Below are 57543 nucleotides of genomic sequence, written 5' to 3' on the forward strand. Positions count from 1 at the left end.
CGGTAATGACTCCAACTTATTGATAGTGTTTTATGTTCAGATAATGCCCGATGACTTTGTCATGCAGCTCCACCGATTTTGAGAACGACAGCGACTTCCGTCCCAGCCGTGCCAGGTGCTGCCTCAGATTCAGGTTATGCCGCTCAATTCGCTGCGTATATCGCTTGCTGATTACGTGCAGCTTTCCCTTCAGGCGGGATTCATACAGCGGCCAGCCATCCGTCATCCATATCGCCACGTCAAAGGGTGACAGCAGGCTCATAAGACGCCCCAGCGTCGCCATAGTGCGTTCACCGAATACGTGCGCAACAACCGTCTTCCGGAGCCTGTCATACGCGTAAAACAGCCAGCGCTGGCGCGATTTAGCCCCGACATAGCCCCACTGTTCGTCCATTTCCGCGCAGACGATGACGTCACTGCCCGGCTGTATGCGCGAGGTTACCGACTGCGGCCTGAGTTTTTTAAGTGACGTAAAATCGTGTTGAGGCCAACGCCCATAATGCGGGCGGTTGCCCGGCATCCAACGCCATTCATGGCCATATCAATGATTTTCTGGTGCGTACCGGGTTGAGAAGCGGTGTAAGTGAACTGCAGTTGCCATGTTTTACGGCAGTGAGAGCAGAGATAGCGCTGATGTCCGGCGGTGCTTTTGCCGTTACGCACCACCCCGTCAGTAGCTGAACAGGAGGGACAGCTGATAGAAACAGAAGCCACTGGAGCACCTCAAAAACACCATCATAGACTAAATCAGTAAGTTGGCAGCATCACCGGAACGATAATGGAGAGTATCCACAGCAGGAGAACAGAGCGCTCTCCTGCAGTGTCAGCAAATTCAGCCCGGCTGCTGTGCCGGTTCCAGGTGTGCATTTCGTCCGGCAGCCATTCCTGTGCAGGCACCAGCGACCGCGATTGCTGCGGTCATCAGTAATGGCAATGTCCAGCCTCCGGACAACTCCTGTACTTTGCCCAGCAACAGCGGACCCATCGCCGCCATCAGATAACCGACGCTCTGCGCCATGCCTGACAGCGCGGCGGCGTCACCGGCATTTTTGGTACGTAGCCCGATGAAGGTCAGGCCCAGCATCATACTGGCACCCGAGCCGAAGCCGAGAAGAGCAGCCCACAGCATCGCCAGATTTGGCAGGTATAGGATGCCGATAAAGGACGCAGCGGTTAACAGGCTGACGCCGGCAGCGGCTGCTTTCTGATCGTTGAGGCGACGCAGCGTGGCCGCCAGAATCAGGCCGGGAATAGCTGTGGTCAGCTGAAGAATGCCGTGTACTTCACCGGCCTGGGCTGAGGAGAGTCCACTGTCCGTTAGAATGGCGGGTAGCCAGCCGACAGCAACATAAAACGGCATCGCATTCAGGCCCATAAACAAGGTGACCTGCCATGCCAGAGGCGAGCGCCAGACCGCGACGGTCGCCGCTTTTTTCTCACCCTCTCCTGGCAACTGATGCTTCATCTTTAACTGGGGCAACCATAAAAGCAACGCAAGCAGCGGTGCAATAACCAGCATGGCTAACGCGATGTTCCAGCCCCAGCTCTGCGTCAGAGGAATGACAATGGCTGAACCAATAGCACCAGCCGCGCCCATGGTGATGGAATATGCCCCCGTCACGGAAGCCACGTTGCCAGAAAAGTCACGTTTGATAAGGCCAGGCAGCAGGACATTGCCGAGGGCAATCCCGATACCTATCAATATGGTTCCGCCATAAAGCGCCCAGACACTGCCTGCGGAGCGAAGCAGGATGCCCGCTGAAATCACGGCCAAGGCACCAAAAAGGGTGCGTTCAAGACCGTACTTGTGTGAGATGGATGCGCTCAGCGGTGAAAAGGCGGCAAAGGCCAGCAAAGGCAGCGAGTTAAGCAACCCAACGGCAGTAATACTTAGCCCAAAATCATGGCGAATAGACTCTAAAACGGGTGCGATAGCGGTAAAAGGAACACGCAGGTTGATAGCTATAAAAAGGATGCCGGTCACAAGTATGATTGAAGACCACTTGTTCGTAGTGTGGGACATAAATTTTGCTTTTTCTGGTAAAAAGAAAGACTTTAAAGGACGCATGAGTTACAGAATATAGATAATCTGACAACATATAACTAAATCATGCCAGTTAATAAAAAACCGGTGACCTCACCGGATGAGTTTAATGCCGATGCTTTCAGTCAGGCTGCTATCGCGCTGCATGTATCATCGTCAGGCGAGTATGCAGGTCAGAGTCCGCACTCTCACCGTAAGGGACAACTTATTATCTCTTTGCGCGGTGCAGTGAGCTGTGAGGTTGAGGATGCGCTGTGGCTTGTTCCACCGGGACATGCTGTCTGGGTTCCGGGTAAAATTCCCCACAGTTGCCGGGTCACGAAGAATGCAGATACCTGCTTTTTGTTCATCGAACCCGGCGCGGCAGCGATGCCGGAAATCTGCTGTACCCTGGCGATGACTTCTCTGGTCCGCGAGCTTGTTCTGTATCTGGCAGAGCAGGGACAGGCTTATTCTCCTGACAGTAAAACTGCCAGGCTCGCAGCGGTGCTGCTGGAGCATATTCCGGATGTGCCGGTTGAAGCGCTCCATCTTCCCGTATCCGATCATCCTAAAATCCGGAATATGGCGGAGGCACTTTTTAATGAGCCTGATGATCGGCGAACGTTAAAGCAGTGGGCTGCACATCTGGTCACCAGCGAACGATCGCTGGCCAGGCTGATAAAAGAGGCGACAGGAATGAGCTTTGGTCGCTGGCGTCAGCAACTGCATTTGATGATTGCCCTGAGCCATCTGGCTGAAGGTCAGTCCGTGCAGCGTGTAGCCGGAACGCTGGGATATGATTCGGTCAGCGCGTTTATTACGATGTTCAGAAAAGCGCTGGGTAAATCACCGACGCAATATTTTTCGTCTCTAAACTAATGCAAAACAACACAAACCGAATTTTTATAAAGAACGTCAACGTCCGCTGTTCGCTCATTGCTGCCTGTCATTCCTGCTTAAAAAACAGGCTTAACGTAGGATATTTTCCGTTTTCCAAGCGGCCCCCAGATAGCATCACGCTCAATCCGAGGCGGGAAAAACAAGACGCATAGATTAATCAGGACCGATAACTTTGTTGACGATCCTAAGAAGACCATGAGTTTTTTTAAATTATAGTTACAACATACATAAGAATAGAGTTACATCCCTTGCAACCTGAAATACCCTCACAAATATGAATCAGAGAGCCCATCTCAACCAATAATCGAATTCCGTGCACAGCGGCAACAACTGAGCCGAGACTAACCCTGAATAGCGCCGCCGCCCCGGGCGAAGCCCGGGAGTAGTGTCGCTTTTAATGATGGATGTTGTAACTAGGTTATGAGCCGCTGTAAATAGTGCACCGGTAAGTATAGGAATACACGCTCGTAAGCGCCTCAATCGGCGCTAACTCGGAGATACGCCCCGGCAGCGGCTTCGCCTTGTCGGGACCACTCCGGCCGCGTAATTCAGCGTCTGAATAGCTTTAAGTGGATTAACGCTTTATAGGGCAAGGGTGGGGACAGGTGATCCCTTCTGCTCCTTTACCGGCTTCACCGGGCTACGGTGCCACCGAACGGAATAAATCCAGTTTAGGCTAGCGGCCGCGCCTCTATGCCGGTTCAAGGTATCTAAACCTCGACAGGTTTGATGGCGCCTTCAGAAGAACTCATTAGCAGGGGAAATATCGCGACTCATTGGTTTACCGATAATTCTAAAAAAAACCGAATTCATCGAATTCACTAATCTGAATTCATCCGCCAGTTCATCCGGGAACGGCTCTGGCAAGCAGTGCCCGCAGTCATACATGACCGACCTGATAACGTCTGGCCTTCTTCGCTCAGTAACGTTTTGTGTCCAGGACGTCAGTCTTCACAGCTGTCAAATCAACGCTATTTCATAAGGCGGCTCACGTTTTTATGTCATGAGCCGCGCTTTTCCGGCTGGAACGTTCCACCCACTCGGTCACTGTGATTTAATATGCTAAACCGGTTTAATTAAGTTTAGCTTTGGAGGGTTTTAGCATGAATGCAAAAGTTTGGGTTCTGGGCGACGCGGTGGTGGACCTGCTGCCGGAGAGCGAAGGGCGCCTGCTGCAGTGCCCTGGAGGCGCGCCGGCTAACGTGGCGGTAGGGGTTGCCCGCCTTGGCGGCAACAGCGGATTTATCGGCCGCGTCGGCGGTGACCCGTTTGGCCGCTACATGCGTCATACCCTGCAACAGGAGCAGGTCGACGTCAGCCATATGTATCTCGACGATCAGCACCGCACGTCCACTGTGGTCGTCGACCTTGACGACCAGGGGGAACGCACCTTTACCTTTATGGTACGCCCCAGCGCGGACCTGTTCCTGGTTGAAGAAGACCTGCCACAGTTTGCCGCCGGACAGTGGTTGCACGTCTGCTCCATCGCGCTCAGCGCCGAGCCCAGCCGTAGCACTACCTTCGCGGCGATGGAGAGCATCAGGTCTGCCGGCGGTCGGGTCAGCTTTGACCCTAATATTCGTCCCGATCTCTGGCAGGATCAGGCTTTGCTGCTAGCCTGCCTCGATCGCGCTTTGCACATGGCCAACGTGGTAAAGCTATCGGAAGAGGAGCTGGTCTTCATCAGCAGCAGTAATGATTTAGCATACGGAATCGCCAGCGTAACGGAGCGCTATCAGCCAGAATTGCTACTGGTGACCCGGGGCAAAGCGGGGGTGCTTGCCGCGTTTCAGCAGAAGTTTACCCATTTCAACGCCCGGCCTGTGGCCAGCGTGGACACCACCGGCGCGGGAGACGCATTTGTCGCCGGACTGCTCGCCAGCCTTGCGGCTAACGGGATGCCAACGGACATGACCGCACTGGAACCGACACTCACGCTTGCACAGACCTGCGGCGCCCTGGCCACCACAGCCAAAGGTGCGATGACCGCCTTGCCCTATCAGCGCGATCTCAACCGTCAGTTTTAATCCTTAAAGCCGCTTTGCGCGGCTCACTTTGTTGCATGCATCACATTTATTAAACCGGTTTAGCATATTTGTTTTAAGAAAAACAAAGGTCGGGCTTAACATAGCGCCTAAACCGGTTTAGCAAAAATTATAATTTTCCATTTTTACTTTTGGGATGCCAACAGCATGTACAGAAAAAGCACACTTGCGATGCTTATCGCTTTGCTAACCAGCGCTGCCTCAGCCCATGCGCAAACGGATATAAGCACCATTGAAGCCCGACTCAACGCGCTGGAAAAACGCCTGCAGGAGGCAGAAAACAGGGCGCAAACGGCGGAAAACCGCGCCGGGGCGGCGGAGAAAAAAGTTCAGCAACTCACCGCGCAGCAGCAAAAAAACCAGAACTCGACTCAGGAAGTGGCTCAGCGTACCGCCAGACTTGAGAAAAAAGCCGATGACAAAAGCGGATTTGAGTTTCACGGTTACGCCCGCTCCGGCGTGATAATGAATGATTCCGGCGCCAGCACCAAATCCGGAGCCTACATAACGCCGGCAGGTGAAACCGGCGGAGCTATCGGCCGTCTGGGAAACCAGGCCGATACCTATGTTGAAATGAATCTTGAACATAAGCAGACCCTGGATAATGGGGCCACGACCCGCTTTAAGGTGATGGTCGCCGACGGGCAAACCTCTTATAACGACTGGACTGCAAGCACCAGCGATCTGAACGTTCGTCAGGCCTTTGTCGAATTGGGTAACCTGCCGACGTTCGCTGGGCCATTTAAGGGCTCCACCCTGTGGGCCGGGAAACGTTTCGACCGCGACAATTTCGATATTCACTGGATTGACTCTGATGTCGTGTTCCTCGCCGGTACCGGTGGTGGTATCTATGACGTGAAGTGGAACGACGGCCTGCGGAGTAATTTCTCCCTGTACGGGCGTAACTTCGGCGACATTGATGATTCCAGCAACAGCGTGCAGAACTATATCCTCACCATGAATCACTTCGCAGGTCCGCTGCAGATGATGGTCAGCGGTCTGCGGGCGAAGGATAACGACGAGCGTAAAGATAGCAACGGCAATCTGGTAAAAGGCGATGCGGCAAACACCGGCGTGCATGCGCTGCTCGGCCTGCATAACGACAGTTTCTACGGCCTGCGCGACGGTAGCAGTAAAACCGCTCTGCTTTATGGTCATGGTCTGGGCGCAGAGGTTAAAGGTATCGGATCTGATGGCGCACTTCGTCCGGGAGCCGACACATGGCGCATTGCCAGTTACGGCACCACGCCGCTCAGCGAAAACTGGTCTGTTGCCCCGGCAATGCTGGCGCAACGCAGTAAAGACCGCTATGCCGATGGCGACAGCTATCAGTGGGCAACATTCAACCTGCGTCTGATTCAGGCAATCAATCAGAATTTCGCTCTCGCCTACGAAGGCAGCTACCAGTACATGGATCTTAAACCCGAAGGTTATAACGATCGTCAGGCGGTGAACGGTAGCTTCTACAAGCTCACCTTCGCCCCGACATTTAAGGTCGGCAGTATCGGTGATTTCTTCAGTCGCCCGGAGATTCGTTTCTATACCTCCTGGATGGACTGGAGCAAAAAACTGAATAATTACGCCAGCGATGACGCCCTGGGCAGTGACGGTTTTAACTCGGGCGGCGAATGGTCTTTCGGTGTGCAGATGGAAACCTGGTTCTGACGGCTTACGCCTGATGACAGGAATAGCCGGGGGTCAGAGCATCTTTGTCACCCCGGGCTCAGCTAAGACGCAGAAAAAGCGCTCCCGTGAACGCGGGACGACAACATAAAAATGTTTAAGCCTTAAGAGGGTACTATGGATTTTGAACAGATTTCCTGCTCGCTGCTTCCGCTTCTTGGAGGCAAAGAAAATATCGCCAGCGCCGCGCACTGCGCCACGCGCCTGCGCCTGGTGCTGGTCGATGATTCGCTGGCCGACCAGCAGGCCATCGGCAAAGTTGAAGGGGTGAAGGGCTGTTTTCGTAATGCCGGACAGATGCAGATTATTTTCGGCACCGGGGTGGTAAATAAGGTCTACGCTGCCTTTACTCAGGCGGCGGGTATTAGCGAATCCAGCAAATCGGAAGCCGCCGACATCGCGGCAAAAAAGCTCAATCCGTTCCAGCGCATCGCCCGCCTGCTATCAAACATCTTCGTGCCGATAATCCCTGCCATCGTCGCCTCTGGTCTGCTGATGGGCCTGCTGGGAATGGTCAAAACATACGGCTGGGTTGACCCGGGCAACGCCATCTACATCATGCTGGATATGTGCAGCTCGGCGGCATTTATCATTCTGCCGATTCTGATTGGCTTTACCGCCGCCCGCGAATTCGGCGGTAATCCTTATCTCGGCGCGACGCTTGGCGGCATTCTGACTCATCCAGCGCTGACTAACGCCTGGGGCGTGGCCGCGGGTTTCCACACCATGAACTTTTTCGGCTTCGAAATTGCCATGATCGGCTATCAGGGTACGGTGTTCCCGGTACTGCTGGCAGTATGGTTTATGAGCATCGTTGAGAAGCAGTTGCGTCGCGCAATCCCCGATGCCCTGGATTTGATCCTGACGCCGTTCCTGACGGTGATTATATCCGGTTTTATAGCCCTGTTGATTATCGGCCCGGCCGGTCGCGCACTGGGCGACGGTATCTCGTTTGTCCTCAGCACCCTGATTAGCCACGCCGGCTGGCTCGCCGGGTTACTGTTTGGCGGTCTCTATTCAGTTATCGTCATTACCGGTATTCATCACAGCTTCCATGCGGTTGAAGCCGGGTTGCTGGGCAATCCCTCCATCGGCGTCAACTTCCTGCTGCCGATTTGGGCGATGGCCAACGTCGCTCAGGGCGGAGCCTGTCTGGCGGTGTGGTTCAAAACCAAAGATGCAAAAATTAAAGCCATTACTCTGCCCTCGGCGTTTTCCGCCATGCTGGGCATCACCGAGGCGGCGATTTTTGGTATTAACCTGCGCTTTGTGAAGCCATTTATTGCGGCGCTGATTGGTGGTGCGGCGGGCGGCGCATGGGTGGTATCTGTACACGTCTACATGACCGCGGTCGGCCTGACAGCGATCCCCGGCATGGCCATCGTGCAGGCCAGTTCGCTGTTGAACTACATTATCGGGATGGTTATCGCCTTTGGCGTCGCCTTTACGGTCTCCCTGGTTTTGAAATACAAAACGGACGCTGAATAATGTCTCTTCCATCACGACTGCCTGCGATTTTGCAGGCCGTAATACAGGGCCAGCCACGTGCGCTGGCCGATAGCCACTATCCGCGCTGGCACCTTGCGCCGGTCACCGGGCTGATGAACGACCCCAACGGCTTTGTCGAATTTGCCGGACGCTATCACTTGTTTTATCAGTGGAACCCGCTCGCCTGCGATCATACGTTTAAGTGCTGGGCGCACTGGAGCTCCCCCGATCTGCTGCACTGGCAGCATGAGCCCATTGCGCTGATGCCGGACGAAGAGTATGACCGTAACGGCTGCTACTCCGGCAGCGCGGTGGATAACAACGGTACGCTTACCCTGTGCTATACCGGCAACGTGAAGTTTGCCGACGGAGGGCGAACCGCCTGGCAATGCCTGGCAAGGGAAAGCGCCGACGGCACCTTCCGCAAAATCGGCCCGGTCCTGCCGCTGCCGGAGGGCTACACCGGCCACGTGCGCGACCCAAAAGTCTGGCGACACGAAGACCTGTGGTACATGGTGCTGGGTGCGCAGGATCGGCAAAAGCGCGGCAAGGTGCTGCTGTTCAGCTCTGCGGATCTCCATCAGTGGACGAGTATGAGTGAAATCGCCGGCCACGGCATCAATGGCCTCGACGACGTCGGCTATATGTGGGAGTGTCCGGATCTTTTTCCTCTCGGCGACCAGCATATTCTAATCTGCTGTCCGCAGGGGATTGCCCGCGAGGAAAAGTGTTACCTGAACACCTACCCGGCAGTATGGATGGCGGGCGAGTTTGATTACGCTAGTGGCGCTTTCAGCCATGGCGAACTGCACGAACTGGACGCCGGCTTTGAGTTCTACGCCCCGCAAACCATGCTTACCAGTGATGGCCGTCGTCTGCTGGTCGGCTGGATGGGCGTGCCGGAGGGCGAAGAGATGCTTCAGCCGACCCTCATCAACGGCTGGATCCATCAGATGACCTGCCTGCGTGAGCTGGAGTTTATCAACGGTCAGCTCTATCAGCGTCCGCTACGGGAACTGAGCGCCCTGCGCGGTGAAGCGAACGGCTGGTCGGGGAACGCCCTGCCGCTGGCACCGATGGAAATCGATTTGCAAACCCGCGGGGACGATATGTTGAGCCTCGATTTTGGCGGCGTATTAACCCTTGAGTGCGATGCCAGCGGACTCCGCCTGGCCCGACGCAGTCTCGCCAGCGACGAGATGCATTATCGTTACTGGCGCGGAAACGTCCGCTCGCTGCGTGTTTTCATCGACCAGTCGAGCGTGGAGATTTTCATAAACGGCGGTGAAGGGGTGATGAGCAGCCGCTACTTCCCGGCCTGCTCCGGTCAGCTAACATTCTCCGGCATCACGCCGGACGCATTCTGCTACTGGCCGCTGCGAACTTGCATGGTAGAATAAGCGTTTTGCTTCAGGCTCATGGCGTCGTAATGAAAACCAAACGCGTAACCATTAAAGATATAGCCGAACAGGCTGGCGTCTCCAAAGCGACCGCCAGCTTGGTACTGAATGGTCGTGGCAAGGAGCTGCGCGTGGCGCAGGAAACGCGTGAGCGCGTACTGTCGATTGCCCGTAAGCATCACTATCAGCCAAGCATTCATGCCCGCTCGCTGCGCAACAACCGCAGCCACACCATCGGGCTGGTGGTGCCGGAGATCACCAACCACGGCTTTGCGGTCTTTGCCCATGAGCTGGAGATGCTGTGCCGCGAGGCGGGCGTCCAGCTGTTGATCTCTTGTACTGATGAAAACCCCGGTCAGGAGAGCGTGGTGGTCAATAATATGATTGCCCGCCAGGTCGACGGGATGATCGTCGCTTCCTGTATGCACAACGATGCCGACTATCTCAAACTCAGCCAACAGCTGCCAGTGGTGCTGTTTGACCGGTGCCCCAATGAAAGCGCGCTGCCGCTGGTAATGACCGATTCGATTACCCCAACGGCGGAACTGATTTCCCGCATCGCGCCTCAGCATAGCGATGAGTTCTGGTTTTTAGGCGGTCAGGCGCGTCTGTCGCCCTCCCGCGATCGTCTGACCGGGTTCACGCAGGGTTTGGCTCAGGCGGGTATTGCCCTGCGCCCGGAATGGGTGATCAACGGCAATTACCATCCCAGCTCCGGCTATGAGATGTTTGCCGCACTCTGCGCGCGCCTTGGGCGGCCGCCTAAGGCGCTATTCACCGCCGCCTGCGGGCTGCTCGAAGGGGTTCTGCGCTATATGAGCCAGCACCATTTACTCGACTCCGATATTCATCTGACGAGCTTTGACGATCACTATCTTTATGATTCGCTGTCGCTGCGTATCGACACTGTCCAGCAGGATAATCGCCAGCTGGCCTGGCACTGCTACGATCTGATAAGCCAGCTGATCGAGGGCGATACGCCCGAAACGCTACAACGCTACCTGCCCGCAACGCTGCAGTTTCGGCATCAGTAATAACTGAGTATTTTTGAATAGCGACGCTGGATGCCGATTGGTCTGAACGGCCCGGCGATCGCCGGGCATACCATTGGCGCCGGCATCGTGCTGGTAACGACCATATTAGGGCGTTTGAGCAGTTGCCTGGCCTCACGCAGGGAGACTGGATTAACTGACCGCTGACAAAATGCCTGACAATGACAGTCCGTTTTGTGCCAGAAGCGAACATAACATATAACTAAATGAGTCAGTCCTCAGAAAACTGGTTTACGTTACAAAGTATTTAGCGCTTACCATTAAGCATACGGTTGCTGCCATTGCCTGACATGTTCGATTAGGGCGCGTAGTTTTGGCGCTATATTCCGGCGTTGAGGAAAGTACAGATAAAAGCCAGGAAAATGGGGAAGAAAATCATCAAGCATTGAAACAAGTTGACCATTTTCAATATACGGCCTGAATGTTTCCTCAGGGGCAAATGTTATACCTCCACCGGCAAGAGCCAGCCTCAGCATGAGACGCAGGTCATTAGTTGTTATTCGCGGTTCTACCGCCACGTCGAAAGCTCTCCCGTTCTCCTCAAATTCCCAGCGATAAGGAGCAACATCCGGGGAAGGACGCCAGCCGATACACTGATGATGTACAAGCTCACGCGGATGAAGAGGGGCGCTACAAGCAGTGAGATAGGATGGGGACGCAACCACCATTTCACGTTGCTTTTCTGTAAGCGGGACGGCAATCATATCCTTCTCGATCACATCTCCGAGCCTTACGCCAGCATCATAACCAGCGGCCACAATATCAAATTCCTCATCTATCACGACAATATCGATCGTCACGGCTGGATTAGCAGCCGCAAACGAGGCGATCAGCGGACCTGAAAGAAACTCTTCAGCTATGGAGGTCACCGCGATCCTCAGAAGTCCACGTGGCGTGCTGTCGGATGCAATATCTTCGAACGCAGCGTCAATGCTGGATAAAGATAATGACAGGGATGTACGCAGTCGTTCTCCCGCTTCAGTCAGGTTTACTGAACGTGTTGTCCGCATTACCAGCATTGTGCCGAAAGTATCCTCAAGCCGCCGTATTCCCTGACTAACCGCCGAGCGCGTAACCCCCAGCCGGGCTGCGGCTATGGTGAAATTACGCTCTTCAGCAACCGCGATAAAAACAGGTAAAAGATTGAGATCAATTTTCATTGTTTAATTCTGCTAATCACTGAGTCCAGTAAAAGCAGGATACTGGAACTAATCATAAAGGTCTATCATCTCTCTGAACTCAACTGAAGGAGCACATCATGGATAAAGTTATATTAATTACCGGCGCGTCAAGTGGCATTGGGGAAGGCATTGCCAGAGAGCTTGGAAAAGCAGGTGCGAGAGTGCTATTAGGGGCGCGCAGACTGGATCGTATCGAAGCCATTGCAGCAGAAATCCGCAGCGCCGGCGGTATGGCTGAAGCGCGTGAGCTGGATGTCACAAACAGACTGTCCATGGCTCATTTCGTGCAGTCAGCGCTTGATAACTGGGGGCGTGTTGACGTTCTGATTAACAATGCGGGCATCATGCCACTTTCACCGCTTGCGGCCGGCAAACAGGATGAATGGGAACGTACGATTGACGTTAACATCAAGGGCGTGCTGTGGGGAATTGGGGCTGTGCTTCCAGTGATGGAAGCTCAGGGTTCTGGCCAGATAATTAACCTTTGACGACGGTTTATCCGGTCTTCATGACCGTCCCCGCACACCCCGTCATTCCCCGAACCGTTCATCAGACGACATCGCTGACCTGTTGCGCATGGCCCATTCCCGTCACGAACGCTGGGGGCCCGCAAGATCAAACGCTGGCTGGAAGACCACCCGGCTTTCCCTATGCCTGATGCACTGCCCCGATGAACGGCGTGAGACCGTGCAGCAGCAGCTGGTCGGGGTGTTTGAACGCTACGGCCTGCCGGACCGGATGACCATGGACAACGGCGAACCCTGGGGCGACACCACCGGCACCTGGACGGCGCTCGAGCTGTGGCTGATGCGCCTGGGGATCCGGGTGAGCCACTCAAGGCCTTATCACCCGCAGACCCAGGGCAAGCTGGAGCGTTTTCACCACCGCCTGAAGGCAGAAGTCCTGCAGGGTAAGTGGTTCGCGGACAGCAGCGAGCTGCAGCGCGCCTTCGACCACTGGCGGACAGCCTATAACCTCGAACAGCCCCATGAGGGGCTGGATATGACGGTTCCGGCCTCGCGCTACCAGCCATCCGCGCGGTAGTACAACAGCCACACAACGCCATCGGAATACGACGGGGGTGTGATGGTCAGGAAGGTGGATATCAGCGGGAAGCTGAGCGTGAAGGGTGTCAGTCTGAGCGCAGGCAAGGCGTTCAGGGGCGAGCAGGTAGGGCTGAGGGAGACACAGGAGGACGGTTATTACGAAGTGTGGTGGTACAACACGAAAGTGTGGGTGATCGACCTGAAGAAAAAGTCGATCACCATGGGTAAAGGATGTTAAAAAGTGTTCACCATGTCCCCGGACCGTACACCGATGAGGATAAGGGGTAGGTGCTATGGCCTGGTTACAGTTTAAGCATAGCACCGGTTTCGAAGCGGGTATAAAAAAGCCTGTCCGGACGGATGGGCTCAAAACGCACTTCCCAGGTTCTGAAACAGGTGCCGGGTGCCTCCCGGTGGCTCGTTACCGGTTATACGAGCCGCAAGCATATTTACATACATCAACCGGATTGTCCCGCCGCACAGGGGGATCCACCACAGTTAAATCTAGTCAGGCTCAAAGCGAAACGCCAGTTCCCGTGTCTGTCAAAGAGGTGGCGACAGCGGACCCTGTAATACCTCAGCCTCACCGTCATCGCAGATATCGAAACCCCGCGTCAGATACCATATCCCCCTGACGATCCGCCCCGTTTGCAGGTCTTCCGTTTCGCCATCGGTGTAGTAAGCTACCTGAACCCTGCCGTTGTGCCGTATCCAGTAGAAACCTTCTTGCATAAGTCCTGCCTTATCTGAATGCTGATAGCCACATAACACATCCTTAATAATATAGGGTATTTTCTGATGAAAGCGGGGAGCAGGATCACACCGCGCGGTACCGGCCGGAAGTTGCGCCTGGCGTACGCGGAGCGGCAACAACAGGCCCGCTGTCAGCAGGCCGGAGCGTTCATCTGCATTCTCACGTCGCACAATCTCAGCGCGACAGAGCAGGAGTTCTCTGGCGTGGCATCTTTTATCCCGGGCATCCCGGGCGCGCCAACAACAGCGTGATTCATTAACATTGCCGGGCAATACATCCCGGGTACCGGGGGTTCCGGAATGCCATGATGCTGCTGCAACCATATTTACCCTTGTCCCCGCCATAAAAAACGTGTTGAGAAAAAAGCGGCAGAGGAGGGGCACTGGCGTCATTCATTATGGGCGGCATGCGTGGCCGCGAGATGGCCGAAGCCAGAGCTGAAAAGCATCCTGCCGACGTAAATGCCGCAGCCGCTCACGCTTCGTGAAGAAGTAATCAGAGAGGTCAGCAATGTACAGCAGACAGTTACCCCTGTGCCTGCTGACGATGTTGATCGCGGGTTGCCGGAACCGTGGAAGCGTCCCGGTGATTACGGATACGGCTTGTGACCAGGTAAAGCCTGTCTACTTCACCTATCACGATATCAACGTAATGGATAATCAGACGAAGAAAGATATGCTTGCGCATAACCAGAGGTGGTTTGCTAATTTCCAGCAAGTCTGCTCTTCGCCGAAAGCGAAGTAGCAGACATATTCAGAGGATAAATTTACGGAGTTGGGCTCGCTCCCGCTCATTTAAAGGCCAGTCCGCGCGACGGGTTGAGGCGTTTTGCACCCACCCTGATGCCGTGCGGGCCGGGGCAAGGCAGCGCCGGGCACAACTGTTCCGGACGACACGGCGCGTCATCACCGCGGGCAGCGTGCTGGTGATTGATGATACGAGCGCGTTTGCGCGGGTACCGGGCCTGGTGCCGGAAGAAGGGTTTAACTGACTGCAGACGGATAATGCTGGCACCCGGTAAATCGTTGGTGCAGGTGGCACCGTTGCGGCTGAGGATATTATCCGCTCCCCCTCTTTGTCCACCGTCTTCTGTGCGGTTCCGGGAAGCAGGAGCGCACCGTGAGCCGTGTTGCACATACGGAGCATACTGCACCATGCGGCAGGTTCGTCCCCGGGCGGAAAGAAGTAAAAACAAATCTGCTGTTCCCGCATACGGGACACCTGAATTTCACCATGCGGAATCTACCTCCAGGCTGGCAAACTCTGACTTATATCCAGCCTGTAGTATCTGCCCGGGCTGGACCGGGGCGTTCAGGTACTTCCGGGGGAGCACTATAAATAGTACTCCGCCCCCTTTTGATCTGCGGTCCTGCCACATGTCTGAAACCATGCGGCAGGAGGGTAATACTTTCAGCATAAGAGCAGGAATACCGGTCAGAAGAGACGACCGGAGCTGCCATGTGATATCGTCATAACCTGTTAATTAAATCGGCTATATATCCGTTGCTTACACAGGAAAGTAGATACCGGGCGTTGCTGTTATGGTTCTGATGATTATAATAAAGTGATCGTCTTTCATCATATTTTCCCTGCGCCAGCAGATCCCGCAATGCTGTCCGCCGGGACGCATGCTGAGCCACCCATCTGAAATGCCCTGAGAGGTTGTGTTCTTTTTCCACACTTGGCTCTATCAGGTTCAGGACGTCTGCCAGTTCATTATCTGACGCATCAGATATCAGTTCTTTTGCTGCACCATTATGTTGCTGAAGCCTCAGGCACCCGGCTCTGAGAACATTCACATCTTTCATGTGTCCCGGTACATCATTATCATAAAGCCGTAAGCCGTCATGCCAGACACACCGGCTGACGAGCTGATAAAGCAACTTCTTATCTACAGACATAGCGTCTCCTGTCGAGCCCTTCAAAAGTAATATATATGTTATGCTGTCGGGAAAAAATGTACTACTTACGCCTGATAAACCCCGAAATAATGGAAGCATCAGATTTAAGTCTCTTTTCGCTTATTTTTGGGGAAATTCTGTCCTTATTAGCGTTTCCGACGTGTTCGACATATACGATATACTAAAGACCAGGCTGATAATTTGTGATATACGGCGTCATTTCATGTAAGGCTGTACGTTATCCTGTTAAAGCATTTTTGAGATAATCACATATCCTTTAGTAAGGTAACTATTGTGAATTGCAAGGGATTGACACATTACAGCGAGGAAAAAACAGGAGAAAATATGCCATCCATACTTGTGTTTATCGGGAACAAGCCGCCGCGACGTTTAGAGATAAATGAATTCAGAACGGGTATAAGCTATTTGTACCCTGACAATGTGGCACGGGAAATACCCGTAAAAGTGATTTTTGGCACATTTTTAGACGGTAAAACCAGCGCCGTACTGGTTGCTGCCGACAGGCAGGTCACGCGCGATGAAATTGCCAGGGCGCACAGGCAACTCATCGCTTGGCCGGATTTAGCGAAAGCTGGCTGACCCGGAGCCGGCAAAAGGCCGGCTGCATCCCCTGTTCGCGCGGGAAAGCTGATAAGGAACGCCACGAATTTTTTGCAGGGGGATACGGGCAAACCGGGGAGTCCCTGACAGAAGAAACAAGCCTGTCTCTCAGCGAGACCTGTAGTACAGCCGCCGGTCCGGCAACGCCGTGCCCGGTTGCAGAATATGCCCGGGTGCTGAAGAATAAATTAAAGCCCTCCTGGTAAGAATATCGCAGATACGTCATTCTGAGGGCTCTGCCTGTGAAACTCCGCTGATGAAGGTCCAGTCACAGTTCCGGAGAGGTTAACCATATATACACTTCGGAAACATATATACTTATACCGGGCGAAGTATCTGTAACTCCAGACCCTCCATTCAGGATAAAAAATGGAAGATGAACTGAAATTATTAAACAGCATACGCAGCTTGCGGGCCGCAGCCCGTGATTTACCCTTGGACTTTCTGGAGATGGTGCTGCAAAAAGTCAGGCTCGTTGTCAGCGAACGTCGGGAAAAGGAGTTGTCCCGGAAAAAAGTTCAGGATGAACATAATGAGAGACTGGAAAAGCTACGTCTTCTGCTGCTTGAAAAAGGAATCGATCCGTCAGAACTGGTAACCAGTACAGCAGGCGATGAAAAGCCTGCAAAAGCGCGGCCTCCCCGTACGGCCAGGTATAAATATCAAAGTGAAAATGGCAAAACCAGAACCTGGACTGGGCAGGGACGTATGCCTAAGGTCATTGCGGAACAGCTGGCTGCAGGCAAGTCGCTGGATGATTTTCTTATTTGACCAGCAATTAAGCGCCTCATACTTTCCCGATGTCGCTGTAAAAGCGACTGAGATATTCCCGACTGTTCTGTCAGATATCCGAAATATATACCCGCCGACATCATGGGCCGGATAAGATATGAATTTAAAATCCCTGTAAAAACCACCTTAACGCCAATGCACTGTTTTTACGCTAGCCGGAGGGACAGGTGCCCCCCGCACCCCGGTCTTTATACCCTGCCTTAATAAATCTGATCAGCATCTTCAGCTAAGCCTGTTTCTGTCGGCGTCAACAGTATGCTTACCGGAAGACGGAACAATAAAGCTAATAAAATAAATTATGTAATAAAAGAGACAGAATTGACTGGAGTACCAAAAAGTGCCAGTACCAGACATCTGCATGGTACTGGCCAAAATCTTACTTTTCTTATTAGCACGAAACTATACCAATTTAAGTCAGGGGAATGCCAGCCCCGTTTTTTTACGCTGACACTATATGACTGAAAAGAAGCTGTATTTCTCTGATTAAGAAACATCTTAAAACAATAACGGGACGTTCAGAGTCGATGAATGTTATGGCAGGCAGATACGACGGAAGAATTCCGGATTACAGGGGAGCTGAATCTGGCGGCAGGCATTATGCCAGACACACTGTGTGCCGTATTCATAAAGTGACAGTTTATCCACGGATATATAGCCTCCCTTCCTGTTCATCCCGGAATGCGCGACAACCTGGTCCCTGAACGGAATATCTGGGGTTCTATTCTGGCATGCCATGTGGTGACGCGACAGAAAAGAGCTTCCGGGCAGGCTGATGGAGCAGTGCAGACACTTCTTACGCGCGTACATCTCCCCAAAAGGATCCATTCGGTCCGCTATCGCTGAAGCATGCCTGCGTTCATCGCACTACCAGGCTGGCAGAAATACCGGGCGACTGTCTTGCCTGCCTTGAGCCGCTTAAGGCTGATTTCCGGGCTCTATACGTCTCTTTCTTGGTGATGGACACCTATGAAAATTAAACAGTTCTTCCACAGCACGCTGGAGTATGTGCGTTTCATCCGTAAATGAGGGGTGACCTCCATGCTGTGAAGCGAAAGCCTCATCAATCTCACTTTTCAGTTGCATACGAACGCTGTCATCCAGTCGCATGAGAATGGCAGCTACAACCAGATTCAGTGCTTCAGTCTGAATAATCACTTCCTTTTCAGACTTATGCTGCTCCGCAATAATATCAACCAGCTCCGCCAGTAATGCCCTCATCTTCATTTCCCTGTGCATGACAACATGAAATCACTCTATACCATATTTTATTCATAGCGGTCGGACCACATATCTTCACCATCAGCCCTGTATAAAAATATGCGTCCGGTTCCATTTTCTGGCAGAAAGATTACAGCGGCTGTACCGGATTTATACGCCGGGTCACACTTCCCAGCATGGTTTATGCTTATCAGGACCATGACTTTTACTGAATTAAACCCCACGGAGGATCGCATGCTAACTCAAGAGCAGAAACAACTGGTTAAAGATACCGTTCCGGTACTGAAGGAAAATGGCGTTGCGTTAACGGATTACTTCTATAAAAGGATGTTACGGAATAATCCTGATTTGCAGGAAGTCTTTAATATGGGTCATCAGCGCAGCGGCGCGCAGGCGAAAGCGCTGGCAGGTGCGGTGCTGGCCTATGCAGAGAATATTGACGAGCCCGGGGTTCTGGCGCCGGTCATTGAGCTGATCTGCCATAAACATGTGAGCCTGAATATTAAGGCCCCGGACTACAGTATTGTCGGTGAGAATTTACTGCATTCCATCAGCGAAGTGCTTTCCGTCCCGATGGATAATCCACTCATCGGGGCCTGGGGTGCCGCGTATCAGGAGCTGGCCGACATATTTATCGGAGCCGAGAAAAGGCTTTATGATGAGCGCCGAACCACACCCGGCAGCTGGCTTGGCTGGCGCGATTTTAATGTTAGCAAAAAAGTAAAAGAAAGCGAGGAGATCTCCTCTTTTTATCTGACGCCCGCAGACGGACAGGCCCTGCCGGATTACCGGCCGGGACAGTATGTGACGCTGCGCGTCTTTGTTACTGAACTGGGCCTGAAACAGCCGCGACAGTACAGCTTATCCGGCAAGCCCGGGGCCGGTTACTTGCGTATCTCCGTGAAACGCGAAGATCCGCGTGCGGAAGGACAGGATCCGGGTTATGTCTCATCAACCCTCCACAATGCCGTCAGTGAAGGCGACACGGTGGAACTGAGCGCGCCGGCGGGCAACTTCTTTTTATTAAATCCCGAAGTGGACAATGTGCTTATCAGTGCCGGCGTCGGCCTGACACCCATGATGTCCATGACACACCATCTGCTGGCAGAAATAGCTGATCCGAATACCTCCCTGAAAGCGGACCACGCGCCACAGATTCAGGACAGGAAGCAGATATTTTTCCTTCATGCGGCCCGCAGTTCCGATGTTCATGCCCTGCGCCAGGAACTGGCGGCTCTCTCTAAGCAGAACAGTAATCTGCATATTTTTATCGCCTATGAGCAGGCGAAGGAAACTGAGGTGCTCGGGGAAGATTATCATGTGCAGGGCCGGCTCGATCTCAGCGCGGTACCGGCGGAATATCTGCCGCCAGACGCCGATTTTTATCTGTGCGGGCCAGTGCCGTTTATGCACGAACAGTACCGTTCCCTGCTGGCGATGGGCATTGCAAAAGAGCGCATTCACAGCGAGGCCTTTGGCACGGGAGGTGTGGGTATCTGAGTCCGTGTATGATAAACCGTGGGGGGCGCTTTCTGCGCCCTTCGTGACCGGCAGGGATGCCCCGGCAGAACAGTTTTTACAGGGCCAGCTTTCCACATTGAACCCACTCCTTACAGCGACCTGTTAACCCGCCTCGGAATTTTGAACCCACCTGTAACAAACTATAAATCCATTATACCTGCCCCGCTGAGGACAAGGATCCGGCTCTGCCTTTTTTCGGATCCCGGATGACAAAACGCATGATATTTCCTGTAAATGCAATTATTCATAACATTTATATTCATATATGTTAAAAGTGCGAAATTAGCATCAGTTGTTGGTTATTATTAAGATTTCAGCAACAAACCGTATCCCACCCGCTTCGTTAAAAAAACCGAAGGTCATCAGAAGCGCTCACTGATCGTTCCGGGCTGAGACGGTGGCAGCGTCACGGGTAATGTCTCTATTTTATTGGTCGTGAGGAAGGCCGGATAATGGCCAAACTAAGAAGCCATAGCATTGGGGGCAGCCTGCTGATCTGGTATGATCGAGCAGAGGCTCATCTCAATGAGCAATCCCCGCAACAAATTTTTTCGGGGTGCAACAGACCCTTTAGTGTCCAGGCCTGAAAAAAAAGAAAGCACGGTCTCTGAGAGACTACGGTCCTTACGCAACCATACCGGTTAGCGAGCTTTATATTTTCATTATGACTATCTGTATAACAGGGGAATGAATGTGATTAAAAAAATATGCGAAGTGATTGATGGAGAGTATGTCTGTGACATTGATATCAGTGTGGAAGAATGGAAAACTTTATTAACAAATGATAAAGTTTTTGACACAAAAAGTATTGCAGCGTTAAAAAAATGGTTTATTGAGCCAAATCATTCCTGCACATGCTTCGATATTGGTAAGAAGTACGACCTGCACAGCATGAGTGCTAATGGAGTCATAAACGGACTGGGTGGCAGAGTTCAAAAAGAACTTGGTAGATTCGAGGTTAAAGGTGTCGGAAATATCGCATCCGGTACAAAATTCATTACCGTAATGAAGAGTAAAGAAATCGGCGGAAAACCCAAAAGAAACTTATGGACAATTCGTGAGGAACTTGTTCAGGCAATTAACGAACTGGATTTTTTTGGTACAACAGAAATGGCCAGCAGTGAGTATTACTCTGACGATGAGTTGATCAATGCCATAGAGAAAAGTAATATCTTTGACAACGTTCAGACGTTTGAATATACAGGGGAAGCCAAACCAAAGAAAAATGCAATAGAAGTAAAAAATGGCCTCTCGTATCCCAGGAGTAAAGGCGTATCCCAAAATGCGCTGAATAAAGCAGGTTACAGATGTGAAGTCGATAGTGACCACCCAACATTCAGAAGGCGAAATTCATCCTTAAATTACACAGAACCTCATCACATTGTACCTATGTCCAGGCAAGATGCTTTTGACACATCTCTTGATGTTGAAGAAAATATCATATCTCTGTGTTGCAATTGCCATAAACAAATTCACCTTGGTCAGGGTTATGAAGATATGCTGAAAGAAATATACACTGCGCGAAAAAGGTTATTAAAAAAAGTTGGTATTGATATATCACTGGAAAACTTGATTCTTTATTACAAAATGGAAAGTAAGTGAGATTCAAACGAGAGTGATACCTTCGTTTTATTGGTCGGGATGAACAGCAGATGATGTTTCCGGCAAGTATCGGGTCCAGAAACTTTCTGTTAAAAAAGAGGTAAAAGTAGTCTTGAGCCCTGACTGCGAATTGCCATTGCGCATGACCAGAGAACAGGACGAACCCCTGCCAAACCCAGGCATGAGAAACACCTTTAAAACATAGACTTAATTAAAATCAGCAATTCCCATCGAAATAATAAGCAAGCAGAATTGGCTCAGGTGAATTTCACTCGGTGCAGTGCATGCGTTGGGGGGGGTAAAAGGAAAAACCCGAAATGAATCGGGTTTTGATTAATTAACGATTAACAGGTTCCCGTGCCCGGGAACACTCTGACTGTACGCGCAATATATTATTTCCGCAATCATTATTTTTGATTACCAAGCCATTTATTCATCTGCTCAATTTCACCTTTTTGAGCTTTAATGATGTCCTGCGCGAGCTTTCTCATTTCCGGATCTTTTCCGTATTTTAGCTCGGTCTCAGCCATTGCTATTGCCCCTTCATGGTGTGCTACCATGCCTTTCGCAAAAGCCTTGTCGGGATCGGACTCTTTTACAGCGGCCATCATTTTGTCATGCATACCTTTCATGCCGGACATATATTCCTGTGACGATGCCGATGAGGATATATCTGACATTTTCATTTCTGAATGTTCTGCGGAAATCGCTGGCAGGGAAAACATCAGTATAACAAAAAGCGAATTTGTGATTTTCATATAATAAACCCTTTCAGATGGTTACCGGATAAGTTTAGCTGAGTCAGACAAAAAAGCCCCCTGAAGGGGGCAAAAAATAACAACATATCCGTATAAGGGACAATCTATCAAGGAAAGGGTAACCGCACGGAAACTTCAGTTGTCATCAGCCCGCATTGATCATGCGGCGGTGTGCATCAGCCATAGCCTGATGGGGGCCGGACTGACCGTTATTCGTAAATTCATGGGCAACAGCTGCTCTTTCATGTTCATTCATCGCCGCAAACGAAGTCGCCGGACGGGAAGCGTTAACGGTGCCAGTTCCCATCATCTTCTGATGACTTTCCGCCATTTTTTTATGTGCATCTGCTGAACCATTGTTCATGGTTTCATGAACAATAATAGCCTGTTCATGCTGATCCATACCGGCCATCCGTGGAGCTGCCCCCTGGATGGCGGCTGGAGTTGAAGAAGACTGCATCTGATGGGCCGGAGCCTGAGCATTATTGACACGCTCATGGATATTTACAGTTTCAGTGGCCCAGGCCGTAGAAATTAAGCTCAAACCTAACACTGATGCTAAGACGATATTTTTCATGGTAACTCTCCATTTCTGAATTAGTGATGTCCGTGAATTTCGATCTGTGTCCTCAGTAGTACAACTGACAACTCTACAGACCTTATTCCGCCGGGATGAGGCTTTAATACAACTCCTGGCTTGTGCTGATGCCGTGTATGGATGAAGTAATAATGCCTTCCTGATAAGTTGCACTAATTATATCGAATGGCTTCTGTTTGCTGCATGACAGGCTAATGACATCTTTGTCATTTAAATCTTTATTCTCAGTACTGGGTTTCCGGAATCATTTTCTCCAGTCTGGGCACGGATAGGATAAAACGAGTTGAACGTACGTCCGATTCCACCTGCACTCTTCCGTGATGTGCTTCCACGATGGACTTCACAATCGCAAGGCCGATGCCGCTGCCTTCTCCTTTTCGTTGTCTGGACGGATCTACCCGATAAAAACGGTCAAACAGCCTTGATAAATGCTCTTCAGGGATTGGTTTCCCCGGATTTTCAATCACAAGGTCAAAAAAGCTCTCCTGCTCTCTTATTGAGACGGTGATTGCCTGTCCCTCCGGGGTATAACGCAGGGCATTGGATAACAGATTATTGATCGCCCTTCTGAACATTTGTGGATCTCCCTCAACCAGGCAGGGCATCCCGTTAAATTTGAGCGTGATATTGCGTTCTTCGGCCCAGGCTTCGAAAAACTCGAAGACTTTCATGACTTCCGCTCTGAGGTCAAACATGACCCTGTCAGGTATCAGCTGATTATTATCTGCCTGTGCCAGGAACAGCATATCGCTGACCATTTTGGTCATCCGGTTATACTCTTCAAGACTGGAATAGAGGACATCCTCAAGTTCCCTCTGGGTTCGATCCTGACTCAGTGCGATTTCAGTCTGCGTCACCAGATTGGTGATGGGCGTTCTGATCTCATGCGCGATATCGGCAGAGAAATTGGCCTGGCGGGTAAAGACATCCTCAATCTTTCCAATCATATGATTGAACGAGATAACCAGTTGCTCCAGCTCAATGGGAACGCGTGTCGGTTCCAGTCGCGCATCAAGATTCTCGGAGGTGATGTTTTTAATGGCATTGCTGACATTACGAAGGGGCAGGTGCCCCTGACGGACAGCGATTCGAATGATCAGAACAATCAACAGGCTTATCACGACGGCAATCGCAATCAGGTTCTTTTTCAGCGCATCGAGGTAATGGAGATGGAAATTAATGGATAGGCCAGTCAGCATGACATAGTTCTGCTGTTTGCCCTGAAATATCGCCTGACCAGAGGAGGCGATAATCCTGTATGTTTCCATCTTCATTTCGGACCCGGTATCCATCGGTCCCGCAGGATCCTCCACCGTCCAGAGAAAGACATCCCGTGCGCGGCTGTGCTCGCTAAAATCTGCTGAATTCACTGCCGGGCGTAGTGCCGCCCCCTGAGCTGAGCTAAAGAGCACTTCACCCCTGGGATTGAGGAGCAAAAGGGCAACGTTGCGGTAGCTGGCAATTGATTCCTTTATTTTGCTTATTTTTTTATCATCCGGATCCACCGGGGACTGCAGTATACGGTTCAGTGTGGTGCTGATTTGTTGAAGATCGCTGACATCCTGCTCGGCAAAATGATTTTCAACAGAATGCAGCATAAACCAGGTGAAGGCGATAAAAGCCAGTATCGTGGACAGGCTGATAAAAAAGGTCAGCCGCAGAGCGAGTGAGAAAGGGCGTCTGGAAGGTTTGCTATGCATCCGGGACCTCCAGCATGTAGCCCACGCCCCGGACTGTCTGGATCAGCTTTGTCTCGTAATCGTTGTCTATTTTAGCGCGGAGTCGCTTTACTGCGACATCGATCGCATTAGTGTCGCTGTCAAAATTCATGTCCCAGACCTGAGAGGCAATCAGGGAGCGGGGAAGAACCTCTCCCTGATGGCGAATGAAAAATTCCAGCAGGCTGAACTCTTTACTGGTGAGCACAATGCGGTTTCCGGCGCGACTGACTTTTCTGGATACGAGATCAATCGAGAGGTCAGCCACCTTAAACTGGCTTTCCGTGATCATCGTGTTTCCCCGCCTCAGAAGGGTTCTCACCCGGGCGAGCAGTTCGGCAAACGCAAAGGGTTTAACCAGATAATCGTCCGCACCCAGTTCCAGTCCTTTGACCCTATGTTCGATCGTGCCGAGGGCTGTCAGCAGTAAGACCGGCATACCCTTTCCGGCAGTGCGCAGCATGCGGATGATATCCCAGCCGTTCACATCAGGTAGCATGATATCCAGAATGACTAAATCATACTCGGCTGTCATGGCGAGATGATATCCGGTAAGACCATTATCAGCGTGATCCACTACGAACCCTGCCTCTGTAAGCCCTTTGCTGAGATATTCACCTGTTTTAATTTCGTCTTCGACGATCAATATTTTCATCTTGCTCCCCGGCTGGCTGCTAATGTCATTCTATTGCGCCCACGATCGTTATCAACGGATTACAGCAAAAATGACAACATTGTCATTATCCTGTCACTCGGCAAACAGAGAGCGTTAGGTAAAGTACCCCTATCAATACTCTGGACTTCATTTGAACCATTTACCAGGTCTGCCTGGACGAGAAGCGTTATGTTCAAATTAAAATTACTCAGCATTAGCACGATATTCATCCTGGCAGGCTGCGTGTCGCTTGCGCCTGAATATCAGCGGCCCGCAGCACCGGTACCCCAGCAGTTTTCACTGTCCCATAACAGCCTGACGCCAGCGGTAAATGGCTATCAGGATACGGGCTGGCGTAACTTTTTTGTCGATCCCCAGGTTACCCGGTTGATCGGTGAAGCTCTGACTAATAACCGTGATTTGAGAATGGCTGCCCTGAAGGTTGAAGAGGCCCGAGCCCAGTTCAACGTCACGGATGCAGATCGTTATCCCCAGCTGAATGCCTCATCCGGGATAACATACAGCGGTGGTCTGAAAGGTGACAAGCCGACCACACAGGAGTACGACGCGAGACTGGAGCTCAGCTATGAGCTCGATTTTTTCGGCAAACTTAAGAACATGAGTGATGCTGACCGCCAGAACTACTTTGCCAGCGAAGAAGCCCGTCGGGCCGTACACATCCTGCTGGTCTCCAACGTTTCACAGAGCTATTTCAGCCAGCAACTGGCGTACGAACAACTCCGTATTGCGCGGGAAACGCTGAAAAATTATGAACAGTCCTATGCTTTCGTTGAGCAACAGCTCGTGACCGGGAGTACGAACGTTCTGGCACTTGAACAGGCGAGAGGACAAATCGAAAGTACCCGCGCCGAAATAGCCAAACGAGAAGGCGATCTGGCTCAGGCAAACAATGCCCTGCAACTGGTGCTGGGAACGTACCGCGCACTTCCGTCAGAAAAAGGGATGAAAGGCGGGGAGATCGCACCAGTAAAATTGCCACCAAATCTATCTTCACAAATTTTGCTGCAGCGACCGGATATTATGGAAGCGGAATATCAGCTGAAAGCGGCTGATGCCAATATTGGCGCAGCGCGAGCGGCCTTTTTCCCCTCCATTACCCTGACCAGTGGTCTTTCCGCAAGCAGTACGGAGCTGTCCAGCCTGTTTACGTCAGGAAGTGGAATGTGGAATTTTATCCCTAAAATTGAAATTCCTATTTTTAATGCTGGCAGGAATAAAGCCAATCTGAAGCTGGCTGAAATTCGCCAGCAACAATCGGTGGTTAATTACGAACAAAAAATTCAGTCAGCCTTTAAGGATGTTTCCGACACGCTTGCGCTGCGCGACAGCCTTAGCCAGCAACTTGAGTCACAGCAGCGTTATCTTGATTCACTTCAGATAACTCTCCAGCGTGCCAGAGGATTATATGCAAGTGGTGCTGTCAGTTACATCGAAGTGCTGGATGCAGAACGTTCCCTCTTCGCTACGCAGCAAACCATTCTCGATCTTACCTATTCCCGACAGGTTAACGAAATTAATCTGTTTACCGCGCTGGGTGGCGGTTGGGTAGAGTAAATTTATTTAATTAATCAGGAAATTAAAAATGCGTAATTCACTTAAAGCCGTTTTATTTGGTGCCTTCTCTGTCATGTTTTCTGCCGGTCTTCATGCTGAAACACATCAGCATGGCGATATGAATGCTGCCAGTGATGCTTCGGTACAGCAGGTTATCAAGGGCACCGGTGTCGTTAAAGACATTGATATGAATAGTAAAAAGATTACCATTTCGCACGAAGCAATCCCTGCTGTGGGCTGGCCTGCAATGACCATGCGCTTCACTTTTGTTAATGCAGACGACGCTATCAATGCCCTGAAAACCGGCAACCATGTCGATTTCTCGTTTATTCAGCAGGGCAATATCTCCTTACTCAAAAGCATTAACGTTACGCAATCCTGATTATCAGTCCGGAGCGAATACATCCAGTGCGCCTGAACATTCATTAAGGGATTACTGTGAATGAATGATCGGGCGCATATGCCAGGTGTTTTGATTTTTCAGCGAGAAATTGTATGGCTTCTTTAAAGATAAAATATGCTGCAATAATTATCAGCAGCCTCATAGCAGGAGGGCTGATATCGGTTACTGCCTGGCAGTATGTAAACTCATCACAAAAAACAGTACAAACCGAACAAAAGGCACCGGAGCGAAAGGTACTTTTCTGGTATGACCCGATGAAACCGGATACCAAATTTGATAAACCCGGAAAATCTCCCTTTATGGATATGGACCTGGTGCCAAAATATGCTGATGAAAGCGGCGATAAAAGCAGTGGCGGGATCCGTATCGATCCAACGCAGGTTCAGAATCTGGGATTAAAAACGCAAAAAGTCACGCGAGGAATGCTGAATTATTCTCAGACAATCCCGGCTAATGTCAGTTACAACGAGTATCAGTTTGTCATTGTGCAGGCGCGCTCTGACGGTTTCGTCGAAAAAGTGTATCCCCTGACGATTGGCGATCATGTGAAGAAAGGCACTCCGCTTATCGATATCACCATTCCTGAATGGGTTGAGGCACAAAGTGAGTTCCTGCTGTTATCCGGTACAGGCGGTACGTCAACCCAGATAAAAGGGGTTCTGGAGCGACTTCGTCTGGCTGGTATGCCGGAAGAGGATATTCAAAGGCTGCGTTCAACCCGCACAATCCAGACCCGTTTTACCATTAAAGCACCTATTGATGGTGTCATTACTGCGTTTGACCTGCGCACCGGAATGAATATTTCGAAAGATAAAGTAGTGGCTCAGATTCAGGGGATGGACCCGGTCTGGATCAGCGCTGCAGTGCCAGAATCTATCGCATATCTGCTGAAAGATACGTCGCAGTTTGAAATTTCGGTACCGGCTTATCCGGATAAAACATTCCATGTCGAAAAATGGAATATTCTTCCCAGCGTGGATCAGACAACCCGTACGCTTCAGGTCCGTCTCCAGGTTTCTAATAAGGATGAGTTTCTCAAGCCGGGCATGAATGCCTATCTGAAACTGAATACCAGAAGCCAGGAGATGCTGCTGATACCAAGCCAGGCCGTTATCGATACCGGCAAAGAACAGCGCGTGATTACTGTTGATGATGAAGGCAAGTTTGTGCCGAAACAGATCCACGTTCTGCATGAGTCACAGCAACAGTCCGGCATCGGCTCCGGCCTGAATGAAGGCGATACCGTGGTGGTCAGTGGCCTGTTCCTCATTGACTCTGAAGCCAATATTACGGGCGCACTGGAACGTATGCGCCACCCTGAAAAAACAGAAAGCAGTATGCCAGCAATGTCTGACCAGCCTGTAAATATGCATTCAGGGCACTGAGGAGACGACGATGATTGAATGGATTATCCGGCGCTCTGTCGCCAACCGTTTCCTGGTCATGATGGGGGCCCTGTTTCTCAGCATCTGGGGCACATGGACGATTATTAACACGCCTGTCGATGCCTTGCCTGACCTGTCAGATGTGCAGGTCATTATCAAAACCAGCTATCCCGGCCAGGCCCCGCAGATTGTAGAAAACCAGGTCACCTATCCACTTACCACCACCATGCTGTCCGTGCCTGGCGCAAAAACCGTGCGTGGTTTTTCACAGTTCGGTGATTCGTATGTGTATGTCATTTTTGAAGACGGCACCGATCTGTACTGGGCCCGTTCCCGCGTGCTGGAGTACCTGAACCAGGTACAGGGAAAACTGCCCGCCGGTGTGAGTTCTGAAATCGGTCCGGACGCCACGGGGGTGGGCTGGATATTTGAATATGCCCTTGTCGATCGCAGCGGAAAACACGACCTTTCAGAACTGCGTTCTCTGCAGGACTGGTTCCTGAAATTTGAGCTGAAAACCATCCCGAACGTGGCTGAGGTCGCTTCGGTTGGCGGCGTGGTGAAACAGTACCAGATTCAGGTCAATCCGGTAAAACTGTCTCAGTATGGTATCAGCCTGCCCGAAGTGAAACAGGCCCTTGAATCGTCTAACCAGGAGGCCGGTGGCTCATCCGTTGAAATGGCCGAAGCTGAGTATATGGTCCGTGCCAGCGGTTATCTTCAGAGCATTGATGATTTTAATAACATCGTCCTGAAAACAGGCGAGAACGGCGTGCCGGTTTATCTGCGGGATGTTGCCCGCGTGCAGACCGGGCCTGAAATGCGGCGTGGTATTGCCGAGCTGAACGGCCAGGGCGAAGTCGCTGGCGGCGTGGTGATCCTGCGGTCGGGTAAAAATGCACGCGACGTTATCACGGCAGTGAGGGATAAACTTGAGACGCTGAAGGCCAGCCTGCCGGAAGGCGTTGAAATCGTGACCACCTACGATCGCAGCCAGCTCATCGACCGGGCGATTGATAACCTCAGTTCCAAACTTCTGGAAGAGTTTATCGTGGTGGCCATCGTCTGTGCCCTGTTCCTGTGGCACGTACGTTCTGCCCTGGTGGCGATTATCTCTCTGCCGCTTGGTCTGTGTATCGCCTTTATCGTCATGCACTTCCAGGGACTGAACGCCAATATCATGTCGCTGGGAGGGATAGCGATTGCCGTCGGTGCGATGGTGGATGCCGCCATTGTGATGATTGAGAATGCGCATAAGCGGCTTGAGGAGTGGGATCATCAGCATCCGGGTGAGCAGATTGACAACGCCACCCGCTGGAAGGTGATTACCGATGCCTCCGTTGAAGTGGGACCCGCACTGTTTATCAGCCTGCTGATCATCACCCTGTCCTTTATTCCTATCTTTACCCTGGAAGGTCAGGAAGGACGTCTGTTTGGCCCGCTGGCATTCACGAAAACGTACTCCATGGCGGGCGCGGCCGCGCTGGCCATCATCGTCATTCCGATTCTGATGGGATTCTGGATCCGGGGGAAAATTCCTGCAGAGACCAGTAACCCCCTGAACCGGGTACTGATCAAAGCGTATCATCCATTGCTGTTGCGTGTCCTCCACTGGCCAAAAACAACCCTGCTGGTTGCGGCCTTGTCCATTTTCACCGTTATCTGGCCGCTGAGCCAGGTGGGCGGTGAGTTTCTGCCGAAGATTAACGAGGGCGACCTGTTGTATATGCCGTCGACCCTGCCGGGTGTCTCTCCGGCTGAAGCTGCAGCGCTCCTGCAGACGACGGACAAGTTAATCAAAAGCGTTCCTGAAGTGGCCTCTGTATTTGGCAAGACCGGTAAAGCAGAGACCGCCACGGATTCCGCACCGCTCGAAATGGTGGAAACCACGATCCAGCTCAAACCTGAGGATCAGTGGCGTCCAGGCATGACGATTGACAAGATTATTGAAGAACTCGACAGGACCGTCCGTTTACCGGGGCTGGCAAACCTCTGGGTGCCGCCAATCCGTAACCGTATTGATATGCTCTCAACCGGGATCAAAAGCCCGATAGGTATCAAGGTGTCCGGAACGGTTCTGTCCGATATCGATGCAACGGCGCAGAGTATCGAAGCGGTCGCCAAAACCGTACCCGGCGTAGTGTCTGCTCTCGCAGAGCGACTGGAAGGCGGGCGCTACATTGATGTGGATATCAACCGGGAAAAAGCCTCCCGCTACGGAATGACGGTGGGCGATGTGCAGCTGTTCATCTCATCAGCCATCGGCGGCGCGACGGTAGGGGAAACGGTTGAAGGCGTGGCCCGGTACCCGATTAATATCCGCTATCCGCAGGATTACCGGAACAGCCCGCAGGCCCTGAAACAGATGCCGATCCTGACCCCGATGAAGCAGCAGATCACGCTGGGCGATGTTGCGGATATTAAGGTCGTTTCCGGGCCGACTATGCTGAAAACGGAAAATGCCCGTCCAGCCAGCTGGATTTACATTGACGCGCGCGGCAGGGATATGGTGTCGGTGGTTAATGACATTAAAACGGCGATCAGTCAGAAAGTGAAACTGAGACCGGGTACCAGCGTGTCATTCTCCGGACAGTTTGAACTGCTTGAGCATGCCAACAAGAAACTGAAGCTGATGGTGCCGATGACGGTGATGATCATCTTCATCCTGTTGTATCTGGCATTCCGCCGGGTTGATGAAGCCCTGCTGATCCTGATGAGCCTGCCGTTCGCCCTGGTTGGCGGGATATGGTTCCTGTACTGGCAGGGCTTCCATATGTCTGTCGCAACCGGAACGGGGTTTATCGCTCTGGCCGGGGTGGCAGCAGAGTTTGGCGTGGTCATGCTGATGTATCTGCGTCATGCCATTGAAGTGCACCCGGAATTGTCCCGTAAAGAGACGTTCACACCGGAAGGTCTTGATGAAGCCCTCTATCATGGTGCCGTGCTGCGTGTCCGGCCGAAAGCCATGACCGTGGCGGTGATCATTGCGGGTCTGCTGCCAATACTCTGGGGAACCGGTGCAGGTTCAGAAGTCATGAGCCGTATCGCGGCACCCATGATTGGTGGGATGATCACGGCTCCGCTGCTGTCCCTGTTCATAATTCCTGCCGCCTACAAATTAATCTGGCTGCGCAGACATAAAAAAAGCGTGTCATAACCCTGTAAGGGCATCCTCTGTGGGTGCCCTTCTGTACTGATTCATCCTGACGTCAGGGGTTATATCGATAATATACAGAGGTGAGTATGAAAAAAGTGGTCCTGGTGGCCCTGGCTCTCGGCCTTTCACTGCCCGCAATGGCGAGTGAAAAAGTGATTGATATGTACAAATCTGAAAACTGTGGCTGTTGTTCCCTGTGGGGCAAGGCGATGGAAAAAGACGGGTTTGAAGTACGAACTCACGTCATGAATGATCAGGCGCTGTCAGCCCTGAAAGAAAAGCATGCTATTCCTGCAGGACTACGAAGTTGTCATACCGCGGTTGCCGGTAATTTGATCATTGAAGGCCATGTGCCTGCGACAACGATACATAAGGCAATGCAGCCTGGTTCGGGTATATACGGTCTCGCCACCCCCGGTATGCCAGCAGGAAGTCCTGGAATGGAGATGGGAGCCCGAAAAGAGGCTTACGATGTTATCGCATTCTCACCGGATGGAAGTAAAAAAGTCTTCCAGCGAATCGAATAGTCAGCGGAACGGCTGATAACGGGACGCCGGTAGCAGGCACTCCTGTGCCGGCGATATTCGTGGTAATCGCATCCATGACATACCCTGAAGACAGAAGATGCTTCGGTATGCATAAGGAGAGTTACTGTGAAAAATGACAATGCAGTGCAACACAACAACCAGACTGCTTCTGAGCAGACATTATCCCCGGACGAGGGCCACGTATTGCATAAGGTGAGAGATCCCGTGTGCGGGATGGCCATCCTGCCCGACAGGGCGCACAGCAGCATTCGATACCTGGACCATCAACTTTATTTCTGCTCCGCCAGCTGTGAGAGTAAATTTAAAGCCCATCCCGATCGTTATCTTACCGAAGATGCCAGTGAACATTCCCATCACCATCACCACGATCATCACGAAGTCAGCCCTGATCAGATAAAACAGCCTCACCACCAGGCGGAGAAAGAGAATTCTGAAGGTGTGTGGACATGTCCGATGCACCCGGAGATACGCCGCAGTGGTCCCGGAAGCTGTCCTGTCTGTGGAATGGCACTGGAGCCGCTCGTAGCTACGGCATCCACGGGGCCAAGTGATGAACTTCGCGACATGACAAGACGCTTCTGGCTGGGGTTGTTGCTGGCGTTTCCGGTTCTGGTACTCGAAATGGGATCTCATCTGTTTCCCGCCTTGAGGAATACAGTACCGCCACAGTACAACACATGGCTGCAGCTGCTTCTGGCCTCTCCTGTCGTGTTGTGGTGTGGCTGGCCATTCTTCGCCCGGGCCGGAATGTCGTTACGTAACCGCTCCCTGAATATGTTTACCCTTGTTGCAATGGGCACCGGCGTAGCCTGGGTGTACAGCGTCATTGCAACCGTCTTCCCCTCCTGGTTTCCTGCATCGTTCAGAAACATGGATGGCCTGGTGGCCGTTTATTTTGAAGCCGCAGCAGTTATTACGGTGCTTGTTCTGCTGGGACAGGTTCTTGAGCTGCGGGCACGGGAACAAACCTCAGGTGCCATTACTGCACTACTGAATCTTGCCCCCAAAACCGCCAGGCGGCTGGATCATGACGGTCATGAAACGGATATTAATGCGGAAGATGTTCTGCCTGGCGATAAGCTCCGCATCAGACCAGGAGAGAGTATTCCGGTCGACGGTATTGTGATCGAAGGCAAAACAACCGTTGATGAATCGATGGTGACCGGGGAATCTATGCCGGTTACCAAAACGGAGGGTGACCCTGTCATCGGGGGGACCATTAATCAGACAGGGAGTCTCATCATCCGTGCAGAGAAAGTCGGTGATGAAACAATGCTCTCACGAATTGTTCAGATGGTCGCTGATGCACAGCGTTCGCGTGCCCCCATCCAGAGAATGGCTGACAGCGTTTCAGGCTGGTTTGTTCCTCTGGTGATACTTATCGCGGTTGTTGCTTTCGTGATCTGGTCTGTCTGGGGGCCCGAGCCCAGGATGGCGCACGGTCTCATTGCGGCTGTGTCGGTCCTGATTATTGCCTGTCCCTGCGCGCTGGGGCTGGCCACGCCGATGTCGATAATGGTGGGGGTGGGCAAAGGAGCCCAGGCCGGGGTGTTAATCAGGAATGCCGAAGCCCTTGAGCGTCTTGAAAAAGTGGACACGCTGGTTGTCGACAAAACAGGCACGCTCACGGAAGGTTCGCCTACGGTGACAGGGATTATCAGTCTCAATCCGGGTGGGGAAACATCTCTTTTGCGTGTAACAGCCGCAGTGGAAAAAGGCTCGCAGCATCCGCTGGGTATGGCAGTAGTTAAAGCAGCACAGGAAAAGGGGATCGCAATACCCGCAGTCACTCATTTCGATGCACCGTCGGGTAAAGGTGTCTCAGGCGATGTCGAAGGTCAACGGGTTGTTATTGGTAATGAACTGGCTATGCAGGAAAACAGTATCGTTATTGATAATCAAAAGGCCGTTGCGGATACGTTGCGGATGGAAGGCGCTACCGTTATCTATGTGGCCACAGACGGGGACCTTGCAGGCCTGATAGCTATCTCGGATCCCGTGAAAGCAACCACGCCGGATGCGCTTAAAGCTTTGCGTCAGGCGGGGATCCGCATTGTTATGCTCACCGGGGATAACCAGCTTACTGCTGAAGCAGTCGCACGGAAACTGGGAATAGATGAGGTTGAAGCCGGGGTTCTGCCTGACGGCAAAAAAGCAGTGATAACCCGACTGAAAGCGTCTGGTCATGTGGTTGCGATGGCGGGGGACGGTGTAAATGATGCCCCGGCGCTGGCAGCGGCTGACGTGGGCATAGCTATGGGAACGGGTACAGATGTGGCAATTGAAAGTGCCGGAGTCACCCTTCTCAAAGGCGACCTGATGATACTGAACAGGGCCCGTCATCTGTCAGAGATCACCATGAAAAATATCCGACAGAATCTGTTTTTTGCATTTATCTACAACGCACTTGGCGTGCCTGTGGCTGCAGGTCTGCTTTATCCTGTGTATGGAATACTGCTGTCGCCAGTTATTGCGGCGGCGGCCATGGCTCTTTCCTCCGTCAGCGTCATTGTGAATGCGTTGCGTCTGAAAAGTGTCAGGCTCGGGAAATAACACTGAGTGAAGGGTCAGTTACGAACAGAAGGAGTCCAGTATGAAAAGTACCACCTATGCGCTTATTGCTGTCGCCGCGATCGCGGCATTTGCCCTCCTGCGCGAACACTGGTCACATGTGGCAGGTTACTGGCCATATCTGTTATTGCTGGTCTGCCCGCTAATGCATCTTTTCCACGGCCACGGAGGGCATGGAGATCATCAACATCACGGAAGTGAAAACGATAAAAAAAATTAATCCGGCAGACGGGGCCGCGTCGCGGTCCCGTTATCAGTCCAGGTATCGTTCGTAGTCTCTGACATGCGCAAAGGCATGCTGTTCGAGTTTGTTATCAGCGGGTGCCGCTGCCCGGAACGCCAGAGAGTTAACAGGGTTGTTATTGATGACCAGCTCGTAATGCAGATGAGGACCGGATGAACGTCCGCTGTTACCGGATAACGCAATAGCACCTCCCCGTGTAACCCTGGCCCCTTTAGTAACGAGTATTTTATTGAGGTGGAGATAGCGAGTTTTAACACCGGCTTTTCCCGTTACTTCAACAAAATATCCCATGGTACTGTTGTATTCGGCCCGGGTGATTTTTCCGTCGATGACGCTGACTATTTTCGTGTTCATGGGCATGGAATAATCAATGCCATTATGGGGACTCACTTTTCCCGATACCGGGTTAAGTCTTGCAGGATTGAAAGGCGAACTGAGTCTTGCTGTGGCCGGTAACGGATAATCGAGACTGCCTTTCCCGGAAGTATCGGAAAGGTTATAGAACTTTTTATCTGATATACGATACGCCGTGTAATTAAATGAACCGGACGTAAATTTATAGGCCACGACACGTGATTTTCCCGCTTTCTTTTGCAGTACGAGTTTTAATGATTCATTTTTTTTCAAATGCCGCAGATTAAACCGGGAAGGCAAGGAGCGCTGAAGAGTAGCGATCTCGTTCGATTCCAGCCCCGAGCGGGTGGCTGAAAGGTAGGCATTTTCTTTTACGACATCGGTAGAATACATTTACTGGAATTCGCCGTTAGCATGAACACTGCGGCGTATGCTAGGGGTTTTCAGGAGGCGTGTCATCTGTCAGTTAATCGGGAGCACCGTTGATGGTCGTCATTTTTGTAACATATCTTGTTTCCCGTTTGCTCCTGAAGCTCTGGGAACTGTATGACCAGCCCGACGGTGATGATTAACGGGACTGAAACAGGTTACGGCAGAGCAATATGGGGCTCATGTCCTGCTACGTAACCCGTCAGTAAAGCCCTGCTGCGCACCTGACGCTAAGCACTAACCCGCCTGCAGTTACCTGGTCGAATACAGCCCGCGAAGCTTTCTTGCCTGCGTCTGATGTGCTTCCGCACCGGCATTATTGACCTGCTCATGCACGAGAGCGGCTTTTTCTCCGGCATTCAGTTCGTTAAAAGAAGAAGACGAGGTCTTTGAATTTGCATCACTGCCGGACAGCATTTTTTTATGTTCCTCAATCATTTCCTGATGCGCATAGGACGCGCTGTTGTTCATAAATGAATGAGCAACAATGGCCCTTTCATGTTCATTCATTTCAGAGAATGAGGGCGTGTTGTTTTTATTAACCCTGTCCGGTAAGTTTTCATGCGTCGAGGAGTTCACATGACTGACGGCTGAGGCATTATTAACAAATCGATGTGCTTCATGGGCAATATCACTGGACTGAGCAAAAGCTGCCCCACAAAATAAAGCTGTAAACGCAGTGGTCGTGATTAATATATTCATGTGTAATTACCTTCTGAGGTACATAAAAGATGTGCTTATGATCATATATAAAAATAATCAACCTGTGGGGAAGATGACGTAAATGTAATACAGCTATGTACATTACACGATTGTAATGAATTTGTTTCTTAAGGTGTGCTAGATTCATTTCATTGTAAGTGGATGAACCAGTAATTTAATTTAAATCGGTTCTCGAATTCTGTCAGTAACCATACTTTAAATAAGGGAATGCGCATGCTGTTGAAAACGTCTCGACGAACTTTCCTGAAGGGGTTAACCCTCTCTGGCGTAGCCGGAAGTCTTGGCGTATGGAGTTTCAATGCGCGTTCCAGTCTGAGCCTGCCAGTTGCCGCATCCCTGCAGGGTACTCAGTTTGACCTGACCATTGGTGAAACGGCCGTCAATATCACGGGCAGTGAGCGTCAGGCCAAAACAATCAATGGAGGCCTGCCGGGGCCCGTTCTTCGCTGGAAAGAAGGTGACACCATTACCCTGAAGGTCAAAAACCGTCTTAATGAACAGACGTCCATTCACTGGCACGGCATTATTCTTCCGGCCAATATGGATGGTGTTCCGGGGCTGAGTTTTATGGGCATAGAGCCTGATGATACCTACGTTTACACCTTTAAGGTTAAGCAGAACGGGACTTACTGGTACCACAGCCATTCCGGTCTGCAGGAACAGGAGGGGGTATACGGTGCCATTATCATCGATGCCAGGGAGCCAGAACCGTTTGCTTACGATCGTGAGCATGTGGTCATGTTGTCTGACTGGACCGATGAAAATCCTCACAGCCTGCTGAAAAAATTAAAAAAACAGTCGGATTACTACAATTTCAATAAACCAACCGTTGGCTCTTTTTTCCGCGACGTGAATACCAGGGGGCTGTCAGCCACCATTGCCGATCGGAAAATGTGGGCTGAAATGAAAATGAATCCGACTGACCTCGCGGATGTCAGTGGCTACACCTACACCTATCTCATGAACGGGCAGGCCCCGCTGAAAAACTGGACCGGACTGTTCCGTCCCGGTGAAAAGATACGCTTACGGTTTATCAACGGCTCGGCAATGACCTATTTCGATATCCGTATCCCCGGGCTGAAAATGACGGTCGTGGCTGCAGATGGCCAGTATGTAAACCCGGTTACCGTTGACGAATTCAGGATTGCCGTTGCCGAAACCTATGATGTCATTGTGGAGCCTCAGGGTGAGGCCTATACCATCTTCGCACAATCCATGGACAGGACCGGTTACGCTCGAGGGACACTGGCCACGAGAGAGGGGTTAAGTGCTGCCGTTCCCCCCCTCGATCCCCGTCCTCTGTTGACCATGGAAGATATGGGTATGGGGGGAATGGGACATGATATGGCAGGAATGGACCACAGCCAGATGGGAGGCATGGATAACAGCGGAGAGATGATGTCTATGGACGGTGCTGACCTTCCGGATAGCGGGACATCCTCCGCGCCCATGGATCACAGCAGCATGGCCGGTATGGATCATTCCCGGATGGCCGGAATGCCGGGTATGCAAAGTCATCCTGCGTCAGAAACGGATAACCCACTGGTTGATATGCAGGCGATGAGCGTCTCTCCGAAATTAAATGATCCGGGTATTGGTCTTCGAAATAACGGAAGAAAGGTTCTCACGTACGCGGATTTGAAAAGCCGCTTTGAGGATCCTGACGGACGTGAACCTGGCCGTACCATAGAACTGCATTTAACCGGCCACATGGAAAAGTTTGCCTGGTCATTTAACGGAATCAAGTTTTCAGATGCCGCACCGGTGCTGCTGAAATACGGTGAGCGGCTCAGGATCACGCTGATCAACGATACCATGATGACTCACCCCATTCACCTGCATGGTATGTGGAGCGATCTGGAAGATGAAAACGGTAATTTCATGGTTCGTAAACACACAATAGATGTTCCCCCTGGTACAAAACGCAGTTACAGAGTGACAGCAGATGCGCTTGGCCGCTGGGCGTATCACTGCCATTTGCTCTATCACATGGAAATGGGAATGTTTCGTGAAGTCCGGGTGGAGGAATGATGCGAATGAAGAGAAATTTGAAGGCCATACCTGTTCTGGTCGCCGGTTTGTTTACCTCACAGCTTTCTATTGCGGCGGGCTCCGTCTCTGCAGATCCCCACGCCGGGCACGACATGTCTGCCATGCAGATGCCAGCAGATGAGAATTTCACTGAGATGACGTCAATGGAGCCCATTGTAACTGAGAGCAGAACGCCAATTCCGCCTGTTACCGATGCCGACCGGAAGGCTGCATTCGGCAATTTACAGGGGCATGCGATTCACGACAGTGCGATTAATTATCTGGTTCTGCTGGATCAACTGGAATGGCAACGGTCGGATAACACCAACAATTTCAGCTGGAGTGTTAACAGCTGGATTGGAGGCGACACAGATCGGATTTGGCTAAAGAGTGAAGGTGAACGAAGCAATGGGGAAACGGAGGCGGCTGAAGCGCAGTTACTCTGGGGACATGCGGTTGGCCCATGGTGGGATTTGGTTGCGGGTGTCAGGCAGGATTTCAGACCTGCTTCTGCCCGGACCTGGGCTGCTGTCGGTTTTCAGGGGCTGGCACTCTATAATTTTGAGTCTGAAATTACGGGTTTTGTCAGTAATGGCGGAAAAGCAGCCCTTCGTCTGGGAGGAGAATACGACGTTTTACTGACTAACCGGCTCATACTCCAGCCATCCTATGAGGTGAATTTCTACAGTCAGGATGATGAATCGCGGGGTCGCGGCAGGGGACTGACTGACACAGAGCTGGGGCTCCGGCTGCGCTATGAAATACGCCGTGAGTTTGCACCCTATATAGGCGTTTCCTGGAATCAACTTTACGGGAAAACATCCGATATGGCGAAAAGAGAAGGTGAGAAAGACCATCAGGTAGTATTCCTGGCGGGAGCCAGAATCTGGTTTTAACGCACTGATATAAAACACTCAACTAAACAGGTAAATAAAATGTCGATTTTAAATAAAGCCATTCTTACAGGTGGCCTCGTTATGGGCGTTGCTTTCTCTGCTATGGCCCATCCGGAATTAAAAAGCTCTGTGCCACAGGCTGATTCAGCCGTAGCGGCCCCGGAAAAGATTCAGCTTAATTTCTCGGAAAATCTGACCGTGAAATTCTCAGGTGCAAAATTAACGATGACGGGTATGAAAGGCATGTCATCACATTCTCCGATGCCGGTCGCGGCAAAAGTGGCGCCAGGCGCTGACCCTAAATCGATGGTCATTATTCCGCGAGAGCCTTTACCCGCTGGCACTTATCGTGTTGACTGGCGCGCGGTTTCTTCAGATACGCACCCTATTACCGGTAATTACACCTTTACAGTGAAGTAATATTATGAACGACCTGATTATGATTGTTATTCGTTTTCTTCTTTATCTGGATTTGATGGTAATATTTGGATTGCCATTTTTTCAGATATATGGAATAAGTGGTGTCAGACATGAAACCTATAACCTGACTAATTTCAGGTCGTTTATAACCTTTGCTGTTGTTACAGGCATCATTCTTACTGGCATTAATATGCTCCTGGTATCTAATGCCATGAGTGGAGTAACTGACCTCAGAGAATTATCCATCCATGTTATCGAGATGGTGATAGAAGAAACTGATGTGGGTATTAGCTGGATTGTCAGGCTCTGTGCCCTGTTTACCACACTCGGTGCTTTGTTCCTTTACACTAATAAGAGAGTATTGTCCTGCCTGCTGATGACGATGAGTGGGGGCGTGGCGCTGGCTACACTTGCCTGGGGAGGACACGCCGTTATGCATGACGGTCTGCATTACTATCTCCATTTACTGAGCGATCTGACCCATCTCGGCGCTGCAGGTGCCTGGACAGGTGCTCTGGTTGCATTTGCTATCCTGCTGATGCGCAGAAACGAGCATAATGCACAGAGCGTCATTGTGATATCTGACTCCCTGGCAAAATTTGCCACGGCAGGAACGGTGATTGTTGTAGCCCTGATCCTGAGTGCGCTGGTCAACTATCTGTATATTGCTGAGGGTAACTTAACTCCCTTATTCAACAGTTCCTGGGGGAGGATATTGCTTGCCAAGACGGCTCTGTTTGTTCTGATGCTTCTTCTGGCTGCAGCAAACCGGTTTCACCTGGGTCCCCGGCTTGAAGTTATGGTCAGGGAAGGGAATTATGATCGCAGCGTTGCCCTGATGCGAAACAGCATCCTGACAGAATTCGTTGTTGCGATTATCATTCTGGGCGCCGTAGCGTGGCTCGGAATGCTTGCTCCGTCTCAGGTCAGCTAGGGGACAGCCAAAGCTCATGCGTGAGATTTTTACTTTCATATCAGCGAGTTGACCATGCAGCGTATTTTAATCGTTGAAGACGAACAAAAAACAGGTCGTTACCTGCAGCAGGGACTGGTTGAGGAAGGCTATCAGGCCGATCTCTTTAATAATGGCCGCGATGGTCTCGGGGCCGCGTCGAAGGGACAGTATGATTTGATAATACTGGACGTGATGCTGCCTTTCCTCGACGGGTGGCAAATCATCAGCGCACTGAGGGAGTCCGGGCACGAAGAACCGGTCCTGTTTTTAACCGCAAAGGACAACGTGCGGGACAAAGTGAAAGGACTGGAGCTTGGCGCAGATGACTACCTGATTAAGCCCTTTGATTTTACGGAGCTGGTTGCACGTGTAAGAACCCTACTGCGCCGGGCACGCTCGCAGGCCGCAACAGTCTGCACCATCGCCGATATGACCGTTGATATGGTGCACCGGACCGTGATCCGTTCGGGGAAGAAGATCCATCTCACCGGTAAAGAATACGTTCTGCTTGAGTTGCTGCTGCAACGCACCGGAGAAGTGTTACCCAGGAGTCTTATCTCGTCCCTGGTCTGGAACATGAATTTTGACAGTGATACGAATGTGATTGATGTCGCCGTGAGACGTCTGAGAAGTAAAATTGATGATGACTTTGAGCCAAAACTGATCCATACCGTTCGCGGTGCCGGATATGTCCTGGAGATCAGAGAAGAGTGAGGTTCAAAATTTCCCTGACCACACGCCTGAGCCTGATTTTTTCTGCGGTGATGCTTACGGTATGGTGGTTATCAAGTTTTATCCTGATTAGCACCCTTAATGGCTATTTCGATAATCAGGACCGCGATTTTCTGACAGGTAAACTTCAGCTCACCGAAGAGTTTCTTAAAACAGAGACGTTCCGGAACAAAACGGATATTAAGTCATTATCAGAAAAAATAAACGATGCGATGGTAGGGCACAATGGTTTATTCATTTCTATAAAAAACATGGAAAATGAAAAAATTGTTGAACTCTATGCCAAAAATTCTGTTGTTCCAGCGGTCCTGCTTAATAAGTCGGGTGATATTCTCGACTATATGATCCAGACGGAAGAAAATAACACCGTGTACCGCAGTATCTCGCGGCGGGTTGCCGTGACGCCGGAACAGGGTAAAAGCAAACATGTCATCATTACGGTTGCCACGGATACTGGGTATCACACCCTGTTTATGGACAAACTCAGTACCTGGCTGTTCTGGTTCAATATCGGTCTGGTCTTTATTTCTATTTTTCTGGGCTGGCTGACCACACGTATTGGTCTGAAACCGTTACGGGAAATGACCAGTCTGGCTTCCTCCATGACTGTACACAGCCTGGATCAGCGTCTAAATCCCGATCTGGCTCCGCCGGAAATCTCTGAGACCATGCAGGAGTTCAATAATATGTTTGATCGCCTGGAGGGGGCATTCCGGAAACTGTCAGATTTCTCGTCTGACATCGCGCATGAGCTGCGCACACCAGTCAGTAATCTGATGATGCAGACGCAGTTTGCACTGGCTAAGGAAAGGGATGTTTCGCATTACCGCGAAATTTTATTCGCTAACCTGGAAGAACTGAAAAGGTTGTCACGAATGACCAGTGACATGCTTTTTCTGGCACGTTCAGAGCATGGTCTGCTGCGGCTGGATAAACATGATGTGGATCTGGCAGCCGAACTGAATGAATTACGTGAGTTGTTCGAGCCCCTGGCAGACGAAACAGGAAAGACAATCACGGTTGAAGGAGAGGGCGTTGTTGCCGGAGACAGCGATATGCTCCGACGTGCTTTCAGTAACCTGCTTTCCAATGCAATCAAGTATTCTCCCGATAACACCTGTACAGCGATACACCTTGAGCGTGACAGTGACTGTGTGAACGTGATGATTACGAATACGATGTCCGGCCAGGTTCCCGCTAATCTGGAACGTTTGTTTGACCGGTTCTATCGCGCAGACTCATCAAGGTTCTACAACACGGAAGGCGCGGGGCTGGGATTATCAATTACAAGGTCGATCATTCATGCTCACGGCGGCGAGCTGTCAGCAGAACAGCAGGGGCGGGAAATTGTGTTCAGTGTGCGTCTGTTAAGAAGTTAATACCGTTATTCAGAAGAAATATTGAAGGTGACAAAAATGTCATCATTCAGTCACGCGATAAACAGAGGCGGTTTTTTATAATCATTCATAAATCAGGACAGCGTGATAATTCAATCGCCCGGTTCCTGGCGTGATGATCAACCAGCCCTGAGATCAAATGCTTTCTCTGTTATAAGCATTGATTGTTCGGGTATGAAAACACCGGAGACCCAACCATGAAAAAGATCCTTGTATCCTTTATTGCCATGATGGCTGTCGCTTCATCTGCCTGGGCTGCAGAGACAATGAACATGCATGACCAGGTAAATAATGCCCAGGCGCCTGCCCATCAGATGCAATCATCCGCTGAAAAAAGTGCAGTTCAGGGGGAGAGCATGAAAATGATGGATATGAGCGGTCACGATCAGGCCGCAATGTCCCATGAAATGATGCAAAACGGCAATTCTGCTGCCCATCAGGACATGGCTGAAATGCATAAAAAAATGATGAAATCCAAGCCAGCAGCTTCTAACGAAACAGCAAAATCATTTTCCGAAATGAACGAGCATGAGAAAGCCGCTGTTGTACACGAGAAGGCGAATAATGGTCAGTCTTCAGTGATTCATCAGCAGCAGGCTGAAAAGCATCGCAGCCAGATCACCCAGAATTAACCCGCAGCTCCACTTGTCAGACCCTCATTTGACGCCGAAGTCACTGGCTTACGCTCCCGCCGGGAGCGTTTTTTTTCGTAATTAATAAGTGTCATTAAAAGCATCCATCACCATTATCATAATTGGCCCTGATCAAATAAAATTTAACTTATGTTGCGCGAGAATTCAGTTCATGAAAAAAATATCAGTATCATATTGTTTTTAATTATTATTTTCGTTCCCGGTTATATCCTATATCCAGGGTTCATGCCGCGCCGTATCCTGAGACTGGCTGAGAATACGAATGATCGTAACCACCGAATGTGATGACACAAAATAGATCATGTGCTGTTCCACCGGCAGCGAGCAGATATTGTCTCCCAGCTCCGCGCGATGCGTGCCTATGTCATGCATGGCCAGAACGTCAAACACCGCTGCTATACGCCCGATATACGCATCCGCCTGAACAATCCCGAACTGTCGGAAGCTGTAGTCCCAGATTGCTTCCAGATCTTCTTCTGCTTTGGAAGTCAGCTCAATCTCTTTCATTTGCCACCCTGGCCCTGACATTATTCAGGAATGCATCCCTGTTCCAGGGTTTCGCCTCGCCGCTGCTGAGCCCTTCAGCCAGCAGATCGCGCAGTTCCTGAAGACGGGATTCAGCCTGCTTCTCACGCAGCAGACGCAACGCGTCACGCATGACCTCGCTCTGGGTGCGGTAATCACCGGCCTTAACCAGGGAATCGATAAATTCCCGCAGCTCATCACCCACGTCCACCGTCATCGTACGGGCCATAACCCCTCCGCTTCTTAATGTAAGATTTGTTCTTACATCATTATATCAGCTTACTCCCCTGCTTCCATCTCAGGCTTTTTTAGCCAAAGCAACCCGGCTGTAGTCTGGAGATCCGACTTTAGCTTTTTTCGGATCTTCACGGAGAAAGAGGAAAAAGAGTATAGGCATGACATATCCATATGCCAGGCATCTGCATAGGTATGGCATGCGCATACCCTTAGCATCTGCATATGCAAACCCTATACAACTATGTTTTTTTGCATATACTATACATATGCAGCAGCCGTACTCTGGCCGTCTCAACGTTACTGGTCTGTATTATTAGCAGACCTTGCTCACTTTTTGGGCTAAGGACTTCAAGGGATAAAACCTATGAGAACCGTATCTATTTTCAAAAATGGCAACAACCGCGCCATCCGCCTGCCCCGCGATCTGGATTTTGAGGGGGTGAGCGAGCTGGAGATCGTCCGGGAAGGGGACAGCATCATCCTGCGTCCCGTCCGGCCGACCTGGGGCTCGTTCGCGCAGCTCGAAAAAGCTGACCCGGACTTTATGGCGGAGCGCGAGGACGTTGTCACCGACGAAGGACGATTTAACCTGTGAACAAGACCTATATGCTGGACACCAACATCTGCTCATTCATCATGCGCGAGCAGCCGGAAGCCGTCCTGAAGCGCCTTGAGCAGGCGGTGCTGCGTAACCAGCGCATCGTTGTCTCGGCCATCACCTACTCCGAGATGCGCTTCGGCGCCACCGGCCCGAAGGCCTCGCCGCGCCACATCGAGCTGGTTGACGCGTTCTGCGCCCGCCTCGATGCCATCCTGCCCTGGGATCGCGCCGCGGTGGATGCGACCACGGAGATTAAGGTGGCGCTGCGCATGGCCGGCACGCCGATCGGCCCGAACGACACGGCTATTGCCGGGCACGCCATCGCCGCCGGTGCCGTGCTGGTGACGAATAATACGCGGGAATTTGAGCGGGTACCGGGTCTAGTGCTGGAAGACTGGGTAAGATAACGCTGTAAAACAAAACAGGCGGTCTGGCGCTGCCGGACACTCTTTCAGTCAGCGGTATATAAAGGAATAAAAGATGCCTCTGATCACGCGGCTTATGCTGCAAAACTTTAAAAAGTTTCCGGAACTGGACCTGCGCTTCACTCATGACCGTAACATTCTGGTCGGGGACAATGAGTCCGGGAAAAGCACGATTCTGCTGGCCCTTGACCTTGTGCTGAGTGACAGCCGGCACCGGGTCGAGGCGCTGGGTGTGGAATCGCTCCTGTCCCAGGCAGCAGTCAGGCAGTTTCAGGAAGGTGAGCGCCGCGCCGATCAGTTACCCGTGCTGACAGCTGACGTTTTCCTGAGTAATGGGGGAGATCCTGACCTGAATGGCAGGCAAAATCTGGCGGGTATCGATGCGGATGGTCTCAGAATGCGCATTGCACCAATGATGGAGGAATACGGTCAGGATATTCACAATGTACTACAGCAGGATCCCGATAATTTTCCCTATGAATACTATTCCGTGCGGTTCAGCACCTTCTCCGGTGGTCATTTCGCCGGCTTCAGACGCTATCTGCGCCATCTGCTGTTAGACAGTGCACGCATCGATAACGAGCACGCCGCACAGGAATATACGCGTACAGTTTACAGCGTCCATGTGCCGGTGGCCGATCGGTACCGGCTTGAAAACAGTTACCGGCAACAGAAAATGCACTTCTGCACCCGGCATCTGTCAGCCATAAACGACACGCTGGAAACGTATCAGTTTGGCGTGCGTTCCGGTGCTAAGTCAGGTCTTGAGGCGAATCTGGACATTACCGAGGACGGTATTTCCATTCGTCACCGTGGAAAAGGAAGGCAGTGCTTCATCAAAACGGAGTTTGCGCTGCAGCGGCATCAGCAGCAGGGAGAGCTCCACGCACTGTTGCTTGAGGAGCCGGAGAATCATCTCAGCCATGTCAGTATGAAGAAGCTGGTTAATCAGCTTGCCACTGAACGGCAGACGCAGGTGTTTATTGCCACACACAGCAGCCATATCTCCTCCCGCCTCGATCTGCGTAAGGCAATCCTCCTCGGGTCTACCCGGCCGGTACTGATGAATGAACTTTCCGCTGAGACTGCCGCCTTCTTCATGAAAGCACCGGATAATAACGTGCTGGAATTTGCGCTGGCCAGACGTGTGCTGCTCGTGGAGGGGGATGCTGAGTTTATTCTGATCGAGGCCTTTTATCGCCACCTGTATGGCAGGGCGCCGGAGGATGACGGGGTTCACATCATCGCTATCGGCGGAACGAGTTTCCGTCGTTATCTTGAACTGGCCCGTCTTCTGGAAAATCGCGTCGCGGCCCTTCGTGATAATGACGGCAACTATCAGCAAAACTGCGATGAACGCTATGCTGACGTGCTTTGTTCCCGCTCCCGGGTATTTGCTGATCGCGACAACACCCGATCCACATTTGAAATCTGCCTGTATCAGGATAACGCTGGTCTGTGTGATGCGCTTTTCCGCGGAACCCGCCGGACACTCACGGTGCAGGAATACATGCTGGCCAATAAGGCAGAAGCAGCATTCCGGCTGTTACAGCTGCACGCCGAAGAGCTGACAGTACCTGTTTATATTCAGGAGGCACTGGCATGGACAAGAGAGTGATATTTGCGGTTGCCGGCTCGGGCAAGACCACGCTGCTGATACGACGGTTGAGTGAGGACCGGAGGACGCTGCTCCTGACCTTCACCGTGAATAATGAAGCGCATCTGCGGGCGCAGATTATCAGACGTTTTGGCTTTATCCCGGACGGGATCAGGGTGATGACCTGGTTTGAGTTTCTGCACGGTTTTTGCTTCCGGCCTTACCTGCAGGAGCAGCTGGTATCGCGTGGCCTGAGCTTCGACCAGCCCCCACCCAGAATACCGCGCACGAATGCCCGGCATTATCAGGATCCCGCCGGACGGCTGTATCACCGGAGGCTCGCACACTTGCTGACAGCCCGCGGGCTGCTGCCGGATATCCGTACCCGGCTTGCCCGTTACTACGATGAACTGCTTGTCGATGAAGTCCAGGACTTTGCCGGACATGACTTTAATTTTCTGCTGGAGCTCTGCCGCGCGGAAATCACTGTGCTCTGTTGCGGCGATTTTTATCAACATACCTTTGATACAAGCCATGACGGCAACGTTAATTCAACGCTGCACGATGACATTACGCGATATGAGGCCCGCTTCGACGCAGCAGGTTTCAAGGTTGACCGGGACACGCTCAACCGAACATGGCGTTGCTCAGCTTCAGTGTGCGAGTTTATCACCGGGCAACTGAACATCCGTATCGCTGCCCATGGGAGACATGCCACCCTGATTGAAACGATCACAGATGCAGAGCGCACAGCCACCCTGCACGCCGATAATACGGTGATTAAGCTCTTCTATCGTGAACATCACCGTTACGGCTGCTATTCCATGAACTGGGGCGTCAGTAAAGGGCTCGACCACTTTAAGGATGTCTGCATTGTGATGGGATCCTCCCACTGGAAACTTCTAACCCGTCAGGAACTGGCAGCCCTTCCACCGTCGTCCCGTAACAGGCTGTACGTGGCATGCTCACGGGCGCGCGGCAACATTTATTTTGTTCCCGAAACTCATCTGCGCCGATTCCGAAATTGAGTTAGCTGCTTCTCAGTAGGGCACAATTCCGAAATAAAGCTGTATGGCCAACGACGTCACTTCAGGCTGGAAAAGTGCGGATCCGGTTTTGGTGTTTTTCGGATCTGCGGATGGGAATAAAGCGAATGATGCGGATATGGCATTAATTAAAGATTATTATTGCTCTGCTGACATTAGTGCCTGAGCAGTCATAAAAATGATAATTATTGTCCTTTATGCAACGATGCCGTCCGCCTGCTCCGACCTGGTCAACGCAGCTGTTGAAAACTACTATTATTTCTATTATTCTGGAAATATAGAAATAAAAACGCGAGGGCGGATATGGAACTGGACACTGCCGCGAGGGTGCTGAAAGAACTCGGGCACGCCACACGGCTTGGCATCTACCGGACACTGATCAAAGCCGGACATCAGGGGATGCCCGTTGGTGAACTGCAGCAGCAGCTCGCGGTACCGGCGTCCACCCTGAGCCACCACCTGTCGTCCCTGATGGCCGTCTCCCTGGTTCGTCAGGAGCGCCAGGGGCGAACCCTTTTCTGCCACGCCTGCTATGACAACCTCGGGGCGCTGATTGCCTTCCTGACAGATGAATGCTGTTCAGGCGGATCTGAGCGTCCTGCACCGTAAGCCTACCGGAGAGAAAATGCTGTCTGAACTGAAAAATGTGGATCCTGAACTGTTTGATACCGGCATCACCGCTGCCCGTATGGGCGTGGAGGCAACTGACCATCCACCCCGGATCCTGATGCTGTACGGCTCTGTGCGTGAACGGTCCTACAGCCGCCTGGCAACGGAAGAAGCTGCGCGGCTGCTGACAGCAATGGGCGCGGAGGTCCGGATTTTCTGTCCGTCCGGTCTTCCCCTGCCGGACGATGCGCCGGACACGCACCCGAAGGTCGTGGAGCTGCGCGAACTCGTTCGCTGGTCTGAAGGGATGGTGTGGTGCTCTCCTGAACGGCATGGCGCAATGACCGGCATCATGAAAGCCCAGATTGACTGGATCCCCTTGTCAGAAGGCGCTGTACGCCCGTCCCAGGGAAAAACGCTGGCCGTTATGCAGGTCTGCGGCGGCTCCCAGTCGTTTAACGCCGTCAACCAGATGCGCATTCTTGGCCGCTGGATGCGGATGATCACCATCCCGAACCAGTCCTCCGTGGCAAAAGCGTGGCAGGAGTTTGATGAAGACGGGCGGATGAAACCGTCGTCCTACTACGACCGCATTGTGGATGTGATGGAAGAGCTGATGAAGTTTACCCTGCTGACCCGGGAGCATGCAGCCTATCTCGTCGATCGCTACAGTGAACGCAAAGAGTCGGCAGAAGCGCTTTCCCGGCGCGTGAATCAGGGCAGCATCTGAGGGCAGATATGCGTGACGTCACGGCATTCAACACCTGCATGAGCGCGTTCTGGCAACAGCATGAAGCAGAGCTTTCCCGTTTTCTGGTGTCAAGAACGGGCGATCGGGAGCAGGCAGCCGATCTGCTTCAGGAAGTCTTCCTGCGCGCCCGGGCCTGTGCAGACCGCTTCTGTGAAATGGAGAACCCGCGGGCCTGGCTGTACCGGACGGCGAGGAATCTGCTGACGGATGAGTACCGTGCCGCCAGGAACGTCGTGGCGCTGGAAGACGAGATCCCCCTGCCTGAGGCCTTCCCTGAGGCGGTTTCAACGCTGGAGATTTGCCTGCCTGAAACCCTGCAGGCCTTGCCTGACGAGGAAAGGTGGCTGATAGAAGAGGCCGATCTGAACCGGCGTCCCCAGCAATGCCTGGCCGACGAGCTGGGGATCACGCTGACGGCGTTTAAGTCGCGCCTGCTTCGCGCCCGGAAACACCTGAAGGAGACGATGACGGAACTCTGCCTGGTGGAAGCGGATGATGCGTCTTCCGTCTGCTGCCATAAAAAAATGGATTAACCGCGCATCTTTTTCCCGTCTCACTCGTTTACCTCAGTGTAAAGCCCCATCACTCAACACTGAGGTAAACAGTCCATGTCAAAAATTGAGATCTTTGAAGCCGCAGGCTGCTGTGCGACCAGCAGCGTCGTGGTCAGCGATGAAGCCGTTAAATGGAACGCCAGCGCCGAATGGGCGAAAACGCATGGTGTGGATATTCAGCGTTACAGCCTGGCAAAGAACCCGCAGCAGTTCCTGAATACCCCTGTCATCAAAGAGTTCCTGAACACATCAGGGATGGAGTCCCTCCCTGTCACCTTGCTCGACGGCAAACTCGTGATGGCAGGCAAACTCCCGTCCCGGGAAGATATCGCCCGCTGGGCCGGTTTTTCCCTCACGCAGGACTGGAATGAAGACAGCACGCAGCCGCGCTGCTGCAGCATTCCCCGTATGCCTTAATCCCGGAGGAGCTCAACGATGATGATGCCATTTTTACAGAATATCCCCCCGTTTATCTTCTTCACCGGCAAAGGCGGCGTGGGGAAAACCTCTCTGGCCTGCGCGACGGCGGTATGGCTGGCTGACCAGGGCCGGAGAACGCTTCTGGTCAGTACCGATCCGGCCTCCAATGTCGGTCAGGTCTTTAGTCAGACTGTGGGCCACCGGATCACCGGTATCCGCACCGTGGAAAACCTTGCGGCAATGGAAGTTGACCCGATGGCGGCCGCGCAGGCTTACCGCGATCGCGTGCTCGATCCTGTTCGTGACCTGATACCTGCCGATGTCATCAGCAGCATTGAAGAACAGCTTTCCGGTTCATGTACCACGGAGATCGCGGCATTTGATGAATTTACCGCGCTGCTGACCAGTCATGAACTGCGCGAAAAATATGATCATATCGTCTTTGATACTGCACCAACCGGACACACCATCCGTATGCTTGAGCTGCCGGGCGCCTGGAGCGGCTATCTCGATGCACATCCTGATGCTGCGGCGAATCTCGGCCCTCTGGTGGGGCTGGAGAAACAACAGGACCAGTACGCTGACGCGGTGAAAGCCCTCTCTGATACGGCACTCACGCAACTGGTTCTGGTTGCCCGTGCCCAGGCGTCGACCCTGAAAGAGGTCTCCCATACCCACGAGGAGCTGTCGGCTATCGGTCTTCAGCATCAGCACCTTGCCATCAATGGCGTGCTCCCCCCCTTTGCCGGTGAACAGGATCCGCTGGCGCACAGTATTCTGGCGCGGGAGGAACGGGCCTTACGCGCCATGCCTGAAAACCTCGCGCACCTTCCCCGGTCGATGCTGTATCTGAAGCCCTTTAATCTGGTCGGTCTGGACGCCCTGCGGGCGCTGTTTACAGAGAGCACCCCTGTTCTGCCGGATCCGGGAGCCACGTTCACGACGGTCGATTTACCGGAGCTTTCCTCCCTGGTGGAGGATCTCAGCCGGGCGGGAAAAGGGCTGGTCATGACGATGGGGAAAGGGGGCGTGGGGAAAACCACGGTGGCGGCTGCGGTCGCGGTCTCGCTGGCCAGACGCGGTCATAAAGTCCACCTGACCACCTCCGATCCGGCAGCCCACCTGTCTTACACCCTGGATGGCTCGCTGCCAGGCCTTCAGGTCAGCCGTATCGATCCAAAGGCAGAGACTGAGCGCTATCGTCGCTTTGTGCTGGAAAATCAGGGAAAAGGGCTGGATGCGGAGGGACTGGCGGTACTGGAGGAAGATCTCCGTTCCCCCTGCACCGAAGAGATTGCCGTGTTTCAGGCATTCTCCCGGATCATCAAAGAGGCCGACGACCATTTTGTCATTATGGACACTGCGCCCACCGGGCACACGCTGCTGTTGCTGGATGCAACCGGGGCCTATCACTGGGAAATGGTGCGCCAGATGGGGCAGACTCACGACCACGTGATAACGCCAATGATGCAGCTGCAGGATCCGGAGAAGACCAGAGTCATTATCGTGACGCTTGCCGAAACCACGCCGGTACTGGAAGCGGCCGGGCTGCAGCAGGACTTACGCCGGGCCGGGATTGAACCCTGGGCGTGGGTCATCAATAACAGCCTCGCGGCTGCAAAGCCGTCCTCCCCTTTCCTGGTTACCCGTGCCCGTCGCGAACTGCCACTGATTGACGACGTTGCCGGGCAGTATGCACAGCGCATTGCCCTGACGCCACTGCAGAAGGACGACCCGGTAGGCGTGGACCTGCTGGCTGAAATGGCGGGCTGACAGGTGGGGCGAAGCCCCACCTCCACTTAAAACATTTCCTTATACAGGTCATAAGATGAAGCGCTTAACCTGCCGTCGCGAATTCCGGTAGTGTGTCAGTCAACATCACAGGAGTCATACGATGCACATTATGAATGCTGAAGAGCAGCACATTCCCGCCATACGCCGCATTTACGCCCATCATGTCCTGCACGGCACAGGCAGCTTCGAGACGGAACCCCCGGACACGCAGGAAATGCTCGCCCGGGTGAAAAACGTTCAGTCACGTGGGTTTCCCTGGTATATCGCCCTGCAGGGGGGGACGGTCATCGGCTACTGTTATCTCTCCCGCTACCGCGAACGCCATGCCTACCGGTTTACGGTTGAAAATTCGGTGTACATCGATCCGGCTTATCAGCGGCAGGGGGTAGGAAAAGCCTTACTCGATCATGCCTTAACATGGGCCCGGTCTCAGGGATACCGCCAGATGATAGCGGTTGTGGGGGACAGTGCAAACGTCGCGTCTGTGGCGCTGCATCTTCGCGCCGGATTTACTGAAATCGGCACGCTGAAGGACATCGGTTTCAAGCATGGCCGCTGGCTGGACACGGTGTTGCTGCAGCGTCAGCTGGGAGAGGGGAACAGTACGCTGCCGGACAGTCCGGCACCCGGATGCTGAGGCAGGAGAAAGGGGGCATCGCCCCCTTTCGGTTATTTCAGCCGTTTCCCGGCCGCATCAACCACTTTTTCGCCGTCTTCTTTGGTGAAAGCCCCTTTCTGCGCATCCGGAAGAATATCCAGTACCACTTCGGAAGGACGGCACAGGCGGGTTCCCAGCGGTGTCACCACAATCGGACGGTTAATCAGGATCGGATGCTGAAGCATAAAATCGATTAACTGATCGTCAGTAAACTTATCTTCCGCAAGCCCCAGTTCTTCATAAGGCTCGACGTTTTTGCGCAGCAAAGCCCGGACTGAAATGCCCATATCTGCAATGAGTTTGACCAGCTCATCGCGTGAAGGTGGATTTTCAAGGTAATGAATAACGGTCGGTTCATTACCACTGTTGCGGATCATCTCCAGGGTATTACGCGACGTGCCGCAGGCCGGGTTGTGATAAATGGTGATGTTGCTCATATCAGTATCTCATTACAAAGTGAAAGAGAGACGTAGCGCCAGCGCGGCCAGCGTTACAAACAGCACAGGCAGAGTCATGACGATCCCGGTGCGGAAATAGTATCCCCAGGTGATGGTCATATTCTTCTGTGAAAGGACATGCAGCCAGAGCAGCGTTGCCAGGCTACCAATAGGTGTAATTTTAGGTCCCAGATCGCAGCCAATCACGTTGGCATAAATCATCGCTTCTTTGATAATGCCTGTTGCGGTGCTGCCATCAATAGAGAGAGCGCCAACCAGCACGGTAGGCATGTTGTTCATGATGGAAGACAGGAAAGCCGTCAGGAAGCCCGTCCCCAGCGTCGCGGCCCAGAGTCCTTTATCCGCCAGTACATTCAGCACGCCGGAAAGGTATTCGGTTAGCCCGGCGTTGCGCAGACCGTAGACCACCAGATACATCCCCAGCGAGAAAATAACGATCTGCCAGGGTGCGCCACGCAGCACTTTACCGGTGTTAATGGCATGACCTCGTTTAGCAACTGCAAACAGGATCACAGCGCCAACAGCAGCAATCGCGCTTACCGGGATACCCAACGGCTCAAGAACGAAAAAACCAGCCAGAAGAAGGATCAACACAATCCAGCCGGTTCTGAAGGTTGCCAGATCTTTAATGGCGTTTGCCGGTACTTTCAGGAGAGCCAGGTCGTAAACCGGCGGAATATCTTTGCGGAAGAACAGATGCAGCATCACCAGTGTGGCAGTGATGGCTGCAATATCAACCGGCACCATTACCGACGCATATTCGGTGAATCCCAGACCAAAGAAGTCCGCCGAGACGATATTCACCAGGTTTGACACGATAAGCGGCAGGCTGGCGGTATCGGCAATAAAGCCGGCAGCCATGACGAAAGCCAGTGTCGTGCCTTTGCTGAAGCCTAATGCCAGCAGCATGGCAATGACTATCGGCGTCAGAATCAGTGCCGCACCATCGTTGGCAAACAGCGCCGCCACCGCCGCACCGAGCAGAACGATATACGTAAAAAGCAAACGGCCACGTCCGTTACCCCAGCGCGAAACGTGCAGTGCCGCCCATTCGAAGAAGCCGGATTCATCGAGCAACAGGCTGATAATAATCACGGCAATAAAGGTCGCCGTCGCGTTCCAGACGATATTCCACACCACCGGGATATCCCCCGGATGCACCACGCCTGAAATCAGGGCCAGAACCGCGCCCAGCGTGGCGCTCCAGCCAATCCCCAGTCCCTTCGGTTGCCAGATAACCAGGACGATGGTCAGGACAAAAATAGCGCCTGCCAGTAACATAACACCTCCTGCCAGGGCGACCCTGCCGCCCTGTATATGCAAAAAAATTAACTCATCAACTCTCTGAGCTTTTCAATACCGGCGGGCTCAGACGCCAGCACCGGAACAAGCGCTACACGGTCAGCGTGCTGATTCTTCACAGCGTCGATCTGAGGCAGCTCCTGCCGGGCGCGCTGGCAAAGCAACGGAGAACGCGTATCCGCACTGGAAAGGCTGTTATTGATAATCCAGCCCCACGGATGGATCCCCGCTCGTTCAAGGTCAGCCTGCAGGTTTGCCGCTTCCAGCACCGGTGTGGTTTCAGGAAGCGTAACCAGCAGAACTTTGGTTCGTTCCGGGTCCTGAAGCTGCATCATGGGGGTAGTAAAATGACCTTTACTCCCCATTTTTTTGGCAATCTCCCGGTGATAAGCCCCGGTCGCATCCAGCAGCAACAGTGTGTGTCCGGTAGGGGCGGTATCCATCACCACAAAGCGCTTACCCGCTTCACGAATCACGCGGGAAAAGGCCTGAAACACGGCAATTTCTTCCGTACAGGGAGAGCGTAAATCCTCTTCCAGTAGCCGTTTCCCTGCTTCGTCCAGATCTCTTCCCTTCGTCTCAAGAACATGCTGGCGATAGCGTTCGGTTTCATCGTGAGGGTTGATGCGGCTGACCTGCAGGTTTTTGAGGCTGCCGTCCAGCGTTGTACTCAGGTGCGCAGCAGGATCAGAGGTCGTGAGATGCACGTCAAATCCCCTGTCTGCCAGCCTGACGGCGATGGCAGCAGCCATCGTGGTTTTCCCTACGCCACCTTTGCCCATCAGCATAATCAGGCCGTGTTCACTGCGGGCGATATCATCGACCAGGCCAGAGAGTGATAAGTTTTCAGGCGTGTACAGGATGTTCGTTACCGTGAGCGGTAATGACTCAGACCGGGTATCCAGCAGTCCCTTCAGTGCAGGCACGCCAACCATATTGACTGGCTGGAGTAACAGGGTATCTGTCGGTAGCCCGGATAAACCGGCAGGAAGATTTGCCAGTGCCTCCTGCTCACGTTGCCATATCGCAGCGGCCAGGGCGTCATGTTCCGCCTCGGTTTCAGGCAGCACACCATTAATCACCAGGTACTGGTTTTTCAGGCCAATTGCGGCGAGTTCTTCATGGGTGCGGGCGACTTCCTGCAGCGTTGATTTTTGCAGTCGAGCAACCAGAACCAGGCGGGTACGTTCAGGATCGGATAACGCCTCTACCGCATGAGCATACTGCTCACGCTGCTTTTCCAGCCCGGCCATTGGGCCAAGACAGGAAGCACCATCCGGGTTACTTTCAATGAAGCTACTCCAGGCACCAGGAAGCTGGAGAAGGCGAATCGTGTGGCCCGTCGGCGCTGTATCAAAAATGATGTGATCGAAACGGGTCAGCAGGGAAGCGTCTGTCAATAAGCCGGTGAACTCGTCAAACGCCGCAATCTCAGTGGTACAGGCTCCTGAAAGCTGCTCGCTGATACTGTTAACAACGTCATCAGGCAGAAGACCTTTGATAGGATCAACGATTCTGGCCCGATATTGCCGGGCGGCTTCCTGCGGGTCAATCTCCAGTGCGGAAAGTCCAGGAACTGCTGTCACAGGGCGGATCGTGTTACCGATAGCCTGCTCGAATACCTGACCGACATTGGAGGCTGGATCGGTACTGACCAGCAAAACCCGCTTACCCTGTTCGGCAAGGCGGATAGCCGTCGCGCAGGAAATGGAAGTTTTTCCTACACCTCCCTTGCCGGTAAAAAACAGGTAAGGCGGGATATTCTGTAAGAATTTCATATGTCCTCCTGACATATTCAGCAACAGGAAGTATTACCACCACAGCAACTGGTGGAAGCTAACCCTACCTTCTCCAGCGGAATACCGAACCAGCGAGCCAGCTCAGCGCGTTTTGGGTATCGCCCGGCCATCACCGTTTCACCGTCCAACAGCAGTAGCGGAAGGCTCTCTGCGCCGGATGCATCGAGGAAGGCTTTCGCTTTCTCATTATGAACAAAGCTCATGGGCTGCTGCGCCAGGTTGTAACGTTCAACCTGTACGCCACGTCCTTTCAGCCACTGCACATCAGCAGAAAAATCAACCAGTACCTGATCGACATCTGAGCCACATACGCCGGTACTGCAGCACATTGCCGGGTCAAACACCGTTAATGTCTTCATTCTGAATACCTCACATTTGAAAATACATATATGTTCAGGCAAATTTTTTAGATGCAAACAGCCTTACCGCTACCAGAGCAGTTTACCGATGCCAGCTTACGGGCGATGGCCTGTACGTCGTCCTGTTGGCTTAACCAGGCCTGCTCAATCACCTGAGCGGCCCAGGAAGGAATATGCGGGGATAAGCGATAGTGAACCCATTTCCCCTGCTTGCGATCCAGCAATAGACCACTTTCCCTGAGCATTGCCAGATGACGGGAGATCTTGGGCTGTGACTGTTCCAGCGCCGCGCAAAGATCGCAGACGCACAGTTCTCCCATCTCCCTGAGAAGCAGGACAATACCCAGACGGGTTTCATCGGACAGGTTTTTGAAAAGCTTCAGGGCTGTAAGGGTCATTATTCCTCCTGTTCAGTTGCGTAAAGCATACTCCCGGAGACAAAAAAAACAACCATACATTCGAAAATTCGAATATGTAAACGCGTCAGATGACGATTTCACTCCGGTATTCATCCGTTAGTGTCCGGGCAAAATTGATGTCTGTTACTGAGATCCGACTTCGGGAGTTTTCGGATCTGAGCGTAAAAGAAGTAGGTACCATGATGTTTATGTTGTTATGGAAAAGCAAAATAACTTGTGTAGCATATTTACTACATTAGATTTTGGTGGTAAAAAATAACACACATACAAGCAAGAGAGCATATAAGATGGCAGCCATAAACATAAAGATAGATGATGTACTCAAGGATGGCGGAGATGACGTTTTGCGGGAGCATGGTCTGAACACTACGCAGGCTATTACACTTTTCTGGCAGTATCTCGTCCAGCACCGCAGGCTGCCTTTCATCGCTGAGACCAGACTTTTCACAGCAACCGATCTTACCCTTGCCGTTGCCACCCAGTATGGCGATGCGCTCAACCAGTTGCATAAAATCCAGGACATGCTCAGTTCCGGCGCGACAGTATTCGCTGAACTT

General features: G+C 52.1%; 56 protein-coding genes and 2 pseudogenes (1 of these 58 only partly in view). 38 read left to right on the top strand and 20 right to left on the bottom strand.

Annotated elements, in window-relative coordinates:
* Positions 1–16: 16 nt before the first annotated feature.
* A protein-coding gene (locus C3406_RS21995) for an IS1-like element IS1A family transposase (protein WP_225988001.1) occupies positions 17–714 on the bottom strand; the annotation gives its coding sequence in 2 pieces (ribosomal slippage) (positions 17–465 and positions 465–714; 699 coding nt in all).
* A gap of 118 nt (positions 715–832) precedes the next feature.
* Entirely contained in the window at positions 833–2023 is a 1191-nt protein-coding gene (locus C3406_RS22005; RefSeq protein WP_103181189.1) for an MFS transporter, read from the bottom strand.
* 87 nt (positions 2024–2110) lie between these two features.
* On the opposite strand from C3406_RS22005, the gene C3406_RS22010 reads away from it, so the two are divergent.
* From C3406_RS22010 to C3406_RS22035, 6 genes are all read left to right on the top strand, one after another.
* A complete protein-coding gene (locus tag C3406_RS22010; protein WP_004958543.1) occupies positions 2111–2905 on the top strand; it encodes an AraC family transcriptional regulator in 795 nt (264 codons plus the stop codon).
* A 1124-nt stretch (positions 2906–4029) separates the two neighbouring features.
* Positions 4030–4953: an aminoimidazole riboside kinase gene (locus C3406_RS22015; RefSeq protein WP_000992321.1), complete on the top strand. Its 924-nt coding sequence runs from the start codon at positions 4030–4032 to the stop codon at positions 4951–4953.
* Positions 4954–5118: 165 nt separating this feature from the next.
* The gene (locus tag C3406_RS22020; protein WP_001393599.1) at positions 5119–6636 is read left to right on the top strand and encodes a carbohydrate porin; all 1518 of its coding nucleotides are present in this window, start codon (positions 5119–5121) and stop codon (positions 6634–6636) included.
* A 135-nt stretch (positions 6637–6771) separates the two neighbouring features.
* A complete protein-coding gene (locus C3406_RS22025; RefSeq protein WP_000345203.1) occupies positions 6772–8142 on the top strand; it encodes a sucrose-specific PTS transporter subunit IIBC in 1371 nt (456 codons plus the stop codon).
* Positions 8142–9542 (top strand): sucrose-6-phosphate hydrolase, encoded by a 1401-nt coding sequence (locus C3406_RS22030; protein WP_062779778.1) that lies wholly within the window; start codon positions 8142–8144, stop codon positions 9540–9542. Before C3406_RS22025 ends, C3406_RS22030 begins: the two co-directional genes overlap by 1 nt.
* A 29-nt stretch (positions 9543–9571) precedes the next feature.
* Positions 9572–10576 (top strand): LacI family DNA-binding transcriptional regulator, encoded by a 1005-nt coding sequence (locus tag C3406_RS22035; RefSeq protein ID WP_000851062.1) that lies wholly within the window; start codon positions 9572–9574, stop codon positions 10574–10576.
* Positions 10577–10854: 278 nt separating this feature from the next.
* On the opposite strand, the gene C3406_RS22040 is transcribed toward C3406_RS22035, so the two are convergent.
* Positions 10855–11754 (bottom strand): LysR family transcriptional regulator, encoded by a 900-nt coding sequence (locus C3406_RS22040; RefSeq protein ID WP_062779780.1) that lies wholly within the window; start codon positions 11752–11754, stop codon positions 10855–10857.
* Positions 11755–11852: 98 nt separating this feature from the next.
* On the opposite strand from C3406_RS22040, the pseudogene C3406_RS22045 reads away from it, so the two are divergent.
* Positions 11853–12260 (top strand): annotated as a pseudogene (locus tag C3406_RS22045) (SDR family oxidoreductase); the annotation flags it as partial.
* Between the two features lie 4 nt (positions 12261–12264).
* Positions 12265–13059: pseudogene (locus C3406_RS22050) on the top strand (integrase core domain-containing protein); the annotation flags it as partial.
* A 305-nt stretch (positions 13060–13364) separates the two neighbouring features.
* Here the strand turns inward: C3406_RS22050 and C3406_RS26580 are convergent.
* From C3406_RS26580 to C3406_RS22070, 3 genes are all read right to left on the bottom strand, one after another.
* Positions 13365–13553, bottom strand: a complete 189-nt coding sequence (locus C3406_RS26580) for a hypothetical protein (protein ID WP_103181190.1) — start codon at positions 13551–13553, stop codon at positions 13365–13367.
* Between the two features lie 812 nt (positions 13554–14365).
* On the bottom strand, positions 14366–14770 hold the full coding sequence (locus tag C3406_RS26080) for a hypothetical protein (RefSeq protein ID WP_146052375.1): 405 nt from the start codon (positions 14768–14770) through the stop codon (positions 14366–14368).
* Between the two features lie 274 nt (positions 14771–15044).
* Positions 15045–15476, bottom strand: coding sequence for a hypothetical protein (locus C3406_RS22070; protein ID WP_103825194.1), 432 nt, complete (start codon positions 15474–15476; stop codon positions 15045–15047).
* A gap of 345 nt (positions 15477–15821) precedes the next feature.
* Between C3406_RS22070 and C3406_RS22075 the strand changes: the two genes are divergently transcribed.
* Together C3406_RS22075 and C3406_RS22080 are read left to right on the top strand one after the other, a co-directional pair.
* Positions 15822–16076 carry a hypothetical protein gene (locus C3406_RS22075; protein ID WP_103825195.1) on the top strand — a complete coding sequence of 85 codons (255 nt, stop codon included), beginning with the start codon at positions 15822–15824 and terminating at the stop codon, positions 16074–16076.
* 390 nt (positions 16077–16466) lie between these two features.
* On the top strand, positions 16467–16868 hold the full coding sequence (locus C3406_RS22080) for an H-NS family histone-like protein (RefSeq protein ID WP_103825196.1): 402 nt from the start codon (positions 16467–16469) through the stop codon (positions 16866–16868).
* Between the two features lie 936 nt (positions 16869–17804).
* Here the strand turns inward: C3406_RS22080 and C3406_RS22085 are convergent.
* Positions 17805–18107 carry a sigma-S stabilization anti-adapter protein IraP gene (locus tag C3406_RS22085; protein WP_158250575.1) on the bottom strand — a complete coding sequence of 101 codons (303 nt, stop codon included), beginning with the start codon at positions 18105–18107 and terminating at the stop codon, positions 17805–17807.
* A gap of 234 nt (positions 18108–18341) precedes the next feature.
* Between C3406_RS22085 and hmpA the strand changes: the two genes are divergently transcribed.
* Complete coding sequence (gene hmpA, locus C3406_RS22090) at positions 18342–19607, top strand: NO-inducible flavohemoprotein (RefSeq protein ID WP_103825198.1); 1266 nt, start codon at positions 18342–18344, stop codon at positions 19605–19607.
* 714 nt (positions 19608–20321) lie between these two features.
* Positions 20322–21230 carry an HNH endonuclease gene (locus C3406_RS22095; RefSeq protein ID WP_007374408.1) on the top strand — a complete coding sequence of 303 codons (909 nt, stop codon included), beginning with the start codon at positions 20322–20324 and terminating at the stop codon, positions 21228–21230.
* A 407-nt stretch (positions 21231–21637) separates the two neighbouring features.
* Here C3406_RS22095 and copM read toward each other — a convergent pair whose 3' ends face one another.
* From copM to silR, 4 genes are all read right to left on the bottom strand, one after another.
* Complete coding sequence (copM, locus tag C3406_RS22100; RefSeq protein ID WP_103793517.1) at positions 21638–21988, bottom strand: CopM family metallochaperone; 351 nt, start codon at positions 21986–21988, stop codon at positions 21638–21640.
* Positions 21989–22133: 145 nt separating this feature from the next.
* Entirely contained in the window at positions 22134–22565 is a 432-nt protein-coding gene (silE, locus tag C3406_RS22105; RefSeq protein WP_007374411.1) for a silver-binding protein SilE, read from the bottom strand.
* A gap of 245 nt (positions 22566–22810) precedes the next feature.
* The gene (gene silS, locus C3406_RS22110; protein WP_007374412.1) at positions 22811–24286 is read right to left on the bottom strand and encodes a copper/silver sensor histidine kinase SilS; all 1476 of its coding nucleotides are present in this window, start codon (positions 24284–24286) and stop codon (positions 22811–22813) included.
* Positions 24279–24959 carry a copper/silver response regulator transcription factor SilR gene (gene silR, locus C3406_RS22115; RefSeq protein ID WP_000697968.1) on the bottom strand — a complete coding sequence of 227 codons (681 nt, stop codon included), beginning with the start codon at positions 24957–24959 and terminating at the stop codon, positions 24279–24281. The genes silS and silR overlap by 8 nt, the downstream gene beginning before the upstream one ends.
* Positions 24960–25148: 189 nt before the next feature.
* Between silR and silC the strand changes: the two genes are divergently transcribed.
* The 7 genes from silC (at position 25149) to C3406_RS22150 (ending at position 34818) form a co-directional block, all read left to right on the top strand.
* Entirely contained in the window at positions 25149–26534 is a 1386-nt protein-coding gene (gene silC / locus C3406_RS22120; RefSeq protein ID WP_000475503.1) for a Cu(+)/Ag(+) efflux RND transporter outer membrane channel SilC, read from the top strand.
* Between the two features lie 28 nt (positions 26535–26562).
* Positions 26563–26916 (top strand): cation efflux system protein CusF, encoded by a 354-nt coding sequence (gene cusF / locus C3406_RS22125; RefSeq protein WP_001246153.1) that lies wholly within the window; start codon positions 26563–26565, stop codon positions 26914–26916.
* A 113-nt stretch (positions 26917–27029) separates the two neighbouring features.
* Entirely contained in the window at positions 27030–28322 is a 1293-nt protein-coding gene (gene silB, locus C3406_RS22130; RefSeq protein ID WP_032425548.1) for a Cu(+)/Ag(+) efflux RND transporter periplasmic adaptor subunit SilB, read from the top strand.
* A 10-nt stretch (positions 28323–28332) separates the two neighbouring features.
* Positions 28333–31479 carry a Cu(+)/Ag(+) efflux RND transporter permease subunit SilA gene (gene silA, locus C3406_RS22135; RefSeq protein ID WP_009654305.1) on the top strand — a complete coding sequence of 1049 codons (3147 nt, stop codon included), beginning with the start codon at positions 28333–28335 and terminating at the stop codon, positions 31477–31479.
* A gap of 86 nt (positions 31480–31565) precedes the next feature.
* Positions 31566–32006, top strand: coding sequence for a DUF411 domain-containing protein (locus tag C3406_RS22140; protein WP_103825199.1), 441 nt, complete (start codon positions 31566–31568; stop codon positions 32004–32006).
* Between the two features lie 126 nt (positions 32007–32132).
* Positions 32133–34580, top strand: a complete 2448-nt coding sequence (gene silP, locus C3406_RS22145) for an Ag(+)-translocating P-type ATPase SilP (protein ID WP_103825200.1) — start codon at positions 32133–32135, stop codon at positions 34578–34580.
* A gap of 40 nt (positions 34581–34620) precedes the next feature.
* Entirely contained in the window at positions 34621–34818 is a 198-nt protein-coding gene (locus C3406_RS22150; protein ID WP_000843494.1) for a DUF2933 domain-containing protein, read from the top strand.
* 33 nt (positions 34819–34851) lie between these two features.
* Here the strand turns inward: C3406_RS22150 and C3406_RS22155 are convergent, their stop codons facing one another.
* Positions 34852–35589, bottom strand: a complete 738-nt coding sequence (locus C3406_RS22155; protein ID WP_000287502.1) for a peptidoglycan DD-metalloendopeptidase family protein — start codon at positions 35587–35589, stop codon at positions 34852–34854.
* Between the two features lie 288 nt (positions 35590–35877).
* Positions 35878–36327: a hypothetical protein gene (locus tag C3406_RS22160; protein ID WP_058350819.1), complete on the bottom strand. Its 450-nt coding sequence runs from the start codon at positions 36325–36327 to the stop codon at positions 35878–35880.
* A gap of 234 nt (positions 36328–36561) precedes the next feature.
* On the opposite strand from C3406_RS22160, the gene pcoA reads away from it, so the two are divergent.
* From pcoA to pcoE, 7 genes are all read left to right on the top strand, one after another.
* Positions 36562–38379: a multicopper oxidase PcoA gene (pcoA, locus tag C3406_RS22165; RefSeq protein ID WP_000925242.1), complete on the top strand. Its 1818-nt coding sequence runs from the start codon at positions 36562–36564 to the stop codon at positions 38377–38379.
* Between the two features lie 5 nt (positions 38380–38384).
* Positions 38385–39275 (top strand): copper resistance outer membrane transporter PcoB, encoded by an 891-nt coding sequence (gene pcoB, locus C3406_RS22170; RefSeq protein WP_001378118.1) that lies wholly within the window; start codon positions 38385–38387, stop codon positions 39273–39275.
* 39 nt (positions 39276–39314) lie between these two features.
* A complete protein-coding gene (gene pcoC, locus C3406_RS22175) occupies positions 39315–39695 on the top strand; it encodes a copper resistance system metallochaperone PcoC (RefSeq protein ID WP_000025662.1) in 381 nt (126 codons plus the stop codon).
* 55 nt (positions 39696–39750) lie between these two features.
* Entirely contained in the window at positions 39751–40629 is an 879-nt protein-coding gene (pcoD, locus tag C3406_RS22180) for a copper resistance inner membrane protein PcoD (protein WP_229692861.1), read from the top strand.
* 54 nt (positions 40630–40683) lie between these two features.
* Positions 40684–41364 carry a copper response regulator transcription factor PcoR gene (gene pcoR / locus C3406_RS22185; RefSeq protein ID WP_103181204.1) on the top strand — a complete coding sequence of 227 codons (681 nt, stop codon included), beginning with the start codon at positions 40684–40686 and terminating at the stop codon, positions 41362–41364.
* Complete coding sequence (pcoS, locus tag C3406_RS22190) at positions 41361–42761, top strand: copper resistance membrane spanning protein PcoS (protein WP_103825201.1); 1401 nt, start codon at positions 41361–41363, stop codon at positions 42759–42761. Before pcoR ends, pcoS begins: the two co-directional genes overlap by 4 nt.
* Positions 42762–42976: 215 nt before the next feature.
* Positions 42977–43411, top strand: a complete 435-nt coding sequence (pcoE, locus tag C3406_RS22195; RefSeq protein ID WP_004388336.1) for a copper resistance system metallochaperone PcoE — start codon at positions 42977–42979, stop codon at positions 43409–43411.
* A 231-nt stretch (positions 43412–43642) separates the two neighbouring features.
* On the opposite strand, the gene C3406_RS22200 is transcribed toward pcoE, so the two are convergent.
* Together C3406_RS22200 and C3406_RS22205 are read right to left on the bottom strand one after the other, a co-directional pair.
* Positions 43643–43960, bottom strand: coding sequence for a type II toxin-antitoxin system RelE/ParE family toxin (locus C3406_RS22200; protein WP_373275706.1), 318 nt, complete (start codon positions 43958–43960; stop codon positions 43643–43645).
* Positions 43926–44186: a type II toxin-antitoxin system ParD family antitoxin gene (locus tag C3406_RS22205; protein WP_040219223.1), complete on the bottom strand. Its 261-nt coding sequence runs from the start codon at positions 44184–44186 to the stop codon at positions 43926–43928. The genes C3406_RS22200 and C3406_RS22205 overlap by 35 nt, the downstream gene beginning before the upstream one ends.
* 372 nt (positions 44187–44558) lie before the next feature.
* Between C3406_RS22205 and vapB the strand changes: the two genes are divergently transcribed.
* From vapB to C3406_RS22260, 11 genes are all read left to right on the top strand, one after another.
* Positions 44559–44789: a type II toxin-antitoxin system VapB family antitoxin gene (gene vapB / locus C3406_RS22215; protein WP_008322219.1), complete on the top strand. Its 231-nt coding sequence runs from the start codon at positions 44559–44561 to the stop codon at positions 44787–44789.
* Positions 44786–45202, top strand: coding sequence for a type II toxin-antitoxin system VapC family toxin (locus tag C3406_RS22220; protein WP_008322222.1), 417 nt, complete (start codon positions 44786–44788; stop codon positions 45200–45202). Before vapB ends, C3406_RS22220 begins: the two co-directional genes overlap by 4 nt.
* A gap of 73 nt (positions 45203–45275) precedes the next feature.
* Positions 45276–46838, top strand: coding sequence for an ATP-dependent nuclease (locus C3406_RS22225; RefSeq protein WP_008322224.1), 1563 nt, complete (start codon positions 45276–45278; stop codon positions 46836–46838).
* Positions 46823–47845 (top strand): DEAD/DEAH box helicase, encoded by a 1023-nt coding sequence (locus tag C3406_RS22230; RefSeq protein WP_008322227.1) that lies wholly within the window; start codon positions 46823–46825, stop codon positions 47843–47845. Before C3406_RS22225 ends, C3406_RS22230 begins: the two co-directional genes overlap by 16 nt.
* A gap of 43 nt (positions 47846–47888) precedes the next feature.
* Positions 47889–48029 (top strand): hypothetical protein, encoded by a 141-nt coding sequence (locus C3406_RS26215; protein ID WP_158250576.1) that lies wholly within the window; start codon positions 47889–47891, stop codon positions 48027–48029.
* A gap of 137 nt (positions 48030–48166) precedes the next feature.
* A complete protein-coding gene (locus C3406_RS22235; RefSeq protein ID WP_103825202.1) occupies positions 48167–48472 on the top strand; it encodes an ArsR/SmtB family transcription factor in 306 nt (101 codons plus the stop codon).
* Between the two features lie 16 nt (positions 48473–48488).
* Positions 48489–49202 carry an arsenical resistance protein ArsH gene (gene arsH / locus C3406_RS22240; protein WP_181247314.1) on the top strand — a complete coding sequence of 238 codons (714 nt, stop codon included), beginning with the start codon at positions 48489–48491 and terminating at the stop codon, positions 49200–49202.
* 8 nt (positions 49203–49210) lie between these two features.
* On the top strand, positions 49211–49756 hold the full coding sequence (locus C3406_RS22245; protein WP_103825203.1) for a sigma-70 family RNA polymerase sigma factor: 546 nt from the start codon (positions 49211–49213) through the stop codon (positions 49754–49756).
* Positions 49757–49831: 75 nt separating this feature from the next.
* Positions 49832–50194, top strand: a complete 363-nt coding sequence (locus C3406_RS22250; protein WP_103825204.1) for an arsenic metallochaperone ArsD family protein — start codon at positions 49832–49834, stop codon at positions 50192–50194.
* A gap of 18 nt (positions 50195–50212) precedes the next feature.
* Entirely contained in the window at positions 50213–51970 is a 1758-nt protein-coding gene (gene arsA / locus C3406_RS22255) for an arsenical pump-driving ATPase (RefSeq protein ID WP_103825205.1), read from the top strand.
* Positions 51971–52091: 121 nt separating this feature from the next.
* Positions 52092–52628, top strand: coding sequence for a GNAT family N-acetyltransferase (locus C3406_RS22260; protein WP_103825206.1), 537 nt, complete (start codon positions 52092–52094; stop codon positions 52626–52628).
* Between the two features lie 32 nt (positions 52629–52660).
* Here C3406_RS22260 and arsC read toward each other — a convergent pair whose 3' ends face one another.
* From arsC to arsR, 5 genes are read right to left on the bottom strand one after another with little or no spacing between them, the layout of a single operon-like run.
* Positions 52661–53086, bottom strand: coding sequence for a glutaredoxin-dependent arsenate reductase (gene arsC / locus C3406_RS22265; RefSeq protein WP_103825207.1), 426 nt, complete (start codon positions 53084–53086; stop codon positions 52661–52663).
* Between the two features lie 12 nt (positions 53087–53098).
* Entirely contained in the window at positions 53099–54388 is a 1290-nt protein-coding gene (gene arsB / locus C3406_RS22270) for an arsenite efflux transporter membrane subunit ArsB (protein ID WP_103825208.1), read from the bottom strand.
* Between the two features lie 47 nt (positions 54389–54435).
* Positions 54436–56187 carry an arsenite efflux transporter ATPase subunit ArsA gene (gene arsA / locus C3406_RS22275; protein ID WP_103825209.1) on the bottom strand — a complete coding sequence of 584 codons (1752 nt, stop codon included), beginning with the start codon at positions 56185–56187 and terminating at the stop codon, positions 54436–54438.
* A gap of 17 nt (positions 56188–56204) precedes the next feature.
* Positions 56205–56567 (bottom strand): arsenite efflux transporter metallochaperone ArsD, encoded by a 363-nt coding sequence (gene arsD / locus C3406_RS22280; protein ID WP_103825210.1) that lies wholly within the window; start codon positions 56565–56567, stop codon positions 56205–56207.
* A gap of 47 nt (positions 56568–56614) precedes the next feature.
* Positions 56615–56965 (bottom strand): As(III)-sensing metalloregulatory transcriptional repressor ArsR, encoded by a 351-nt coding sequence (gene arsR / locus C3406_RS22285; RefSeq protein WP_103825211.1) that lies wholly within the window; start codon positions 56963–56965, stop codon positions 56615–56617.
* A gap of 308 nt (positions 56966–57273) precedes the next feature.
* Between arsR and C3406_RS22290 the strand changes: the two genes are divergently transcribed.
* A protein-coding gene (locus C3406_RS22290) for a type II toxin-antitoxin system RelB/DinJ family antitoxin (protein WP_103825212.1) crosses the window boundary here: on the top strand, positions 57274–57543 show its 5' portion. 684 nt of this gene lie beyond the right edge of the window; 270 of the gene's 954 nt are visible here — the first part of the coding sequence; its start codon is at positions 57274–57276; the stop codon falls past the right edge of the window.

Origin of the sequence: Leclercia sp. LSNIH8 (assembly GCF_002920195.1) — a bacterium.
Lineage (GTDB): Bacteria > Pseudomonadota > Gammaproteobacteria > Enterobacterales > Enterobacteriaceae > Enterobacter.

Bases quoted from the DNA above. Each gene is read 5' to 3' on its own strand.
- C3406_RS22005 (WP_103181189.1), bottom strand. From the start codon at position 2,023: ATGTCCCACACTACGAACAAGTGGTCTTCAATCATACTTGTGACCGGC.
- C3406_RS22010 (WP_004958543.1), top strand. From the start codon at position 2,111: ATGCCAGTTAATAAAAAACCGGTGACCTCACCGGATGAGTTTAATGCC.
- C3406_RS22015 (WP_000992321.1), top strand. From the start codon at position 4,030: ATGAATGCAAAAGTTTGGGTTCTGGGCGACGCGGTGGTGGACCTGCTG.
- C3406_RS22020 (WP_001393599.1), top strand. From the start codon at position 5,119: ATGTACAGAAAAAGCACACTTGCGATGCTTATCGCTTTGCTAACCAGC.
- C3406_RS22025 (WP_000345203.1), top strand. From the start codon at position 6,772: ATGGATTTTGAACAGATTTCCTGCTCGCTGCTTCCGCTTCTTGGAGGC.
- C3406_RS22030 (WP_062779778.1), top strand. From the start codon at position 8,142: ATGTCTCTTCCATCACGACTGCCTGCGATTTTGCAGGCCGTAATACAG.
- C3406_RS22035 (WP_000851062.1), top strand. From the start codon at position 9,572: ATGAAAACCAAACGCGTAACCATTAAAGATATAGCCGAACAGGCTGGC.
- C3406_RS22040 (WP_062779780.1), bottom strand. From the start codon at position 11,754: ATGAAAATTGATCTCAATCTTTTACCTGTTTTTATCGCGGTTGCTGAA.
- C3406_RS26580 (WP_103181190.1), bottom strand. From the start codon at position 13,553: ATGCAAGAAGGTTTCTACTGGATACGGCACAACGGCAGGGTTCAGGTA.
- C3406_RS22070 (WP_103825194.1), bottom strand. From the start codon at position 15,476: ATGTCTGTAGATAAGAAGTTGCTTTATCAGCTCGTCAGCCGGTGTGTC.
- C3406_RS22075 (WP_103825195.1), top strand. From the start codon at position 15,822: ATGCCATCCATACTTGTGTTTATCGGGAACAAGCCGCCGCGACGTTTA.
- C3406_RS22080 (WP_103825196.1), top strand. From the start codon at position 16,467: ATGGAAGATGAACTGAAATTATTAAACAGCATACGCAGCTTGCGGGCC.
- C3406_RS22085 (WP_158250575.1), bottom strand. From the start codon at position 18,107: ATGAGGGCATTACTGGCGGAGCTGGTTGATATTATTGCGGAGCAGCAT.
- hmpA (WP_103825198.1), top strand. From the start codon at position 18,342: ATGCTAACTCAAGAGCAGAAACAACTGGTTAAAGATACCGTTCCGGTA.
- copM (WP_103793517.1), bottom strand. From the start codon at position 21,988: ATGAAAATCACAAATTCGCTTTTTGTTATACTGATGTTTTCCCTGCCA.
- silE (WP_007374411.1), bottom strand. From the start codon at position 22,565: ATGAAAAATATCGTCTTAGCATCAGTGTTAGGTTTGAGCTTAATTTCT.
- silS (WP_007374412.1), bottom strand. From the start codon at position 24,286: ATGCATAGCAAACCTTCCAGACGCCCTTTCTCACTCGCTCTGCGGCTG.
- silR (WP_000697968.1), bottom strand. From the start codon at position 24,959: ATGAAAATATTGATCGTCGAAGACGAAATTAAAACAGGTGAATATCTC.
- silC (WP_000475503.1), top strand. From the start codon at position 25,149: ATGTTCAAATTAAAATTACTCAGCATTAGCACGATATTCATCCTGGCA.
- cusF (WP_001246153.1), top strand. From the start codon at position 26,563: ATGCGTAATTCACTTAAAGCCGTTTTATTTGGTGCCTTCTCTGTCATG.
- silB (WP_032425548.1), top strand. From the start codon at position 27,030: ATGGCTTCTTTAAAGATAAAATATGCTGCAATAATTATCAGCAGCCTC.
- silA (WP_009654305.1), top strand. From the start codon at position 28,333: ATGATTGAATGGATTATCCGGCGCTCTGTCGCCAACCGTTTCCTGGTC.
- C3406_RS22140 (WP_103825199.1), top strand. From the start codon at position 31,566: ATGAAAAAAGTGGTCCTGGTGGCCCTGGCTCTCGGCCTTTCACTGCCC.
- C3406_RS22150 (WP_000843494.1), top strand. From the start codon at position 34,621: ATGAAAAGTACCACCTATGCGCTTATTGCTGTCGCCGCGATCGCGGCA.
- C3406_RS22155 (WP_000287502.1), bottom strand. From the start codon at position 35,589: ATGTATTCTACCGATGTCGTAAAAGAAAATGCCTACCTTTCAGCCACC.
- C3406_RS22160 (WP_058350819.1), bottom strand. From the start codon at position 36,327: ATGAATATATTAATCACGACCACTGCGTTTACAGCTTTATTTTGTGGG.
- pcoA (WP_000925242.1), top strand. From the start codon at position 36,562: ATGCTGTTGAAAACGTCTCGACGAACTTTCCTGAAGGGGTTAACCCTC.
- pcoB (WP_001378118.1), top strand. From the start codon at position 38,385: ATGAAGAGAAATTTGAAGGCCATACCTGTTCTGGTCGCCGGTTTGTTT.
- pcoC (WP_000025662.1), top strand. From the start codon at position 39,315: ATGTCGATTTTAAATAAAGCCATTCTTACAGGTGGCCTCGTTATGGGC.
- pcoD (WP_229692861.1), top strand. From the start codon at position 39,751: ATGGTAATATTTGGATTGCCATTTTTTCAGATATATGGAATAAGTGGT.
- pcoR (WP_103181204.1), top strand. From the start codon at position 40,684: ATGCAGCGTATTTTAATCGTTGAAGACGAACAAAAAACAGGTCGTTAC.
- pcoE (WP_004388336.1), top strand. From the start codon at position 42,977: ATGAAAAAGATCCTTGTATCCTTTATTGCCATGATGGCTGTCGCTTCA.
- C3406_RS22200 (WP_373275706.1), bottom strand. From the start codon at position 43,960: ATGTCAGGGCCAGGGTGGCAAATGAAAGAGATTGAGCTGACTTCCAAA.
- C3406_RS22205 (WP_040219223.1), bottom strand. From the start codon at position 44,186: ATGGCCCGTACGATGACGGTGGACGTGGGTGATGAGCTGCGGGAATTT.
- vapB (WP_008322219.1), top strand. From the start codon at position 44,559: ATGAGAACCGTATCTATTTTCAAAAATGGCAACAACCGCGCCATCCGC.
- C3406_RS22225 (WP_008322224.1), top strand. From the start codon at position 45,276: ATGCCTCTGATCACGCGGCTTATGCTGCAAAACTTTAAAAAGTTTCCG.
- C3406_RS22230 (WP_008322227.1), top strand. From the start codon at position 46,823: ATGGACAAGAGAGTGATATTTGCGGTTGCCGGCTCGGGCAAGACCACG.
- C3406_RS26215 (WP_158250576.1), top strand. From the start codon at position 47,889: ATGGCCAACGACGTCACTTCAGGCTGGAAAAGTGCGGATCCGGTTTTG.
- C3406_RS22235 (WP_103825202.1), top strand. From the start codon at position 48,167: ATGGAACTGGACACTGCCGCGAGGGTGCTGAAAGAACTCGGGCACGCC.
- arsH (WP_181247314.1), top strand. From the start codon at position 48,489: ATGCTGTCTGAACTGAAAAATGTGGATCCTGAACTGTTTGATACCGGC.
- C3406_RS22245 (WP_103825203.1), top strand. From the start codon at position 49,211: ATGCGTGACGTCACGGCATTCAACACCTGCATGAGCGCGTTCTGGCAA.
- C3406_RS22250 (WP_103825204.1), top strand. From the start codon at position 49,832: ATGTCAAAAATTGAGATCTTTGAAGCCGCAGGCTGCTGTGCGACCAGC.
- arsA (WP_103825205.1), top strand. From the start codon at position 50,213: ATGATGATGCCATTTTTACAGAATATCCCCCCGTTTATCTTCTTCACC.
- C3406_RS22260 (WP_103825206.1), top strand. From the start codon at position 52,092: ATGCACATTATGAATGCTGAAGAGCAGCACATTCCCGCCATACGCCGC.
- arsC (WP_103825207.1), bottom strand. From the start codon at position 53,086: ATGAGCAACATCACCATTTATCACAACCCGGCCTGCGGCACGTCGCGT.
- arsB (WP_103825208.1), bottom strand. From the start codon at position 54,388: ATGTTACTGGCAGGCGCTATTTTTGTCCTGACCATCGTCCTGGTTATC.
- arsA (WP_103825209.1), bottom strand. From the start codon at position 56,187: ATGAAATTCTTACAGAATATCCCGCCTTACCTGTTTTTTACCGGCAAG.
- arsD (WP_103825210.1), bottom strand. From the start codon at position 56,567: ATGAAGACATTAACGGTGTTTGACCCGGCAATGTGCTGCAGTACCGGC.
- arsR (WP_103825211.1), bottom strand. From the start codon at position 56,965: ATGACCCTTACAGCCCTGAAGCTTTTCAAAAACCTGTCCGATGAAACC.